Here is a 43,946-nt window from a genome sequence, read left to right as displayed (position 1 = left end):
CGGTGAAACCTCGTTGCGCGTACGCGTCGGTCACGGCGGCGGCTACCGCGTCGGCACGGTCGGCCTCGATCAGCGCGAGCACGCAGCCGCCGAAGCCACCGCCGGTCATACGAGCGCCCAGCGCGCCGGCCGCCAACGCTGCCTCGACCGCGGTGTCGATCTCCGGCACGGTGATCTCGAAGTCGTCGCGCATCGAGACGTGGGAGGCGGTCAGCAGCGGGCCGATGTCGCGGACCCGGGCGGCGCGGAGCAGCGCCACCGTGTCCAGTACGCGCTGGTCCTCGGTCACCACGTGCCGGACCCGTCGCCGGGTCTCCTCGTCGTCGAGCCGCGCCAGTGCGGCGTCGAGTTGGTCGATGCCCACGTCGCGCAGGGCGGTGACACCGAGCGCACTGGCCCCGGCCTCGCAGGAGCGACGGCGGGCCGCGTACTCCCCGTCGGCGTGGCGGTGCGGTGCCCGGCTGTCGATGACCAGCACAGCCAGCCCGTCGGCGTCCAGGTCGAACGGGATGTGCTCGACCGACTCGTCGCGACAGTCCAGGAAGAGTGCGTGCCCGGCGCGGCAACGGATGGCCGCGGACTGGTCCATGATCCCGGTCGGCGCGCCCACGTAGACGTTCTCCGCCCGTTGCGCCAGCCGGGGTTGCAGTTCCGGGGCGAGCTCCAGTTCGCCGAGGTCGAGCAGGGCAGCCAGCACGGCCGACTCCAGCGCGGCCGAGGAGGAGAGCCCGGCGCCCAGCGGCACGTCGGAGGCGATCGCCAGCCGGGCGCCCGGCACCGGGTGACCGGCCTCGCGCAGCGCCCAGACCACACCCGCGACGTACGCGCCCCAGCCGGTGACCCGACCCGGCTCGGCGACGTCGTCCGCGCCGAAGGTGATCGCCTCGCCGGAGAGCTCGGACCAGGCCGTCCAGTGCTCCCCGTCCTGCCGGTCGGCCGCGACGACGGTGCGCATCGGCAGCGCGAACGGCAGCACGAAGCCTTCGTTGTAGTCGGTGTGCTCACCGATCAGGTTGACCCGCCCAGGGGCCGCCCAGCGGCCGGCAGCCTCGGCACCGAACTGCGCGGAGAAGCCGGCCGCAGCCCGCTCGGCGACGGCACCGCTCGGGTGGGTCATGACTGCCCCAGGACGTGCGTGCGGTAGAACGCCCAGGCATCCCCGACCATGTCGTGCAGGGTCGGCTTCTGCGGCACCCAGCCCAACTCGTCGCGGGCCAGTGCGGACGATGCCACCAACTCGGCCGGGTCGCCCTCGCGGCGCGGCGCGACCTCGACGGGCAGTTGGTGCCCGGTGACCTCGCGGACCACGTCGACGACCTGCCGGTTGGTGAAGCCGTTGCCGTTGCCCAGGTTGTAGATCCGGTGCTGACCGCCGGTGGCCGCGTCCAGCGCCAGCAGATGCGCGCGGGCCAGGTCGGCGACATGGATGTAGTCACGGACGCAGGTGCCGTCCACGGTGGGGTAGTCGTCCCCGAAGAGCTGGAGCTTCTCCCGCCGGCCGGCGGCGACGTCCAGCGCGATCGGGATCAGGTGCGTCTCCGGGTCGTGCCGCTCGCCGAGCGTGATGTCGCCGTCGAGGTGGGCGCCGGCCACGTTGAAGTAGCGCAGCGACACGGCGGCCAGCCCGTGCGCGATCGCCTCGGAGGTGAGTGCCATGTCGACGGCGAGTTTGGTGGCGCCGTACGTGTTGGTGGGTGCCTTGACCGCGTTTTCGGTGATGGGCAGCTCGGTGGGGTTGCCGTAGACGGCGGCGGTGGAGGAGAAGACCATCCGCGGCACGCCGGCGGCCCGGACCGCGTCGATCAGGGCGAGCGTGCCGATGGTGTTGTTGTGCCAGTACAGCTCCGGCTTGACCATCGACTCGCCGGCGGCGATCAGGGCGGCGAAGTGCAGCACTCCGTCGAACCCGGCGTCCGGGGTGACGACCTGGGCGGCGTCGTGGATGGACGCCTCCACGTGGGTGGCGTCCGGGGCGAGGGCCTCGCGGTGGCCGGTGCGCAGGTCGTCCAGGATGACCACCTGGTGACCCGCGTCCAGCAGCATCCGGGTCACCACGCTCCCGATGAAGCCGGCGCCCCCGGTGACGAGCAGTTTCACGTCGTTGCCTCCTGCCTGGCCCGCCCGGGACGTGGCCCTTCGGTGATCACACTAGGGCGGTGGCCGGCGCTCTCGCCGTCGCCACCGTCAACCCATTCCATCATAATCTCTCACGATTAAACAGAGCCGAACATCTGTGCGCCGCTCCGCCTGATCCCCGGTGCGGTGGGCCCACGGTGTCTACCATCTCTGTCATGCGGGAAGCGGCCCGTACCGGGCTCCGGCGACACGCGCGGGCACACCCCCGCCGCGACCCTGGCCCGCTCGCCCGGGCCGTCGCCCGGGTGCTGGTTCGCGCCGCGGATGGCGCCACCCGACTCGTCACCGATCTGCTCGGCACCGGTCCGACGGCCGGCCGGGAGCACATCTCCGAGGCCGATCTGCGGGACCTGGTCGCGGCGAACACGGTGCTCGACCCGGACGAGCGGCGGATCATCGACGAGGTCCTGGTGGCCGGTGCCAGTCTGATCCGCGAAGTGATGATGCCGCGCACCGAGGTGGTCTTCCTCCCGGCGCGGCTGAGCATCGTCGAAGCCGCCCGACTGGTCCGCGCCGAAACGCACACCCGTTACCCGGTCACCGACGGCACGCACGACGACGTGGTCGGCTTCGTGCACCTCCGTGACGTACTGCTGCGCCCGGACGCCGACCCGTGCGTCACCGTCGGCGAGTTGGCCCGGGAGGTGAAGCGGCTCCCGGGCAGCAAACGGGTGCTCGCCGCGCTGACCGAGATGCGCCGGGAGGGTCAGCACCTCGCGGTGGTGGTCGACGAGTACGGCGGCACGGCCGGGATCGTCACCCTGGAGGACCTCATCGAGGAGTTGATCGGTGAGATCCACGACGAGTACGACGCCACCCCGGACCCGGTGCACGCCGGCCTGCCCGCCGTGGTGGACGGCCGCCTCAACCTCGCTGACTTCGCCGAGCGGACCGGGGTGGCACTACCCGCCGGACCGTACGAGACGGTGGGCGGGTTCGTCATGGCCGCGCTGGGCCGGCTTCCGGTGACCGGCGACGAGGTGCCGGTGCCGGGTGAGCCCGCCGAGGTCGGCGCGCCCGATCCGGCCGAGCTGCCGGCCGGCTGGCTGCTGCGGGTGCTCACCTTGGACGGCCGCCGGGTGGCCCGACTCGCCGTCTCCGCCGCCCGCACCGAGCAGCACCGCGAGCAGAGCACCGAGCAGCACCGCGAGCAGAGCACCGAGCAGCACCGTGAGCCGAGCACCGGGTCGGGGCGCGAGCAGAGCACCGAGCCGGGCACCGGGCGGCGCCGCCAGTACGACGCCGCGCCGGCCTCGGCTGGCGGCCCCGAGCCGGCCCGGGAGGCGGTGACGGGGCAGCACCGCCGGGTATCGGTCGGTCCGACGCGCCGGGTCGGCGCGGGCGAACCACGCGAGGTCAACACCCCGGCACCGGCGGGCCGGAGCCGACCCGCCGGCCCGTCATGACGGACCGGGTTGCTTGCTGACAGAATTATCGCCATGTCCGACGTTCCCGCCCGGCCCCGCGTCTTCTCCGGCATCCAGCCGACAGCCGACTCGTTCCACCTCGGCAACTATCTCGGCGCGGTGCGGCACTGGGTGGCGCTACAGGACACCCACGACGCGTTCTACTGCGTGGTGGACCTGCACGCCATCACCGCGGGGCATGATCCGGCGCTGCTGCGCCAGCGGACGCGGGTGGCCGCGGCCCAGCTCTTCGCGGTCGGGCTCGACCCGGAACGCAGCACCCTGTTCGTCCAGTCGCAGGTGCCCGAGCACCCGCAGCTGGCCTGGGTGCTCGGCTGCATCACCGGCTTCGGCGAGGCCAGCCGGATGACCCAGTTCAAGGACAAGTCGCAGAAGCAGGGCAACGAGCGGGCCAGCGTCGGGCTGTTCACCTATCCGGTTCTCCAGGCCGCCGACATCCTGCTCTACCAGGCCAACGCGGTCCCGGTCGGCGAGGACCAGCGCCAGCACCTGGAGCTCTCCCGGGATCTGGCCCAGCGCTTCAACTCGCTGTTCGGCGCGACCTTCACAGTGCCCGCGCCGCACATCGTCAAGGACACTGCCAAGATCACCGACCTGCAGGACCCGACCGCGAAGATGTCGAAGTCGTCGTCCTCGCCGGCCGGCATCATCGATCTGCTCGACGATCCGGCCCGGTCCGCGAAGAAGATCCGTTCGGCGGTGACCGACACCGGTCGGGAGATCGTCTTCGACGCCGAGACCAAGCCGGGCGTGTCCAACCTGTTGACCATTTACTCGGCGCTCAGCGGCCGCAGCATCGACGAGCTGGTGGCCGCGTACGCGGGCCGTGGCTACGGCGATCTGAAGAAGGAGCTGGCCGAGGTGGTGACGGACTTCGTCCGGCCGATCCAGGAGCGCACCCGCGGCTACCTCGACGATCCGGCGCAGCTGGACAAGCTGCTCGCAGCCGGCGCGGAGAAGGCCCGTGCGGTGGCCGCGACGACCCTGCGGTCCGCGTACGAGCGGGTCGGGTTCTTCCCGCCCGTACGCGGCGAGTAGCTCCGCGGTACAGGTGGACGGCTCGGTGGTCGGAGGGGCGGCGCGAAGCGTGGATCGCAGTGGCGGGATGCCGCCGACCGGCGACACCATCCAGATCGGCATCGCGGTGGACATCCCCGAGCCGTGGGGTGCCCTGCTCACCCGGCGGCGGGTCGAGGCCGGCGATCCGCTGGCGGTGCCCGCGCACGTGACGTTGCTCGGGCCCACCGAGATCCGGACGGCCAACCTGCCGGCGGTCGAGCGGCACCTGGCCGCCGTCGCCGCCGCGCACCTGCCGTTCACGCTGCACCTGAGGGGCACCGGCACGTTCCGTCCGGTCACCCAGGTGGTGTTCGTCGCGGTGGCCGCCGGGATCAGTGAGTGCGAGCTGCTGGCCGCGGCCATCGCCGCGGCGCCGGGCCTGCACCGCGAGCTCCGGTTCCCGTACCATCCGCACGTCACAGTGGCTCAGGACGTGGCACCGGAGGCCCTGGACAAGGTGTACGAGGATCTGGCCGACTTCTCCGCGATGTTCGAGGTCGACGGGTTCACCCTCTTCTCGCACAGCGGGCAGGCCAGGTGGCAGCCGCGTCGCGACTTCTGCCTCGGCGACTGAAGCGCCGGCGACGCGCCGGCCGGCGAGCATCGGAAGCCGGTTGCCCCTACAGCGGTGGGAGATCGGCGAGGATGATCGCGTGAACGTGATCGGCCGGATCGAGGCGGGCATCGACCGCTGGGTGAGCGCCGCGCGCCACCGGTCGGGGCTCTTTGATCATGTGTGGCGGGCCGGCGTGCTGTACGGCGAGGTGCTGGCCGGCCGGTTGGCCGCCGCCATCGCCTACTACGGCTTCTTCGCCGTGTTCGCCCTCGCCCTGGTGGCGTTCTCCATCTTCGGCGCGATCCTGGAGGACAACGACGAGGTCAGCGCGGCGGCGGCCGACTTCCTCAAGGAGAATCTGCCGTTCCTGGACGCCGAGCAGATCGCCAACTCCAGCGGCACCGTCGGTGTGGTCGGCCTGGTCATCCTGGTCTTCACCGGGATCGGTTGGGTCGAGGCCATCCGCTCCTCGCAGCGGTTGATGTACCAGCTCAACCAGCAGCCGGGCAATCTGGTGGTGCGGCGGCTCGTCGACCTGGGCGTGATGATCGGCGTCTTCGTGCTGCTCGGCGTCTCGGTCGCGGCGGTGGACGCGTTGGAGTCGCTGCTGCGTTTCCTGCTGCGCAGCACCGGGTCGGTGGGTCTGACCACCATCAGCGCGGTGCTCAGCGTGCTGGTCAACACCGTGCTCGCCACCGCGTTGCTGCTGGCCGTGCCCCGGCTGCGGATGAGCCGCTCCCGGCTGCGCCCGGTGGTGTTGCTGGTGGCGGTCGGCATCACGCTGCTGAACACCGTCGGGCGGTACTACGTGGTGCGGACCGAGCGGAACCCGGCGTACACAGTGGTGGCCGGCGCCGTCGGTCTGCTGCTCTACCTCTACCTGCTCAACCAGTTGGTGCTGTTCGGCGCGGCGCTCCTGGCGACCAGCAACAACGGCCGAGTGGTGGACCTGGCGGAGGCCCCCGCCCCGCCGAAGGGCGTCGACGAGGGCATCGACCCCGGTACGCCGGGCGGTGCGGGCTGATGACGGAAGGCGTACAGGTGCTGATCTCGGTCGACCCGGACTCGTCGGTGCCCCCGTACGAGCAGGTGCGCGTGCAGCTCGCCGAGCTGATCGGCGACGGCCGGTTGCCGGTGGGCAGCCGACTGCCCACCGTGCGGCAGCTCGCCGCCGACCTGCGGTTGGCCGCGAACACGGTGGCCCGCGCCTACCGGGAGCTGGAGGCGGCCGGGCTGTTGGAGACCCGGGGGCGCAACGGCACCTTCGTCGCCCCCGGACGGGACGACGCCGTCGACAGGTTGCAACGGGCGGCGGCCGGCTACGCGGCGGAGGCGGCCCGGCTCGGCGTGCCGCCGGCCACCGCGCTCGCCCTGGTCCGCGCCGCCCTGGACGCGGTCCGCCCCGGCTGACCGGCCGCTGATCGACCGTCGGACGGGCGATAACCGAGCAGAACGGCGTCGTGGCTCGCGTTCGCGGACCATGATGAGCCGGTGGGCGCACTCATGACACTGGACCTGCCGGCGGACTCACCCCTCCTCGGCCTGCCATGGATCATCACTTTCGGTCCGCTCGGTGATCTCGACGAGTGGGAGCCGGTGGTCTGTGGGCCGTACGAGCGACCGCACGCGTTGGCCCTGGCCGAGGCGGTGGTGGCCGAGGAGCAGTTGATGGCCGTGGTGGAGCCTTTGCTGCCGGCGCTGTCCGCCGACGAGATCCGCAGCGAGATCGCCGCCGCGCAGGTCGCCGCCGAGGACGAGGCCCGCCAGGTGGAGGGGGCCGACCTGTACGGGGACTTCGAGGACGTGATCGACGAGGAGTTGGACGCGGCAGCCGACGAGGCCGGCCACGGTGAGCCCGCCGAACCGCCGGACGAGGCGGAGGTACGCGCTGGCTTCACCCGGATCGCGGCCTTGCTCACCGCGAAGTGAGACGTCAGCGGGTCGGCGCGCGGTCCAGCACGCGGTGCCCGATCCGGTACCCCCGCCATCTACGGATCTAACCATCGGCGGCACACGGACACCGGCGCCACGCGGAGCGGACTCCGCGCGGCGCCGGTGGCACCTCACCCCCCACCACAAGGGGCCGGTAGCCCAGTCGCCCGTCGGCGCGGGGCACGACGAACGACCAGGTCGAGAACGAGTTACCCGTTCAGCGCCGTTCCAACCAGACTGCCGCGTCAATTGGCAGCAGCTGGCCGGAGCCCTGTTCGGTGAGCTCGTCGCTGGCGACGAGCGGCTGACCGTACCCGTCGATCAGGACCGGCGCGCCGCTGAGGTTGACCACGCAGGTCAGCACGGTCGCGCCGGAGGTGCGGGAGAAGGCCAGCACGCCCGGCTCGCTCTCCCGCCAGGTGACCCCGCCGGCGTCGAGGGCGAGCGCGGGATGAACGTGGCGGATCCGCAGCGCGGTCCGGTACAGCTCCAGGGTCGAGCCGGGCACGTCGGTCTGCGCCGTGACGGACAGCGCCTGCCAGAGCGCCGGGGCGGGGAGCCAGCTCAGTTCGCTGCCGGCCGGCCCGAAGCCGTACGGGGCCAACTCGCCGCTCCACGGGATGGGCACCCGGCAGCCGTCGCGGCTCTCGCCGGTGCGCAGGAACGCCGGATCCTGGCGCAGCTCGTCGGGGAGGTCGAGGACCTCCGGCAGGCCCAACTCCTCGCCCTGGTAGAGGTAGGCGCAGCCGGGTAGGGCGAGCATCAGCAGACTGGCGGCGCGGGCCCGGCGCAGCCCTTCGGCACCGTCGCCGTAGCGGGTAACGTGTCGCTGCTTGTCGTGGTTGGACAGCACCCAGGTGGTCGGCGCTCCGACGACTGTCGCCTCGGCCAACGCGGTGTCGATCACCTTGCGGAACGAGTCGGCCGACCAGGTGGCGTCGAGGAAGTCGAAGCTGAACGCCTGATGCAACTCGTCCGGGCCGATGTAGCGGGCCAGGCGCTGTGGCGTCTCGGCCCACGCCTCGGCGACCGCCATCCGGCCGCCCGGGTAGCTGTCCAGGATGGGTCGCCAGGCGCGGTAGATCTCGTGCACCTCGTCCTGGTCGAAGTACGGCAGGCGACCCTTGCCGAGCAGTTCGACCTGGCGCTGGCCGGTGGTCATCGAGCTGAAGCCGACGTCCGGCAGCCCTTCCGCCTTGATCATGCCGTGCGCCACGTCGATCCGGAATCCGTCGACGCCCCGGTCCAGCCAGAACCGCAGCACGTCCTCGAACTCGGCGCGGACCTCCGGGTGACGCCAGTTCAGGTCCGGCTGCGACGGGTCGAACAGGTGCAGATACCACTGACCGTCAGCGACCCGGGTCCAGGCGGGGCCGCCGAAGATGCTCTCCCAGTCGTTCGGGGGCAACTCGCCGTGCGCGCCCTGACCGTCGGCGAAGAGGTAGCGGGCCCGCTCCGGAGAGCCAGGGCCGGCGGCGAGCGCCGCGGTGAACCAGCGGTGCGCGCTGGAGGTGTGGTTGGGCACCAGGTCGACGATGATCCGCAGGCCAAGGGCGTGCGCGTCGGTGATCATCGCGTCGAAGTCGGCGAGGGTGCCGAACATCGGGTCGACGTCCCGGTAGTCGGCCACGTCGTACCCGCCGTCGATCATCGGCGAGGTGTAGAAGGGGGTCAGCCAGAGCGCGTCCACCCCGAGGTCGCGCAGGTACGGCAGGCGCTGCCGGATGCCCTGGAGGTCGCCGGTGCCGTCGCCGTCGCTGTCGGCGAAGCTGCGGACGTACACCTGATAGACGACCGCGGACCGCCACCAGTCGTCGTCGGTGGCGTGCGGCGGGGTGGTGGGGCTGATCATTCGAGCAATATGCCGGCCCGCTGCTGCAAGAGTCAAGCAGATCTTGCGTAAGAAAGGCGTGCGGCACTCGGCGCGACAGCGGTGGAGCCGCGCACCACCAGCTCCGGGCGGAACAGGTACTCCGAGTGCGGGGCGCCGTGTCCGTTGATCTCGTCCACCAGCGCGCGGACGGCGGCCACCGCCATCGCGGTGACCGGTTGCCGCATGGTGGTCAGCGGCGGGTCGGTGAAGGCCATCAGCGGGGAGTCGTCGTAGCCGACCACGGAGAGGCCCTCGGGGACGTCGAGGCCGCGTTGGCGGGCGGCCCGGATCGCGCCGAGCGCCATCAGGTCGGAGCCGCAGACCACACCGGTGACGCCCCGGTCCAGCAGCCGACCGGCCGCCGCCTCGCCACCCTCCACTCCGAACAGTGACAGCTCGGCGAGTGGGCCCAGGTCGGCCTCGGCGACCCCGGCCAGCCGTGTCATCGCGGAGCGCCAGCCGGCCACCTTGCGCTGCACCGGGACGAACCGGTCCGGGCCGGTGATCAGGCCGATCCGCCGGTGCCCGAGGGCGACCAGGTGCGCGACGGCCAGCTCGGCCGCCTCCCGGTCGTCGCAGGAGACGAAGGGCGCGCCGATGCCGGGCACGTACCCGTTGATCATCACGACCGGCAACGGCCGGGCGAGCAGCGCCCGGTAGCGGTCGTGGTTGGCGGCGGTGTCGGCGTGCAGGCCGGAGACGAAGACGATCCCGGAGACCTGCCGGTCCAGCAGCATCTCCACGTACTCGTCCTCGGTCACGCCTCCGGCGGTCTGGGTGCAGAGCACCGGGGTGAACCCGCTCTGCGCCAGGGTGGACTCGATGACCTGGGCGAAGGCGGGGAAGATCGGGTTGTCCAGCTCCGGCACCACCAGGCCGACCAGCCCGGCGCTGCGCTTACGCAGCCGGGCCGGGCGCTCGTACCCGAGCACGTCGAGGGCGGTGAGGACGGCCTGCCGGGTCTCCGGGGCCACGCCGGGGCGGTCGTTGAGCACCCGCGACACCGTGGCCTCGCTGACTTCGGCCTGCTGGGCGATGTCGGACAGTCGAGCGCGCATGGCGGCACTTTAGCCCACCGGCAAGTTCTTGCGGGGTCCTCTGCAAGCCCTTCCATTACTTGCAACGTCTTGCTAACGTCCCCGCAACATGCGAGAGCAGCGGCGCAGCATCCCTGCGCCGGTTGGCAAGAACTTCCAGAGGTTTCCACTGGCGGGCCGCCCTTCCCCCGGCGGACCCGCCATGACGACAGGAGCACCGATGCGCATCCGTACCGCGGGTGTGGTCGCCCTTTTCGCCCTGGCGCTCGCCGCCTCAGGCTGCGGTGGCGACAGCGACGAGCCGGCCGCGAAGGACACCCCCAAGGCCACCGGCGGCAAACTGGTGATCTGGGCGGACGACAAGCGGACCGCCGCCCTCAAGCCGTTCGTCGAGAAGTTCGGCCAGGAGAACGGCGTCACCGTCGAGGTCCAGGCCGTCCCGAACGAGGACCTTCAGAACAACTTCGTGACCGTGTCGAGCCAGGGCGGCGGCCCGGACGTGGTGATCGGCGCGCACGACTGGATCGGCAACCTGGTCCAGAACGGTGCCATCGACCCGGTGCAGCTGTCCGACCAGCAGAAGGCCGCCTTCAACGAGACCGCCGTCAAGGCCGTCACGTTCAACGGCCAGCTCTACGGCGTGCCCTATGCCCAGGAGAACCTGGCGCTGATCCGCAACACCGAACTGGCCCCCGAGGCACCGAAGACGATCGAGGACCTGGTCGCCACCGGCAAGCAGCTCAAGGCGCAGAAGAAGGTCACCGAGACGCTCTGCCTCCAGGTCGGCCAGAAGGGCGACGCGTACCACATCTACCCGCTGTACACCTCGGCCGGCGGTTACCTCTTCGGCACCACCGCGAACGGCGACTACGACCCGAAGGACCTGGGCGTGGGCAAGCCGGAGTCGATCGCCGCGTTCAAGAAGATCGCCGCGCTCGGCGAGAAGGGCGAGGGCGTGCTGAAGCGCTCGATCGCCGACACCAACTCGACCGCCACCTTCACCGGCAAGAAGTGCGCGTTCCTGGTCTCCGGGCCGTGGGCCACCGCCGACGTGAAGAAGGCCGGCATCAAGTACGACGTCTCCGCCGTTCCCGGCTTCGCCGGCGGCAAGGCGGCCGCGCCGTTCGTGGGCGTCCAGTCCTTCTACGTGGCGGCCAAGGGCAAGAACAAGGCTCTCGCCCAGGAGTTCGTCGCCAACTACGTCACCACGCCGGAGCTGGCCGTGGCGCTCTACCAGGCCGACCCGCGCCCGCCGGCGCTGACCGCCGCGCTTGACCAGGTCAAGAGCAGCGACCCGGACCTGGCCAAGTTCATCGAGGCCGGCAAGAACGGTCAGGTGCTCCCGGCCATCCCGGCCATGGCCGCGATCTGGGACCCGTTCGGCAAGGCCGAGGCCGCCGTCATCGGCGGCGCCGACCCGACCAGCACGGTTACCGCAGCCGGCAAGACGATCGCCGGTTCGATCAAGTAATGAGCACACCGCTGTCCGGCCCGGGGCCTGCCCAGCAGGCCCCGGGCCGGGGGCCCGTCCGCACCGGGTCCCCGCGCACCACCCGTACCGCGCGGAACCACGCGCCGATCACCGCGACCGGCCTCGCCGCGAAGGTGATCCTGCTCGGCCTGGTGGCCGGGATCGCGATCTGGGCGGCCTTCCCGCTGGTGGCGGCCGAGAAGTGGGTCGGGCTGGCGGTGCTGGTGCTGACCACCGCCGCACTGTTCTATCTGTACCTGGGCCGCCGGCACGTCCCGGCGAAGTACCTCATCCCCGGCACGCTCTTCCTGATCGCCTTCCAGGTCGTGCCGGTGCTCTACACCGCGAGCACGGCCTTCACCAACTTCGGCGACGGCCACCGCGGCAGCAAGGACGACGCGATCGTCGCGATCCAGAGCTCCTCGGTGAAGCAGGTCCCGGGGTCCACCCAGTACCCGTTGTCGGTCGCCACCAAGGGCGACCCGGCCACCGGTGCCCTGGTCTTCCTGATCACCAAGCCAGGAACCGACACGGTCTCCGTCGGCGACGCCCGGGGCCTTCGCCCGCTCGATCCCGGCGCGGCCACCGTCGGCCCCGGCGGGAAGGTCACCGCGGCCGACGGCTACACCGTGCTGAACTTCGGCCAGGCCAGCGCCCGCAGCAAGGACATCACGGACCTGGTGGTGCCGACGGCCGGAGGCGCGCTGCGTTCGTCCGGCCTGTCCCGGGCGTACGAGGGCAAGGCCGTCCGGGCCTACGACGCGGGCTGCGACTGCGTCAAGGACAGCGACAGCGGCAAGACCTGGACCGCGGACGGCGAGGTCGGCGCGTTCGTCGCCGCCGACGGCGAACGGCTGGCCCAGGGTTGGAAGGTGAACGTCGGGCTGTCCAACTTCACCCGGGTGCTCACCGACGAGCGGATCTCCGGGCCGTTCCTCGGCACGCTGATCTGGAACTTCGCCTTCGCCATCGGCTCCACCGGCGGCACGTTCATCCTCGGCATGGTGATCGCCCTGGCGCTGCACTCGCCCCGAATGCGGGGCACCAACCTCTACCGGATGTTGCTGATCCTGCCGTACGCCATGCCGTCCTTCGCGATGCTGCTGGTCTGGCGGGACATGTTCAACACCGACTTCGGGCTGATCAACAATCTGTTCGGGTTCAGCGTCGACTGGTTCGGGCAGGACTGGTCGGCCCGCGCCGCGGTGATCCTGGTGCAGCTCTGGCTCGGCTACCCGTACATGTTCCTGGTGGCCACCGGCGCACTACAGGCCATCCCACGGGAGTTGACCGAGGCCACCTCGGTCGACGGGGCGTCGCGCTGGCAGTCGTTCCGGGCCGTCACCCTGCCGCTGCTGCTGGTTGCGCTCTCGCCGCTGCTGATCTCGTCGTTCGCGTTCAACTTCAACAACTTCAACGCGATCTACCTGACCACCGAGGGCGCGCCATTCCCGGCGGACAACCCCAGCAACGGCGCCACCGACCTGCTGATCACCTACACCTACCGGCTGGCGTTCGGTGGGCAGGCGGCACAGTTCGGCTTCGCCGCGGCCATCTCGCTGTTCATCTTCGCCATCGTCGCGGTGGTGTCGGCGGTCAGCTTCCGGCGGACCCGCCAACAGGAGGAGGTGTATTCATGACCATGCTCACCGGCGCCGCCGTCACGGGCGGCGCGAACGGCCCGGCGACGGTCGACCGCAACGCGGGCAGGCGTAAGAAGCGATGGTTCGCCGAGGTCGGCTGGCGGCACCTGGTCGGCCTGCTCGGCGTGCTGTTCAGTCTCTTTCCGCTCGTGTTCGTCGTCTCGGCGGCGCTCAATCCGCTCGGCACCCTGTCGTCCACCGAGTTGGTGCCGACCGGCGGGGTGTCGTTGGAGAACTTCGGGAACCTGTTCGCGCGCACCGAGTTCGCTGACTGGTTCCTGAACTCACTGCTCATCGCCGGTGGGGCCGCGTTCGCCTCGGTCTTTCTCTCCGCGCTCGCGGCGTACGCCTTCTCCCGGATGCGGTTTCAGGGGCGACGGGTGGGGTTGCTGTCACTGCTGTTGATCCAGATGTTCCCGCAGTTCCTGGCGATCGTTGCGATCTTCCTGATCTTCGGCACGATCACCGACCTGTGGCCGGCCATCGGCTTCAACACCCCGTGGGGTCTGTTGCTGCTCTACCTGGGTGGCGCGCTGGGCGTGAACACCTGGCTGATGAAGGGCTTCTTCGACACCCTGCCCCGGGAGCTGGACGAGTCGGCCACCGTGGACGGCGCCTCACACGCCCAGGTCTTCTTCCGGATCATGCTGCCGTTGGTGGCGCCGATCCTCGCGGTGACCGGGCTGCTCGCCTTCATCAACACCATCAACGAGTTCCTGATGGCGAGCGTCTTCCTCACCGACACGGACGCCAAGACCCTCGCGGTCGGCATGCGGGGCATGTTGCAGGGCGGCGAGCGGAACACCAACTTCGGGATCTTCGCGGCCGGCACCCTGCTGACCGCGATCCCGACGGTGCTGGTCTTCCAGTTCCTCCAGCGGTACATCGTCTCCGGCCTCACCTCCGGCGCCGTGAAGGGATAGGTCGTCGACCGTGGCCGGGCGGCCTGGACGCGCCGACCGGCCACCCCACTACTACAAAGTGTCGTTGATAGGGGAGGATGGGCGGCGTGGAAGCACTCCGACTCATCCTTCTCTACGTCCATCTGATCGGGTTCGCCCTGCTGCTCGGTGGCTCGATCGCCCAGTACGTCAGCGGTCGGCTCCGGATCAACCAGGCCATGCTGTGGGGCGCGGTGATCCAGTTGCTGACCGGGCTCGGCCTCTCCGCGCCGCTGCGCGACGGCGACGAGCCGGCACCGGCAAAACTTGTGACGAAGTTGGTGATCGCGCTGCTGATCTTCGTCATGGTCTTCTTCTCCCGGAAGCGGGACGTGGTCAACCGCGGTCATTTCCTCGTGATCGTCGGTCTGACCCTGGTCAACGCGGCGGTCGCCGTCTTTTGGCGGTAACGTCCGAGGAGAAAAACGCCTCCAGAAAAACGGACGTTGCGGACGCCATGGCGCTCGGTTACCAGCACGAAGAGTGACTTGCCCCACGCAAGGGTTACACCCGGGTAACAGGCGCTCAACAGTCGTGCACGATTGTCGGCCGGTGGGTGGACGCGGGCGTACGCTCCCGTCCGTAACGTGGGACAGCCGGCGGCACACCCGCAGGTCGGCTGATGGGCTGCCACCGCACAAGGCGCGGTGTGCAATGGGAAGGAGACGTCTTGCGTTCGGTGCGTGGGATGCGGATCGCCTCGATCTTCGCGGTGGGTGGGCTCGCGCTCACCGCCGCCGCTTGTGGCGAGGCGCCCAAGGATGACAACAACGCCGGCAGTGGCGCCAAGAAGTTCAGCGCCTGCATGGTGACCGACGTCGGCGGCATCGACGACAAGTCGTTCAACGCTTCGGCCTGGAAGGGCCTGCAGGAGGCCAAGGCCGCCAACGACAACATCGACATCAAGTACGTCGCGTCGAAGGCCGAGGCTGACTACGAGCCGAACCTGACGCAGTACGTCAACCAGAAGTGCGACTTCATCCTGGCGGTCGGCGGCCTGATGGGCGACGCCACCTCGAAGATCGCGAAGGCGAACCCGAACCAGCAGTTCGGCATCGTCGACGCGAACCCGGGTGACGCCAACGTCTACCCGATGCAGTTCGACACCGCCCAGGCCGCGTTCCAGGCCGGCTACCTGGCCGCCGGGATGAGCAAGAGCGGCAAGGTCGGCACCTACGGTGCCGTGCCGATCCCGCCGGTGACCATCTTCATGGACGGTTTCGTCGACGGTGTGAAGTACTTCAACACCACGAAGGGCAAGAACGTCCAGGCCCTGGGCTGGAACAAGGAGACCCAGAAGGGCTCCTTCTCCAACGCCTTCGACAAGCAGGACGAGGGCAAGAAGGTCTCCGACGCGCTGGTCGCCCAGGGCGCGGACATCATCATGCCGGTCGCCGGCGGCTCCGGCCTCGGCACCACCGCCGCGGCCAAGGCGTCGGGTGGCAAGTACAGCACCATCTGGGTGGACGTCGACGGCTGCGAGAGCACCCCGGACTGCTCCGCGATCGTGACCACCGTGGTCAAGAACATCCCGGAAGCCGTCAAGGAGGCCGTGGTGAAGGCCGCCGGTGGCGAGAAGCTGGAGCCCAAGCCGGGCTTCGTCGGCACCCTGGCCAACACTGGTGTCTCGATCGCCCCGTACCACGACTTCGACAGCAAGGTTCCGGCCGAGCTGAAGGCCGAGGTCGACAAGATCAAGGCGGACATCGCCGCTGGCACCATCACCGTCACCTCGAAGGCCCAGCCGACCAAGTGACAACCGGCCGGCCGCTCCGGTGAGATCATCGGGAGGCCGGCGGGGACAGGTAGGACCCGATCGGCCGCTCCGGCTCTGCGGATACCCCGCGGGGTCGGAGCGGCCGATCGCGCACCACGGCGGCCGGTCCGGTCCGGCCGGTACGACGGCAGCTAGGCTGCACCATCGCTCGCACTCCAGGAGGTTGCGCTGAGACTCGAACTGCGCGGCATCACCAAGCGGTTCGGTGATCTGGTCGCCAACGATCACATCGACCTGACGGTGGAGCCTGGAGAGATTCACGCCCTCCTCGGCGAGAACGGCGCGGGCAAGTCGACCCTGATGAACGTGCTCTACGGGCTCTACCAGCCCGACGAGGGCGAGATTCTGGTCGACGGCAAGCCGCTGAAGCTGAAGGGCCCGTCCGACGCGATCGGGGCCGGGATCGGCATGGTGCACCAGCACTTCATGCTGGTGCCGGTCTTCACCGTCACCGAAAACATCATGCTCGGCGCCGAGCAGATCAGGGGCGGCATCGCCGGCTTCCTGGACCGGCGGCGGGCCCGGCGCGAGGTCACCGAGGTGTCCGAGCGCTACAACCTGCGGGTCGACCCGGACGCGGTGATCGAGGATTTGCCGGTCGGCATCCAGCAACGCGTCGAGATCGTCAAGGCGCTCACCCGCGACGTCGACCTGCTCATCCTGGACGAGCCGACCGCTGTGCTCACCCCCCAGGAGACCGAGGAGTTGCTGACGGTCATGCGGTCGCTCAAGGCGGCCGGCAAGTCGATCGTCTTCATCACCCACAAGCTCGGCGAGGTCAAGGCCATCGCCGACCGGATCACCGTGATCCGACGCGGAAAGACCGTCGGCACCGCCTCGCCGGAGGCCAGCCGGGACGAGCTGGCCGCGTTGATGGTCGGGCGCAACGTCCGGCTCACCGTGGACAAGACCCCCGCCACTCCGGGCGAGCCGGTGCTGGAGGTGGCCGGGCTCGTCGTCGACGACGACCGGCAGATCCGCGCGGTCGACGGCGTCGACCTGACCGTGCGCGCGGGCGAGGTGCTCGGCGTGGCGGGCGTACAGGGCAACGGTCAGACCGAGCTGATCGAGGCGATCATGGGCCTGCGCCCGGCGCTCGCCGGCACGATCAGCCTGGCCGGCGACCGGATCAACGGCTGGAAGCCCAAGAAGGTGCTCCGGGCGGGCGTCGGTTACGTGCCCGAGGACCGCAGCGTGGACGGCCTGATCAAGGAGTTCACTGTCGCGGAGAACCTGGTGCTGGACATCTACGACCGGCCGCCGTTCGGTGCCGGGCTCGCGCTGAAGCCGGACGCGATCGCCGCCTCCGCGAAGGAGCGGATCGAGCAGTTCGACGTTCGTACCTCATCGGCCGAGGCGGCGGTGGGCACCCTCTCCGGAGGCAATCAGCAGAAGGTGATCGTGGCCCGGGAGCTGTCCCGGCCGCTGAAGCTCTTCATCGCCGCCCAGCCGACCCGCGGTGTCGACGTCGGATCGATCGAGTTCATCCACAGCCAGGTCATCCGCGAACGAGACATCGGCACCGCCGTTCTGGTGGTCTCCAGCGAACTCGACGAGGTGATCGGGTTGGCCGACCGGATCGCGGTGATGTACCGCGGCCGGATCATCGGCATCGTCGGCCCGGACACCCCGCGTGAGGAGATCGGTCTGCTGATGGCCGGCATCAGCCCAGACGCGGCCCACGACGCGATCGCAGCACCCGCCGCCGACAAGCCCGGCGCGACGACCGCCGACAGTCCCGGCGTGGCAGATGGGAGCCCGGCGAGCGACGCAGGCTCCGCGAGCGAGGACGAGGCATGACCAACCCCAACCCGCAGTCGGGCTCCCCGGACAAGGAGCCGGCGAGCGAGGCGCAGGCCGCGCAGAACGCGCTCGGCAACACCGAACGGGCCGAGGTGGCGACCGAGCCGGACCGCTCGGTGGCGAAGCCGGGCCCGGAGCCGGAGCCGAAGCCGAGCCTGGGCCGGTTGTTCCTGGACAACCTCTGGGCGGCCAACACCTTCACGGTGACCCTGCTGTCGTTGGTGCTGGCGATCGTGGTCGGCGCGGTCCTGATGATCATCTCTGATCCCGACGTGCTCTCCACCTACTCGTACATCACCTCCCGCCCGTCCGACGCGATCAACTCCAGTTGGACGCTCGTCAGCGAGGCGTACGCGAACCTGTTCAAGGGTTCGATCTTCGACCCCGAGGCGTTCTCCGGCTGGTTGAACGGCGCCAACGGTTGGCAGGCGGTGCTCGCGCCGATCTCGGAGACGCTGACCTACGCGGCGCCGCTGGTCTTCACCGGTCTGTCGGTGGCGCTGGCCTTCCGGGGCGGCCTGTTCAACATCGGCGCCCAGGGCCAGGCCACCATCGGCGTGATCATGGCGGCGCTGGCCGGCTTCCTGCTGCCGCTGCCGCCCGGCCTGCACCTGCTGGTGGCGGTGCTGGCCGGCGCGCTGGGCGGAGCGATCTGGGGTTTCATCCCCGGCATCCTCAAGGCCCGTGCCGGAGCACACGAGGTGATCAACACGATCATGCTCAACTACGTCGCCACGTACTTCCTCACCTGGTTGATCGTGCAGAACGGCGTGCAGGACCCGAACCGTACCGACGCGATCAGCAAGGCGGTGGACAGCTCCGCCCAGCTGCCCCGACTGCTCGGCGACAACCTGCGGGTGCACGCCGGCATCCTGCTCGCCGTGCTGGCCACCTGGGCGGTCGCCTGGCTGCTCAACCGCTCGACGCTCGGCTTCGAGCTGCGCGCGGTCGGTGCCAACCCGGACGCCGCCCGGACCGCCGGCATCAGCGTCACCCGGACGTACATCCTGATCATGGTCTTCGCCGGAATCCTGGCCGGCCTCGGCGGCTCGAACATGGTGCTCGGCTCCACCGCCAGCGCGTTGACCCCGCTGGTGGTCGCGCAGATCGGCTTCGACGGCATCCTGGTGGCGCTGCTCGGGCGGGTGAAGCCCTGGGGTGTGCTGCTGGCCGCGCTGTTGTTCGGTGCGCTGCAGGCCGGTGGTAACCGGATGCAGTCGTACTCCGGGATCTCGCTGGAGCTGGTGACCGTGCTCCAGGCGCTGATCGTCATCTTCATCGCCGCACCGGCCCTGGTGAAGGCGATCTTCCAGCTCCGGGCCGCGCGCGCCGCCCGGTTGCAGACGAGCCTGGCGAAGGGCTGGTAACTCATGTCCACCATGGCTGTCCCCGACATCGCGGTCGCCCCGGTCGACGAGGGCTTCTGGACCCGCAGCCGGAAGGTCGGTCTCACGCTGCTGGCGCTCGGCCTGCTGTCCGCGGTGCTCTTCGGCGCGCTCGCCACCGACCAGCAGGCCCGGTTCACGCTCAGCGACGACGCGGCCGGCACCGCGTTGGAGATCAACGGCACGATCGGGGCGATCCTGTTCGGGATCATCACGATCGCCGCCGGCGCGGCGCTGCTCGCCGGGGTGCCGAAGCGGTGGTTCCTTCCCGTGCTCGGCGTCGGGCTGGTCGCCTTCGTGCTGTCGTTCCTCTGCTGGCAGGTCTCCGCCGCGCCGACCGGGCAGAACTTCATGCCGCTGGTCAACATCATCCGGGGCACGTTCATCCTGGCCCTGCCGCTGATCTTCGGCGCGCTCGCCGGGGTGCTCTGTGAACGGTCCGGCGTGGTCAACGTGGCCATCGAGGGCCAGCTGCTGATGGGCGCGTTCAGCGGGGCCCTGTTCGGCAGCATCTCCGGCAGCGTGTGGGTGGGCCTGGTCGCCGCCGCCATCGGCGGCGCGTTCATCTCGCTGCTGCTGGCCGTCTTCGCCATCCGCTACCTGGTCGACCAGGTCGTCATGGGCATCGTGCTGAACCTGCTGGCCGTCGGCGTCACCGGCTTCCTCTACGAGCGGCTGATGCAGACCGACGCCGCGAAGTACAACAGCGCGCCCCGCTTCAGCAACTGGGAGATCCCGCTGCTGAAGGACATCCCGGTACTCGGGCCGGCGTTGTTCCGCGGCAACATCTTCCTCTACCTCGGGCTGCTCCTGGTCCTGGTGATCCACATCGGGCTGTTCCGCACCCGGTGGGGGCTGCGGACCCGCTCGGTCGGCGAGCACCCGATCGCCGCAGACACGCTCGGCGTCAAGGTGCTGCGGGTCCGCTACCGCAACGTGCTGCTGGCCGGCGTGGTCGCCGGCATCGGCGGGGCGTCCTACACGCTGGCGCTCTACTCGTTCACCAAGAACATGATCGGCGGTAAGGGCTTCATCGCCCTGGCCGCGCTCATCTTCGGCCGGTGGAACCCGACCGGCGCTCTGCTCGCCGCACTCTTCTTCGGCTTCGCCGACCAGCTCGCCACCTACCTGGGGGCGATCAACAGCGTCATCCCCAGCCAGTTCCTGGCCATGCTGCCGTACCTGGCGACCATCCTGGCGGTCGCCGGGCTGGTCGGGCGGGTCCGGGCACCGGCCGCCGACGGCAAGCCGTACATCAAGGGCTGACACCCGAGCTGTGCCCGGCGGGACTCCCGTCGGGCACAGCGAGGTCCGCGCCAGTCAACTCACGGGTGCCGTCTGGATACGGAACGCGGGGTACCGTGCCGCGATTGCCGCGAACTCGGACAGGGGCGCGTGCCGGTCGACGGGGAGATGCGGCCGGGCTCCGGGGACCGTCGCCAGATACCGCTTGAGAATCGGTGCACGCTCGTCGATCGGCACCTCGCCTCGGGTGCAGGCCGGCGCCGTACACGGCCGCCCACAGCCGGGCGAACCGGCGGGCCGCCGCATTACCGCGGCCCCCCGCGTACATCCGACGAAGAGTGTCCTCGGACAACGGCCAGCTCCCCAACTTCGCCATCACATGTCTCCTCGGTCGCACGTGTCGATCCTCGGCTTCAGGGTTGGCTGACTTGAGCGGAAGATGCAGGGCCGAACGTCCCTTTCACCCCGAGCCGTCATCCTCGGCATTGCCTTCCGCTGTGGTGACGCCTGACCGCTGCTTGCGCTGCGGTGGCGCGGCCGATGAGTCGGGCTCACGCCCGGCGCGGCTGCGTCCGCCCGTGGACCCGGCCCTGCCCGCTTCTGACCTGGGCTGCTTGGGCAGAATGGCGGCATGACCGACATTGACTGGGCACGGTTGCGCGCTGCCGCCATCGAGGCGATGCGGCACGCGTACGCGCCGTACTCGACCTTCCCGGTTGGCGCGGCCGCGCTGGTCGACGACGGCCGTGTGGTGGTCGGCTGCAACGTGGAGAATGCCGCGTACGGGGTGACGCTCTGCGCCGAGTGCGGGGTCGTGTCCAGCCTGCACGCCACCGGTGGCGGCCGGCTCGTCGCGCTCTCCTGCGTCGACGCGACCGGCGAGCCGTTGATGCCGTGTGGTCGCTGCCGGCAGCTGCTCTGGGAGCACGGCGGGCCGGAGTGCCTGATCGAGAGCAAGAGCCGCCCACTGCGGATGGCCGAGCTGCTGCCGCACGCCTTCGGCGTGGAGGACCTGGAAGCCGTCACCGGGGAGACACCGGTGCCGGTGGTCCCGGAGCGGCTCGCCGCCTGGCGCGGGCGCGGCACCGTCTTCGTGCACCCGGACATGTCCGCCGGTCAGCAGGTCTGGACGGCGTACTGGGAGCGGTCGGCAGGCGACGACGCCGGCGCCGAGACCGGGGTGCTGGAGGAGGCGCCGAGCTGGGACGACCCGGCCGAGGCGATCACCTGGGGCCTGGCCCGGACGCCCCGGGTGGTCGTGGTGGACGCCACCGGCACGATCTTCTGGGCCGGTGAGGGTGAGCCGCCGATGGAGATCCCGGTTCGCTGGAGTTGAGCTTTGGGGATTGGGCCGACCGTGCCCGGCTCCGGGCGGTCAGGCTTGATCCCTCCGCCGGGCACGGTCGGCCCAATCCCTCGGTGCGTGCGGTCCTCGGGTCGGTTTCACCATTCGACTAGGAAAGATTTTTCTTGATGAGTGCTTTTGCTGCTGTTGACGTTATTCGGGTCAAGCGGGACGGGGGTGTGCTGTCGGACGCGCAGATCGACTGGGTGGTCGACGCGTACACCCGGGGGGTCGTCGCCGACGAGCAGATGTCAGCGCTGGCCATGGCGATCCTGCTCAACGGCATGACCGGGCCGGAGATCGCCCGGTGGACCGCCGCGATGATCGCCAGCGGTGAGCGGTTGGACCTGTCGGCGGTACGCCGGCCGACGGTCGACAAGCACTCCACCGGTGGCGTCGGCGACAAGATCACTCTGCCGCTCACCCCGCTGGTGGCGGCGTGTGGTGCGGCCGTGCCGCAGCTGAGCGGCCGGGGTCTCGGGCACACCGGCGGCACGCTGGACAAGTTGGAGTCCATCCCGGGCTGGCGGGCCACGGTGAGCAACGACGAGTTCATCGCCCAGCTGGACGAGGTCGGTGCGGTGATCTGCGCGGCCGGTGCCGGGCTCGCCCCCGCCGACCGCAAGCTGTACGCGTTGCGCGACGTGACCGGCACCGTGGAGGCGATCCCGCTGATCGCCAGCTCGATCATGAGCAAGAAGATCGCCGAGGGCACCGGGGCGCTGGTCCTCGACGTCAAGGTCGGCTCGGGCGCCTTCATGAAGTCCGTGGACCAGGCCCGCGAGTTGGCGCGCACCATGGTCGAGCTGGGCGGTGCGCACGGGGTGCGGACGGTCGCCCTGCTCACCGACATGTCCACCCCGCTCGGCCTGGCGATCGGCAACGCGGTCGAGGTGACCGAGTCGGTCGAGGTGCTGGCCGGTGGTGGACCGGCCGACGTGGTGGAGCTGACCCTCGCACTGGCCCGGGAGATGCTCGACGCCGCCGGTCTGCCGGACGCCGATCCGGCTGCGGCGCTGCGCGACGGCCGGGCCATGGACTCCTGGCGGGCGATGATCCGGGCGCAGGGCGGCGACCCGGACGCGCCGATGCCAACGGCTGCCGAGGTGGAGGTGGTCCGCGCCGAGCGGGACGGGTACGTCGCGGCCGTCGACGCGTACGCCATGGGGGTTGCGGCGTGGCGGCTCGGCGCGGGTCGGGCGCGCAAGGAGGACCCGGTCAGCGTGCCGGCCGGTGTGGTGTTGCACAAGCGGCCGGGTGACGAGGTGCGGGCCGGTGACCCGCTCTACGAGCTGCGTGCCGACGACGCGACGCGGATTCCGGCAGCGCTGACCGAGGCCGCCAACGCGATGCGGATCGCGCCGACGGCCCCGGCGGCGACGTCGTTGGTCATCGAACGCATCGGCTGATCGATTCGGCGTCGCCCTGGCGTGGTGCCGGTCACTTGGGAGCGCTATTGTCGCAGGCCAAGGGGGGACAACCGGCCTTGTGCCGGCGCGAGCAGACAGGAAGATCCGCCGTGACCGTTGCTGCCCCCGACCCACGTGAGGTGCGCGAGGCGAGCCTGGACGAGCTGTCCCGGCTCGGCCTGCCGTTGCCGCCGGCCCAGTTTCCCCTCGTGTGGGAGCCGGGTGACCAGATCGACCTGCGCCCGACCGGGGAGATCGAGGCGCGGATCGCGGTGCTGCACCTGATCCTGGCCCGCTGTTTCGGGTTGCCCCCACAGGCGGCGATGAGCTGGCTGCTCGGCTCGCACCTGGTCGACATGGTCACCCCGCCGGAGTGGCAGTTCGTGATGGGCGGCAAGGGTGACCACCGGTCGTTCGTGCTGCACCACGACGCGCTCTTCGCGCTGGCCTGGGTGCTCGGGCTGAGCAAGCAGCTCGACCCGACGCTGGCCGTCGACGAGCGGCTGGTCGAGCGGCTGCCGCATATCGCCCAGGGGGAGACCTTCCCGCACTGGCGCTCCCGGATCCTCACCGCGCCGCAACACCCGGCCGACGCGGCCGCCCTGCTCGACCTGCACTACTGCCTGGACTGGGCGTACCTGGAGACCGAACGCGGCGGCCGGCGGGCACCGGGCCTGGTCGACGCGAACGCGATCGGGCAGCGGCGTTGGGCGCTGGAGTGGGCGGTGATCCTGCGCGGGCCGTACCACGACGAACCGCCCGGCTGGGAAGAGGTCGACCTCTCCACCTGAGGTCAGCGAGGTTGCAGGACGTCGAGCCGGACCGCCACGGTGACCCGGACCGGTTCGGGCAGCGCGGCCAGCCGGGTGGCGAGCGCCGCCGGCTCGGTGTGCCAGGCGCTGGGGCCCATCCCGACCAGGGTGGCGACCTTCGGCCGGGTCAATGCCAACTCGGCCCGGTGCACTGCCGAACTGACCGGCGTGAAGTGCCCGCCCAGGCTGGCGGCCACCCGGTCGGCCTTGTCCGGGTCCACCCGCAGCAGGTTGAGGGCGTCCACCAGTTCGGCGAGGTGGTCGGTGTCGGGCGTGACCACCAGCAACGTGCCGGCCGGGTCGAGCACCCGTTGGAACTCTGGGCCGTTGCGCGGGGCGAAGACGTTCAGCAGCACGGCGGTCGAGGCGTCGGCGAGCGGCAGTCGCTGCCAGGTGTCGGCGAGCGCGGCGGCGGCCCGGGGATGCGCGCGGGCCGCGCGGCGCAGCGCCGGCTTGGACACGTCCAGGGCCAGACCCACGGCGTCCGGCAGCGCCGCCAGCACCGCGCCGAGGTACCGGCCGGTGCCGGCGCCGGCATCCACCACCAGGGGGTACGCCCCGACGTCGGGCCGCGGTGGCTCGACCCGCATCTCTGCTGTTGGGTCCTTTGCTCTGCACCCGTCGAGGCGACGGCCCGGCTGGGAGACTGTCGCCTCGGCGGGTGCAGAGCAAAGGGTGGGTGGAGTAGGTGCCGGTCGCGGGGCGTCCGTCGCGCCGAGACGGCCGACAGCGTCCGTCGCGGCAGCGGCGAGGGCGGCCGAGATGACGTCGTAGTGCCCGGCGGCCTGGAAGTCCGCGCGGGCCGCGACCATGTCGGGGGTATCGCCGACGTGCGGGGCCCGACCGGTCAACAGGTTGACGTAGCCCTGGCGCGCGATGTCGAAGCTGTGCCGGCGTGGGCAGCGCAGCGCCCTCGTGTCGGTGGCCTGCTCCAGCGGCTCGCCGCAGACCGGGCAGCGCAGCCGGTCGAGGATGCGGGGGTCCACGTCAGGCCTCCGGATCGTGTCGTGGGTGGGGCGTCCGCCCGCCGAGGTGGTCGACCACCCGATGGGTGAGCGCGCCGAGCGCGTCGACCTCCGCGGGGGTGAGCAGGTCGATCAGGTGCCGGCGGACGGCGGCCACGTGGCCGGGAGCGGCGGACTGGATGGCCTGCCGCCCGGCGGGGGTGAGGACGACTATCGAGCCCCGGGCGTCGTCGGCGCACTCCTCGCGGGTCACCAGGCCGCGCTGCTGCATCCGGGTCAGGTGGTGCGAGAGCCGACTGCGTGACCAGAGCATGCGGTCTGCCAGCTCCCGCAGGCGCAGCCGTCCCTGTGGTGTCTCGGAGAGGTCGGAGAGCACGTCGTAGTCGGCTTCGGACAGGCCGGCGTCCTGGGTCAGCTCCCGGGCCAGTTCCAGGTCGAGCAGTCGACGCATCCGGCGGTAGCCGCGCCACGCGCGGTCCTCCCGTTCGTCAAGCCACCGCGTTGCGTCCATCCGACAAGTCTAGCGGTTGGTTGACACGTCATCGATTCGCACCGTAAGTTCGATGACATGTCAACGAAATCTTCCCACGGTGACCCCGCACCCCGCCGCCTGTGGGAGCTGTTCGGTCAGCGGGGGCGCGGAGTGCTGGTCACAGTGCGCCGGGACGGGCGGCCCCAGCTGTCCAACCTCGACTACCTGGCCGAGCCGGGGTTGATCCGCTGCTCCACCACCGGTGACCGGGCGAAGGTGCGCAACCTGCGCCGCGATCCCCGGGCCAGCTTCCACGTGACCACGCCGGACGGCGGCGCGTACGCGGTGGCGGAGGGGGTCGTGACGCTCAGCGAGCCGTCCGTGGCCACCACCGACGAGACGGTCGACGAACTGGTCGAGGTCTACCGCCGGATTCGTGGCGACCACCCGGACTGGGCGGACTACCGCGCCGCCATGGTCGCCGACGGACGGCTCGTGATCCGCCTCGACGTGCACCGGGTGTACGGCTGGCGGCCGTGACGCCCGGCCGGTCCCGTACCGGTCCGCCCAGGCCGCTGACTAGGGTCTGAGCATGGTCGCAACTATCCGGTACGAGGACATCGTCAAGGTCCCGAAGGCGCTGCTGCACGACCACCTCGACGGCGGGCTGAGGCCGGCGACGATCGTCGACCTGGCCGCCGAGGTGGGCCACGAACTGCCCACGACCGACCCGGAGGCGCTCGGACGCTGGTTCGCGGACGCGGCGGACTCCGGTTCCCTGGAGCGCTACCTCGAGACGTTCGCGCACACCGTGGCGGTCATGCAGACCGCGCCCGCGCTGCGTCGGGTGGCCCGCGAGTGCGCCCTCGACCTGGCCGCCGACGGCGTGGTCTACGCCGAGGTGCGTTTCGCCCCGGAGCAGCACCTGGAACGGGACCTCAGCCTGGACGAGGTGGTCGAGGCGGTGCTGGCCGGGTTCGCCGAGGGCACCGCCCAGGCGGTCGAGGCCGGCCTGACCATCCGGGTGGGCACCCTGCTCACCGCGATGCGGCACGCCGCCCGTTCCCAGGAGATCGCCGAGCTGGCCGTGCGGCACCGGGATGCCGGGGTGGTCGGCTTCGACATCGCCGGCGCCGAGGCGGGCTTTCCGCCCACCCGGCACCTGGACGCCTTCGAGTACCTCCAGCGGGAGAACTTCCACTTCACCATCCACGCCGGCGAGGCGTTCGGTCTGCCATCGATCTGGCAGGCGATCCAGTGGTGCGGGGCCGACCGGCTCGGCCACGGGGTGCGGATCGTCGACGACATCGCCCCCGACGGCTCGCTCGGCCGGCTGGCCGCGTACGTCCGGGACAAGCGGATCCCCCTGGAGTTGTGCCCCTCGTCGAACGTGCAGACCGGTGCGGTGGGCTCGATCGCGGACCACCCGATCGGCCTGCTGCGGGACCTGCGTTTCCGGGTGACGGTCAACACCGACAACCGGTTGATGAGCGGCACCTCGATGTCGCGGGAGATGTCGCTGCTGGTGGAGACGTTCGGCTATGGCTGGAAAGAGTTGCAGTGGTTCACCATCAATGCGATGAAGAGCGCCTTCATCCCGTTCGACGAGCGGCTGCGGATCATCGATGACGTGATCAAGCCGGCGTACGCGAAGTTGATGGCCTGATCTCAGCCATGTGGGTGGCCGGCGAGCAGCCCGGCCACCCGGCGCAGCACCTCCCGGGCCCGGGCCGCCTCCGCGCCGAGGCCCATCTGCCGGCGCAGCACCGCGGGCTCGGCCCGCAGCAGTGTCACCCCGCGCCGAATCAGCACCCGAGGCGCCTTGCGCTGCTCGGACAGGTCGCGGGCGAGTCGGCGCAGGAAGGTGGCCCCGCGCGGGCGGCGCAGCGCGTACGCCCCGGCGAGCAGCCCGCGGCGACGGCACTCCTCGACGATCTCGGCGGCGAAGATCCCTTCGGCCACGAAAAGTGGCGATCCGGCGACATCAAATGGCCGGGTGGCCACCCGTCGATCGGCACCGATCGCATAAACCGGCACATCGGCTCGGCCTTCGCGGGCAAGTTGGGCAATGATTTCCACCGCACTGGGGGCGTCCCAGGAGTGCGGCGATTCCCAATCCACCTGGCCGTTTCGTCTCGGCAACGTAGGGTCATCGCCGTCTTTGTAGAAGTCGTCCAAGCAAAGCACCGGCAAGCCGGTTTGCTGCGCTATGTACGACTTTCCGGACCCCGATGGGCCGGCCAGTAGGACAACACGGTGCGGATGTTCCATTACCTTCAGTTACTCCGGCCAGACAGACTGCTATCAAATCGCATCAACATCTCATCACACCTTCGGTCTGGGACAACCTGGGCTTTCTTCTTGTCGACCGGCGTGATGGAATCTCGGGGGTCCGACCCGCCGGGTCGGTCGCTGGGCGTTGCCCGGGGCAACGCGTTCAAGCTGTAATCGCGAGGGCGGTGACGTGAGCAAACGGCCAAAGACGGCGGGCTCCTTCCTGTCGCGGCTGCGCCGGCCGGCCAGTCGGCTCCGGGACATGCCGATCTGGTCCAAGCTCGGTCTCATCATGATCGTGCCGACCATCGCCACGGTCGTGGTGGGCACCAGTGGTCTTATCGACCACGTGGAGACGCTCAACAATGCCAACCGAGCTGGCGACCTGGCGAATCTGTCGAGCTATTCAGGTGACCTGGTCGACAGCCTGCAGGACGAGCGGACCGCCGCCGTGCTGCTGCTGGGCGCGGACGGGACGCAGCCGACGGCGCAGTACCAGGAGGCCTACAACCGGGTGAACTCCCGGGTGGATCAGGATGCGATCCCCTACCGGCAGCAACGGACCGAGATCGAGGACCTGCCGGGCAGCCTGGAGAGCCTGCTCAACAGCATCGACCAGAACCTGCAGGACCTGTCGGGCGTTCGCAGCCAGGTGTTCAACGGAAAGCTCGCGCTCACCGAGACCGTGCAGGCGTACGAGGGTCTGATCAGTGACCTGCTCGCCATTCGCGACTCGTCCACGCAGCTCGCCGGTGACAACCAACTCAGCGACCGGATGCGCGCCGCCGCGGCGGTCGCCCGGGAGAAGGAGTTCCTCGCCGTACGCCGGGTCGTGGTGCACCGCGCGCTGGGCGTGAAGGGCGGACAGCGCCTGACCCCGGCACTGCGCAGGGACTACGTCGCCAGTGACACCGGCCAGCAGCAGGCCCTGCAGAGCTTCAAGGCCGTCGCCACCCCGGACGACGCGAAGTTCCACGACCAGACCGTCGCGGGCGGCGACCGCCGGCAGGCACAGAACTACACCGGCTGGATCGACGGCAACACCACCGGCAACATGCGCGGTGCGCCGTTCGGCCCGGACCAGTGGGAAGCCGCCATGACGGCCAACGCCAAGCTGATCCGCACCGTCGAGCGGAAGCTCGACAGTGAAGTGGTCGACCAGGCCGACACCCTCCGCTCGGACGTGCAGCGCCAGGTCTTCCTGGAGACCGGCCTGCTGCTCAGCATGCTGCTGCTGGCGATCCTCTTCGCCTACCTGGTGGCCCGCTCGATGGCCCGCTCACTCCGTGAGCTGCGGCAGGGCGCGCTCTCCGTGGCCCAGTACGGGCTGCCACAGGCCGTGGCCCGTCTGCGCGACCCGCAGGTCGTCGGGCAGCTCTCTCCGGTGCAGCTGGCCAACCAGATCGCCGAACCGCTGCCGGTGCGCAGCAAGGACGAGTTCGGCCAGGTGACCGAGGCGTTCAACGCCGTCCACCTGGAAGCCGTCCGTACGGCCGCCGAGCAGGCGGCACTGCGTGCCTCCGTCGCGACCATGTTCGTCAACCTGGCCCGTCGTTCCCAGATCCTGGTCGACCGCCTCATCGGGCACCTCGACCGGCTGGAGCGCGGCGAAGAGGACCCGGACCGGCTGGCCGAGCTGTTCCAGCTCGACCACCTGGCCACCCGGATGCGCCGTAACGACGAGAACCTGCTGGTGCTCGCCGGTGCCGACTCCACCCGCGTGCAGCGTGAGCCGGCCGCCCTCATCGACGTGCTGCGCGCCGCGCAGTCCGAGGTCGAGCACTACACGCGGATCGAGTTCGGTGTCATCGACCGCGACATCGAGGTCGCCGCGCACGCGGTCAACGACCTGGTGCACCTCGTCGCGGAGCTGTTCGACAACGCCACCGCGTTCTCCCCGCCCGACTCGCAGGTCATGGTGGAGGCCCGGCGTGTCGGCGACCGCTCCTCGCTGTACGTCGAGGACCGCGGTATCGGCATCAGCGCCGAGCAGTTGCACGATCTCAACGAGCGGCTCGCGACGCCGCCGCAGGTCGACGTGGCCGTGTCCCGGATGATGGGCCTCGTCGTGGTCGCCCGGCTGGCGTCCCGGCACGGTGTCCGTGTCGAGCTGCGCCCCGGCAACGACCGCGGCACGGTTGCCGACGTGACCCTGCCCACCTCGGTACTGGTGCCCCGGGCGCTCTCCGGTCGGGTGCAGCAGCCTCCGGCGCTGCCGGCGGCCGGTGCTCCGCAGTTCGGTGGTCCGCAGTCCAATGGGCCCGCGCCGGTCTTCGGCGCGCTGCCCGCGCTGGGCAACGGCCCTCGTCCGAGCGAGTCCGGCAACCAGGTCACCCTGGGCGGTCGCCCGTTCGACCCCGCGACGCGCAACGGTGCCGGCACCCCCGCCAACGGCGGCGCGTACCGGTCGATGCCGGCCTGGTCCGATCTGACCGGCGCGGCCGGGACGAACGGCGCCAACGGCGGCGACGGGTTCACCCCCCGGTCGGCCAACGGCCAGGGCACCGACCCGCTGCCGCAGCGCCGGGCCGGGGACGAGACCCCGACCACCGGCCAGCAGCCGTCCATTCCGCGTCAGCTGCCGAGCAGCCCCGAGGCGCACCCGTACTCGGCGCCGCCGGTCTCCGCGCAGCCCTACTCCGGTGCGCCGGTCTCCGCCTCGCCGGCCTCCGGTCAGCCGTACTCCGGGCAGCCCTACTCGGGTGCTCCGTACGGCGGCGCGCCGGTGTCCGCCGCTCCGGCCTCCGGTCAGCCGTACGCCGGTCCGCCGGTGTCCGCGTCGCCGGTCTCGGCCTCGCCGGCGCCCGGTCAGCCGTACTCGAACCAGCCGTACTCGGCGCCGCCGGCCTCCAGCCAGTCGTTCAGCGGCTTCGCGCCCCGATCCGCCCCGCCCGCGCAGGCATCCAACGCCCCGGCGCCGCCGGCCTGGCCGCCGGTGCCCGGTAGCGACCGCGACACGGCCACCCCGCCGGTGCCCGAGCGGCTCGCCGCCGCGCTGGACATGACGACGGAGCTGCCGCGGGTGCCGCGACCCGGCGAGCAGCCGGCCGCAGCCCAGCCTCCGGCTCCTGCGCCGACCCCGGCAGCAGCGCCGGCTCCGCAGACTCGGCCAGCGCCGCAGACTCGGCCGACGCCGCAGCAACCGCAGGCGCAGAACCGTCAGCGGTACGCGGATGAGACGATGGAGCTGCCGATCTTCCGGGAGCTCGAGTCAGCCTGGTTCCGTACCCGTCGTCCGGGCTCCGAGGAGACCGCGGCCGGCGCACCGCCAGCGACGAACGGCGACTCCGCGACCCAGCAGTTCGCCACGGTCGAGGCCACCGGTCGGGCAGTCCACAAGACACCACCCGGGACGACAGGTAACACACCGATGGCAGACACTCCGACTGTCGGAGGAGCGCCGCGGGACAACGGCTCCACAGCGAACGAGGGCACCCGCCCGAGTCTCGCCGAGAGCCTGCCGAACCGCCGGCCCCAACCGCAGAGCAACGGCTGGCAGACCGCCGCCGACGACGGCTGGCGTGCTGCCTCCGCGGCGGCCGGCGCGGCGCCGGTGAGCGAGACCACCACGACCGGTCTGCCGAAGCGCAAGCCGATGGCGCAGCTGGTGCCCGGTGCGGTAGAGAAGCCCACCACCTCGGTCCAGCGGCGCTCCCCGGAGGCGGTCCGTGGCCTGCTCTCCGCCTACCACCGGGGCGTGCAGCGAGGGCGTAGCACCTCGGACAACCCGACCAGCCCGGAGGCGACTCCGGGAGGGCAATCCTCGCAGTCTGGCTCAGGCCCGGTGGCCGGGAGCGGGCAGAAGGAGCAAGAAGGATGACAACTACGCAGGATCTTGGTTGGCTGCTGGCCAACTTCGCCGACCGGGTACCCGGCGTCGCGCATGCGGTCGCCGTATCGGCGGACGGCCTACTCCTCGCGTCGTCACGGGATCTGCCGCGCGACCGGGCAGACCAGCTCGCCGCGATCTCATCGGGTCTGGTCAGCCTGACCCAGGGGGCAGCGCGCTGCTTCGAGGGAGGCGCGGTGTTGCAGACCGTCGTGGAGATGGACAATGGCTTCCTGTTCCTGATGTCCATCTCGGACGGCTCGTCCTTCGCCGTGCTGGCAGCCCGCAGCTCCGACGTGGGCCAGGTCGGCTACGAGATGGCGCTGCTGGTCGACCGGGTGGGCGACGCACTGACCCCGCAGCCGCGTGCGGCTGCGGGCATGCTGGGCTGACGTCTCGCCGATCGTGAGGTCGGCACGACTGCAACAACGACAACGACGGGTTTCGCCGGTGGGAGCCGGTAACGGGTGCGAAGGAGGTGAGCGGCGAGATGGCCGATCGTGACGAACCAACCGGAGCGTTGGTCCGTCCATACGCCGTGACCCGTGGTCGCACCCGTCCCCGGCTCGACATCGCGCTGGAGGCGCTCGTCGAGACGACGGTGCGCGGCCGGGCCCTTGCCAATGGCAACGGCGGCCAGGGCCGCGAACACCAGTACATCGCCGCGCTGTGTGACGGACGCGTGCAATCGCTCGCGGAGATCGCGGCGCGGATGCAGCTCCCGCTCGGTGTGGCCCGGGTGCTCATCGCCGACATGGCGACGGACGGCCTGGTCGCGGTCCACGAGCCGACCATTTTGGACGACTCCGACGACGCGGTGGGCACTGAACTGCTGGAGAGGGTGCTGAGTGGACTTCGCAGGCTCTGACATGTCGCACCGCCCGCCGAACCCGAGCGGCCGCGTGACGTCGGCGAAGATCGTTATTGCCGGTGGATTCGGCGTCGGTAAGACGACGCTGGTCGGCTCGGTCTCGGAGATCACGCCGCTGACCACCGAGGCCATCATGACCTCCGCTGGCGTGGGCGTCGACGACACCCGGCAGGTGCCGGGCAAGACGACGACCACGGTGGCCATGGACTTCGGCCGGATCTCGATCGACCGTGACCTGATTCTGTACCTGTTCGGTACGCCGGGTCAGACCCGTTTCTGGTTCATGTGGGACGAACTGGTGCGGGGTGCGATCGGTGCGGTCGTGCTGGTGGACACCCGCCGGCTGGCCGACTGCTTCGCGGCGATCGACTTCTTCGAGCACCGACGCCTGCCGTACCTGGTGGCGATCAACTGCTTCGACGGGATGCAGTACCACGACCCGCAGGACGTCCGGGACGCCTTGGCGATCTCGAGCGACGTGCCGGTGGTGGCCTGCGACGCCCGTAACCGGGAGTCGACGAAGCACGTGCTGATCTCGCTGGTCGAGTACGTGCTGACCATGCGCCGTACGCGCGCCGTCGCCCCGGCCTGAACCGGGACGCTGCACGCCCCGGTGGTGGCTTCGGTCGCCACCGGGCGCTGCCAGCCGCCCCGATGAGTGTGTCCGCGCTGGCTGGTCGCTCAGACGAGCCAGCGCGCCGCCAAGCCGCCTCCTGACGACCTGGAAGCTGTCAGCCCTTCCCGGGGCGGGGCACAGGCCACCCACGGTCCTCGCGAGGCGGCTTCTGCGTGCCCGGGGGATCGCCCTGCTGACGCGGAAGCGCCCCCAGGCAGCTGGCTGAGGGCGCTTCCGCGTCTGAGAAGGGGATCAGGACTGGTAGCCCGCCGAGCGGTACTCGTACTCCCGGTCGTCGTCGCGGTCCCCGTGGTCGCGGCTGAAGTCCCAGCCGCCGGCCGCCTCGCGACCGGGCCGGCCACCCACCGCGAAACCGCCGATCTCCTGGCCGCGACGCCAGCCCCGGAAGTAGCCGGTCGTGTTCTCCGCGAGGCTTGCCGCATCACGCACTATCCGCAATGGGCGCTCCTCGCGCAGAGGCGAACCTGGCACCAGGTTGGCCTGCGGCACGCGCTTCGGCAGCCCGGCATTGGTCTCGGCGCCCACCGCCGGGCGGGCGGCCTGCTCCGCGGCCTGCCAGCCGGTGTCGGCGGTGGTCGACCAGTCCAGGTCGGACTCCTCGGCCTGCCCGACGAACCAGGCCGACTTGGCCTGCGCGAAGATCAGCAGATCGCCGTCGCCCTCGTCGGCAACCGGCGGCGGCCGGTGCTCCATCGGTGGTGGCCGGTGCTCGACCGGGGGCGACGGCCGGTGCTCGGCGGCGCGCTCGGTGCGGGCGGCCGCCCGACCGTTGCGAGCGGCCTGCTCGCGGTCGACAAGGCGCAGCGGTGGCGTCTCCAGGTGCTGGTCCGCGGGAGGGCTGAGCCCTTCGCGCAGCGCCCGGTCGGCCAGCGGCGGCGGCTCCACCAGCCGCAGCATCGGCGGCTCTGGTGGCAGGTCGTCCGCCAACCACGGCGGGGTGACCCGACCGTCGGCCCGACCCGGGTCGGTCGGGGCGTCGACACCGCGGCTGCCGCCGTACGAGTAGGCCACCGGGTTGTTCGGTGAGCTGTCGGACGGGTCTTCCGGGTTGTTGACCAGCGGCCAGTTGGCACGGGAGCCGGGCGGTGCGGCTTCCTGACCCGGCCGGGGGATCGGCACCGGAATGCTGAGATCGGTGGCGCTGAACCCGCCGGTGGGTGCCTCGTCGACCGGGCGTTGCAGGTGGCTCGGCCGGGGCTCACCGTTGGTCTTGGGGCGGGGCGGAATGACAGTCCGCTGCCGCTCGGCCCGCGCGTTGTTGATCGCGGCAGTGGTCAGCGTCGGCCGGAACGGCTCACCGGCCTCGGCCGGCGGCACCACGCCGCGCTGCGCCGGCGCGATCGGGGTGATCCCGGGCGGCGGAGGAGGCGGCGAGGAGACGGGCCGGTTGGTCGGGCCGTCGATCCGGCTGGGAAGCGGCTCGCTGCGACTGGGCAGCGTGGACGCTGGCGGACCAGCCATCGCCGCCGGAGTCATCGGCGCGGGTGCGACCGGCGGCGGCGTGACCGGCGCGGGGGCGACCGGCGGTGGCCCGAGCGGGCGGGGCGACGCCAACGGCGCGTTACCGGGGACCGGCTCGGGACGGCTGCGCCGCCCGACAGCGGGTGCCGGGTCGGCAGCTGCCGGGGTGGGTCGGACCGACCGCAACCCGGCGTTGGTGCCGGCGAGGCCGGTCAACCCGGCGTTGGTGCCGGCCAGCCCGGTCAACTCGCCGACGGACTCGCCACGGCGGGCCGCAGCCCGGCGGCCGGGTGCCTGGACAGGCGCGCTGACCCGTGAGCTGAGCGCGCTGACCAGCGCCTCACAGCCGGCGTCGCAGGCCCGTACGGAGGCGACGGCCTGGCGGACCGTCTCGGCCACCGCGGACGTGAGCGCCCGGTTGACCGCGGCACGTCGGGGTGTCTCGGAGATGGCGACCCGCAGGGCGGTGACCGCCTCGTTGATCTCCTCGGCATCGGCGACCCCGTCGGCGGCGAGGTGCGCGGCGATGGCGTCCGCCGCGACCGACACCTCGCGGCCCCGGGCCACGGTGCCGCCGAGCATGCCCGGCTCGGGCAGCGCGTCCAGCACGGCCAGGGAGACCGGTTCGGCCGGGTCCGGGTATGCGCGCAGGGCCGCCGGGTAGAGCTCACGCAGAACCTCGCGCAGCGCCACGGCGGCGGAGTGTCGGCCACTGGCCAGCGCGGCGTGCGCGGAGAGCACCTGCTTGTAACCGGCGAGATCCCGGGGTGCCGGCAGGGTGACGGCGGAGAGCGCCCCCGCCTGCAACGCGCGGGCCAGGCCGACCGCCCGCCGTTCGGCCGGAGGTGACTGCATCTCCTCAAGGGAGTCGTCGTCGGCGAACCGCTCGGCGAAGTCGTCCACCGAGTCGTCGTCGGCGATCGCCAGGGGTCGCCCCGCCGCGCTCAGCAGCGAGGTGACCGTGTGGTCGTCGCTGTCGGCGGCGATGGCCGCACCGCTCGGCCCGCCCGACCGCTCCACGAGCAGCGCGACGAGCTGGGCGTAGCCAGCGGCGTCATCGCTGATCTCGCAGACATGCAGCAGACGGCCTGCGTCGTCGACCACAGCGGACGTCAGCGTCGAACCGGCGGAGGCCGGTCGGTCAGCCGGATCCGCCGAGGCCAGACCGCAGTAAACGCGCACGAGCGCCACGGCGTCGTCCTCCTCCCGGGACAGGTCTTTCCTCTGCCAGCAACTGATGCTCCCCGGTACGGGTCAGTCGCGCCAGTCCACCACCGCAGAGATCTTGCCGACAATGGTGCGCCAACCCAAACTTGCGGTCTGCGCCCCGATCTTCTTCAGCCGTCGCCGGGCCATGAACGCGCCGATCCCACCGTTGGCGGTGCCACGCAGCGCCTCGTCCAGGTCGTCGAGGCTGGAGCCGGCGGAGAGCATGTCGAGTACCGCAGGCAGCCGCAATGCGTACGAGAGGTCACGCGCGGCCTCGCCCGCCTCGATCAGCAGGGTCGAATCCCACGCGTCGTGCCCGCCGCGCAGGTTCTCCACGACCAGGTCGAGCTCGTAGGTGTCCTCGTCGAGCGGAGCGATATCTGCCGGCTCCACCCGTTCGGACAATTCATTCCAGCTGTCCAGTTGGGACAGATCGTTTGGCGCACCGGATCGGATGAAACTGACAAGCGACTCGGGGGTCTTGAACAGCAGCAGCTTGCCTCGGTGGCTGAGGAAGACCGGCACCTCCTCGTCGTCCGCCTCGTCCGTGACGGCCTCGTCCGACTCGTCGTCGGTCTCGGTGTCGGTGGCGGCGCCGTCCCGGCGGCGCGTCGACTCGTCGTCCTCGTCGGCGAACTCCTGGGCCAGCTCCTCGTCGAGGATGACGACGGTCTCGTCGTCGTCCTCCTCCTCCTCGATCGCCTGGCGGCGGGCGAGGAACGGGTCGTCCTGGTCGCGCTCGGTCACGTCGGTCGGAGTCAGCGAGCTGGCCGGTCGGTACGCCCGGAGCGTGAAGCCGGTGCCGGCGGGCAGGGCGATCTCCACTGGGTCGATGCGCAGCTCGTCCCAGAGTGAGCGGTCGGTCGACGCCGACGGACGCTCGGTCTCGTCTGGCTCGGCCGCGCCGGTGGTGTCGTCGAGCTCGGGCTCGTCGGCGTCGGGCCGTTGGGGCGACTGGCGGGCCACGCTGACCTCCGTGTGCTTCGGGTTGCCCACCCACCGGGGTCTCTGACCGGCGAGTGACTCTGGGCACATACCCTAGTCGGCGGCCCTGGGTGACCGATGCCCGCACCCCGGTGGCCGGTTGGCGCACGGGTCCGACCTGCTGGTCGTCACCGCTGGCGAAGCGGCGGTTCGACAAGTAGCGTAGCTACGTATGAAGGCCCAGGCGCTGCACGGCCATCTCGACGCTCTGCTGCTCGCTGTGCTCGAACAGGGCGCGCTGCACGGCTACGCGATCATCGAGGCGCTACGCGCCCGCAGTGACGGCAGTCTGGATCTGCCCACCGGCACCATCTATCCGGCACTCCGTCGCCTGGAACGCGCCGGCCACGTGGCGAGCACCTGGAGCACTGTCAGCGGGCGGGAACGGCGGACGTACCAGCTCACCGACTCCGGTCGGCGGGCGCTGGCGGGGGAGCGGGCCGGTTGGCGCGAGTTCCAACTGACCGTCGGCCGGTTCCTCGATCCCGGCAGCCCGCCCACCCCGGCCTGACCCGCTCGGATCCGACGCCGATCAGCGGGTGGTGGCCAGCAGCCAGCCGCGTGCCGCGCGGGTCAGCGAGAAATATCCGCCACCCACCAACACCGCCCCGATGATCATCGGTGGCCAGTGCGCCGCCGCGTCCCAGAGGTTGAGTGACCAGGTGAAGAGGGCGCCGCCGGCCACTATGCCGAGGACCAGGACGCCGGTCAGGCCGACGCCCACCGCGCGCTGGGCCAGAGCCAGGCCCGGCCGGGGCGCCCGCGCGCTCGCCCAGACCACCAGCAGACCGGCCACCGCGAGCAGCAGCGCGCTCATCCAGATCCAGTCGACCGAGGCGGCGAGCAGCTGGTAGCCGGCCGGAGGGGGCGGCCCGCCACTCCAGCTCGACCCCCGCCAGGTCAGATCACCGGCAACCACCCCCACCCCGGCGATCGCCAGCATCCGCAGGGAGAGCCCACGCAGGGCGCCCACCGCCAGCTCGGCCTGCCAGGACGGGAGCACCTGCGCCGGTGAGCCGAACTCCACCACCGCCCGGCGCTGCGCCTCGGTGGGTGGCACCCCGCTCTCGCGGTACGCCTCGACGGCGTCCAGCAACCCGTGCCGGGCCTCGGTCAGCAGGTCGGACTTGAGTCGCGCCGGCCCCTGCAGTCGAGCGGCCAGCTCCCGCAGGTGCTCGTCGACCATCACGTCCTCACCGCGCCCCATGGCACCACCCTGCCACGGACCCCGGCCGGTCGACGTCCGGGAGAACCCTGGTCCGCCCCCGAGTCGGGTCAGGGGGCGAGCGCCAGGTAACCCCGTTCGGCGGCGGCCTGGAGCAGCCACTGGTCCCGGTACCAGCCCGGGGCCGCGACCAACTCGGCGTGCCGACCGCGCTGGATCACCCGGCCGCCGTCCAGGACCACGATCTCGTCCAGTTCGGCCAGCCCGCTGAGCCGGTGGCTGATCAGCAGCACCGAGTGCCCGGCGGGGGTGGCGGCGAGGGCGGACGCGAGCACCGCGTCCGCGGCGGTCGGGTCCAGGCCTTCGGTGGGCTCGTCGAGCACCAGCACCGGCGGCGCGGCGAGCAGGGCCCGGGCGAGCGCCAGCCGCTGCCGCTGCCCGCCGGAGAGCTGCCCGCCCTCCTCGCCGACCAGCGTGTCCCAGCCCGCCGGCTGAGCGCGGACCCAGTCCAGCAGGCCGGCGGCGGCGGTGGCCGCGGTCAGCTCCTCCTCGCCCGCTCCGGCCTGCCCGAGCAGCAGGTTCTCCCGCACCGTGGCATGGAAGACGTACGCCTCGGCCAGCAGCCCGCCGACCGCGCGTGGCAGCGCCTCCTCGGCGTACGCCGAAAGGTCGTGACCGTCCAGGGTGACCCGGCCGGACGCGGGCCGGACGGTGCCGGTCAGCACGGCCGCCAGGGTGCTCTTGCCGGCGCCGCTCGGGCCGACGACCGCGATACGGCGTCCCGCCGGCAGGTCCAGGCTGACCCCGTCCAGGGCGGGCGCCGCACCGGCCCGGTACCGCACTGTCACGTCGACGAAGCGCAGCTCGTGTGGACCGGTCAGGTCCGTTGGACCGGTCGCCGGCGGCGCGGTCGGCAGGTCGGCGTCGAGCAGGTCGGCGACCCGGGTCAGACCGGGCCGCAGCTGCGTCCACTGCCGGGCCGCCGCGACCAACGCCAGCATCACCTCGACGGCGGCCAGTGTGCCGACGGCCAGGACGCCCACCAGCACCCCCGGCACGTCGGCGGCGAGCGCGACCAGCACCACTGCGGCGGCGGTCACGCCGGCGGCCAGCACGCCGGCCGCGTCCACCGCGAACCCGGTGGCGGCGAGCCGACGTTCCAACCGGGCCAGCCGGTGGGCGCGCTGCTCGGCGGCGCGCAGCGTGACGTCGGTCGCCCCGAACGCGGCCAGGTCGGCCGCGCCGTGGGTGAGGTCGATCGCGTCGGTGGCCAGCGCACCCCGCAGGGGGGCCACCTCGGCCGCGCTGCGGCGGGTGACCGCGGTGGCCAACGCGGGCAGCGCCACCCCGGCGACCAGCAGCCCGACGGCGAGCGCGCCGGCGGCCGGTGGTGAGATCAGCGCCGCCACGGCGACCGCCAGCACACCGACCACTGCCGCCGCCGAGGCGGGCACCAGCACCCGCAGCAACAGGTCCTGGACGGCCTCCACGTCGGAGACCAGTCGGCTCAGCACGTCCCCCGAGCGGTGCGCCGTGCCACGGCGGGCCGCCAGGGTGGCGAAGACCCGGGCCCGGACGTCGGTGATCATGCGGAGCACCGCGTCGTGCCCGGCGAGCCGTTCGGTGTAGCGGAACACGCCCCGGCTGATCGCCAGCGCCCGGACCGCGACGATCGCCACTGTGAGGCGGTCCAGCGGAGGCTGACCGGCGGCGCTCATCAGCAGCCAGGTGGCGGTGGCCATCAGGGCCAGCCCGGCGAACTCGGTGGCGGCGGCCAGCAGCCCGGCTCCGACCAGGCGGCCCAGGTACGGCCGGGCCAGTCGCAGCACGGCCCGCTCGGCGGCGGCCCGCCCGGCCGGTGCCGCGTCGGCCACCACCGCCGGCCCGTGTTCGGCGGTCATCGGGCGGCCTTCCCGGTCGGTTCGGGCGTCAACTCGGTGACCCGACCGTCCTCGATGCGCAGGATCCGGTCGGCGTCGGCCAGCAACGCCGGTCGGTGCGCGACCAGCAGCGCCGTCCGCCCGGCGACCAGGCGACGGGTGGCGTCGAGCACCACCGCCTCGGCCGCCGTGTCGAGTCGGGCGGTGGGTTCGTCGAGCAGCACCACCGGGGCGGCGCGCAGGAACGCCCGGGCCAGTGCCACCCGCTGCCGCTGCCCACTGGACAGCCCGTGCCCGCGCTCACCGAGCAGGGTGTCCAGGCCGTCGGGCAGGCCGGCCACCACGTCGTCCAGGGCGGCGTCGTGCACCGCGGCGGTGAGTACGTCGGCAGGGGTGTCCGGCGCGCCGAGGCGGATGTTGTCGGCCAGCGAGGCGGCGAAGAGGTGCGCCCGCTGCGGCACCCAGGCGAGCTGCCGGCGCCAGGCGTCCGGGTCGGCGGTGGCGAGGTCGACCCCGTCCACCGTGATCCGGCCGCTGGTCGGCACCACGAAGCCCAGCAGCAGGCCGAGCAGCGTGCTCTTGCCGGCGCCACTGGGCCCGATGATGGCGATCCGCTCGCCGGGCCGGATGGTCAGGGTCACGTCGCGCAGGGCGGTGGTCCGCTCGTACGCCACTGTCACCCCCTCGAACCGGATCTCGGCCCGAGCGTCCGGGACGGAGGCGCCCTCGGCGGCCCGCGGCGCGGTGGGTGCGGCGGAGACGCTCAACGCCTCGTCCAGCGCGGCCAGCCCCTCCATGCTGGCGTGGAAGCGGCTACCGGCGGCCCGTAGCGGCAGGTACGCCTCCGGGGTCAGCAGCAGCACCAGGAGCGCGGTCTGCAGGGCCAGCCCGCCGCCGAGCAGGCGGATGCCGACCGGCACCGCGACCAGCGCCACCGAGAGGGTGGCGACCAACTCGAGGACCAGCGCGGAGAGGAACGCGATCCGCAGCGTCTTCATGGTGGCGACGCGGTGACCGTCGGCCATCCGGCGCACCACGTCGGTCTGCGCCCGGGCCCGCCCGAACGCGCGCAGCGTGGGCAGCCCGGCGACCATGTCGAGGAAGTGCCCGCCGAGCAGCGCGAGCCGCCGCCACTGCCGTTCGGTGGCGGCCTGCGCCTGCCAGCCGAGGAGCGCGCCGAAGACCGGGATCAGCGGCAGGGTCACCGCGATGATCACCGCAGAACTCCAGTCGGCGAAGACGACCCGGGCCAGCACCGCGAGGGGCACCGTCACGCTGAGCACCAGTTGCGGCAGGTACCCGGTGAAGTACGCGTCCAGCGCGTCCAGCCCACGCCCGGCCAGGGTGGCGATCTCACCGGCCCGCTGCCCGGCCACCCAGCCTGGCCCGTGCCGGCCCACAGCGCCGAGCAGGTCGGCCCGCAGCGTGGCCTTGACCGTGGCGGCGACCCGCGCCGAGACCGTGCCCTGCGCCCAGACCAGGGCCGAGCGGGCGGCGACCGTGACCACGAAGCCGGCCAGCGCCGGTCGATCCAGCCGACCGTCGATCGCGGTGGCCAGCAGCGACGCGAGCGCGGTGGCCTGCGCCACGATCAACCCGGCGGCCAGCACCCCCAGGAGTGCGAGCACGGCAAGGTCGCCCCGGGCCGCAGGGACCCGGCGCAGCAGACGCGGGTCGAACGGACGGCGGCTCACCAGTACACCGGTGCCCTACCGTCGGTCCGTCCTCGGAAAACCCACCAGCACATCGCCTGGAAGCCTAGTAGGGCCGGAAGTAGCGGCAGCGCCACCCAGCCCAGCAGCCGCAGTGTCGGCCCGCTGGCGGCCGCGTCGGCCACCCGCAGCGAGGCGTCCGGGTCGGTCGTGGACACCAGCACGTAGGGCCAGAGAGCGGCTCCGACCAGCACCACCGGCAGCGCCAGGGCCGCGCCGGTGGCGACCAGAGCCCACCCCGGGCGCCGCCGGGTCAGCGCCGCGCGGGCCGCCAGCAGCGCCGCCACGAGCAGCACCGGCAGGAGTACGGCCACCGCCGGCCGCTGCACGGCGTCGCGTACCCGGGCGGAGAGCAGGCCCACGACGGTGGCCAGGGCGACCGCGGTGAGCGCCACCGGCACCAGCCGGCGGGCCGTACGACCGACCACGGCGGCGGCCTCGGCCGACAGTCGCAGGGTGAGGAAGGTCGCACCGTGCACAGCGACCAGGGCGACCATGGCCAGCCCGGCGGCGGCCGCGAACGGGGTGGCCAGGTGTGTCACCCCGGCGACGTGCCCGTCGGCCTGAAGGGGTACGCCCTGCAACAGCGCGGCGAGCAGCGCACCCCAGCCCAGCGCGGCGAGGGCGCTGCCGATCATCACGACGCGGTCCCAGCGGGCCCGGATCCGCTCGTCGTCGGGTCGGCTGCGCAGCTGTACGCCGACGGTGACCAGAATGACGCCGACCAGGGCACCGGCGACGGCCGGATAGCAGCCGGCGAGCAACTCGCCCTCCAGCAGGGGGAACGCGCCGAAGAGGATGCCCACGGCGGCCACCAGCCAGACCTCGTTGCCGAGGAAGAAGGGGCCGAGCGCGGTGAGCGCCTCCCGCCGCCCGGCCGGACCGACGCCGCGGGCGAGCAGCAGCCCGACGCCGTAGTCGTAGCCGGCGAGCACCAGGTAGCTGGCGAAGAAGAGGCCGAGCAGGGCGTACCAGGCGAGGTCCACGGTCTACTCCTCAGAGGAGGGCGGGTTCGGGGTGGGCCGGCTCGCTGGGCGGGGCCGGCGGGCGGCCGAGCGCCGGGTCGGCCGCGCCGCGCCTGGCGTGCCGGGCGAGCAGCACCCAGTTGGTGACGGCGAGGGTGCCCAGCAGCAGGCTGAACCCGATCAGCGAGGCGAGCATCAGCGGTGCGCTGACCGGGGAGACGGCCTGCTCGGTGGGGAGCAGCCCGTACGCCACCCAGGGTTGACGGCCGACCTCCCGGGAGATCCAGCCGAGGATCACCGCGATGAACGGCAGCGGCAGGGCGAGCAGGATCAGCCAGAGCGGGAAGCGCAGTCGGATGACCCAGTCCCGGAAGAGCAGGGGCAGCAGGAGCCATATGCAGCCGAGGGTGAAACCGATCAGGATCATGAAGCCCAACCCGACGCTGGCCAGCACCGGCGGGGTGTAGTCGCCGGGGCCGAACCGCGTGGTCCACTCGGCGATCAGTGCCTGGCTTTCCGGGCCGTCGCCGCCGAACTTGGTCGGCTGCACCGCGCTTACCGGGCCGAACTGGGCGAAACCGAAGCCCTGCACCATCGTGATGGCCAGTGCCGCGGTGACCAGACCGATCCGCAGCGAGGTGCGGAAGAGCGCGAAGTCCGGGGTACGCCGGATCAGGTGCCCGGCGCTGACCGCCGCCATCAGCATCCCGCCGACCAGCAGCGCCGCCGAGACCACGTGCCCGAAGGCCATGCCGAGGCTGGGGTTGGTGAGCAGCGCGCCGAAGTCGGTGAGGTGGGCGATCCCGTCGCGGACCTCGTAGCCGACCGGGTTCTGGAGCCAGGAGTTGGCCACCATGATCCAGAACGCCGAGGCGTACGCGGTGATCGCCACGCCCCAGAGCAACGCGAGGTGGACGCCCTTGCCGAGTCGGTGCCAGCCGAAGATCCACATCCCGAGGAACGTGGACTCCAGGAAGAACGCGACAAGCGTCTCGATGGCCAGCGGTGCGCCGAAGACATTGCCGACGTAGCGCGAGAGGCCGCTCCAGTTCAGCCCGAACTGGAACTCCATCACGAGCCCGGTGGCGATGCCGAGCACGTAGTTGATCACGTAGAGCTGGCCCCAGTAGCGGGTCAGCCGCTCCCACTTCGGGTTGCCGGTGAGTACCCAGGCGGTCTGCATGCCGACCAGCAGGGTGACCAGCCCGAGCGTGACGACCACGAACAGGAAGTGGATCGACGTGGTGGTGGCGAACTGCAGGCGGGCGAGGAGCAGGGTGTCCATGACCAGCCCTCCATAGAGTTGGCTCCCTTGTCGTAGCCACCCTACACGTAGCTTGTCTACTGATAGGAACTACTACGCCCTGTCGTAAGTCATGCTACTACGCAACGTAGTAACAGGGCGCACCGCGCCCGACCCGACCTCAGCGCCCTCACGTCATTGAGTCGCTGTTCGCGAACCCGCCCCGCCCCCGCCCCGCCCCGCCGATCAAGGAGTTGTGGTGGGTGACAAGTCCCCAGTCATGGACCAAACGGGCACCACAACTCCATGATCGACGTGACCGGGCCGCGATCTTGCACTTGCTGTCCCGACATAGGGCGCAGTCAACGCTTTCCGGCAACCGAAACTGCAAGATCGGCGCGGGCGCGGGCGCGGGTGCGGGCGCGGGG

37 protein-coding genes and 1 pseudogene are annotated in these 43,946 nt (G+C 71.4%); 24 read left to right on the top strand and 14 right to left on the bottom strand.

Annotation, left to right across the window (positions count from 1 at the left end):
* A partial coding sequence (gene galK, locus DLJ58_RS13660; RefSeq protein WP_124856410.1) for a galactokinase occupies window positions 1–1,117 on the bottom strand: 1,117 nt, incomplete at its 3' end.
* Entirely contained in the window at window positions 1,114–2,097 is a 984-nt protein-coding gene (galE, locus tag DLJ58_RS13655; RefSeq protein ID WP_124856408.1) for a UDP-glucose 4-epimerase GalE, read from the bottom strand. The genes galE and galK, both read right to left, overlap by 4 nt.
* 194 nt (window positions 2,098–2,291) lie before the next feature.
* Between galE and DLJ58_RS13650 the strand changes: the two are divergent.
* The 6 genes and pseudogenes from DLJ58_RS13650 to DLJ58_RS13625 form a co-directional block, all read left to right on the top strand.
* Window positions 2,292–3,266, top strand: a pseudogene (locus tag DLJ58_RS13650) (hemolysin family protein); the annotation flags it as partial.
* A gap of 309 nt (window positions 3,267–3,575) precedes the next feature.
* Window positions 3,576–4,601, top strand: coding sequence for a tryptophan--tRNA ligase (trpS, locus tag DLJ58_RS13645; protein ID WP_112581632.1), 1,026 nt, complete (start codon window positions 3,576–3,578; stop codon window positions 4,599–4,601).
* Window positions 4,602–4,668: 67 nt separating this feature from the next.
* Window positions 4,669–5,196 (top strand): 2'-5' RNA ligase family protein, encoded by a 528-nt coding sequence (locus DLJ58_RS13640; RefSeq protein ID WP_124856414.1) that lies wholly within the window; start codon window positions 4,669–4,671, stop codon window positions 5,194–5,196.
* A gap of 79 nt (window positions 5,197–5,275) precedes the next feature.
* Window positions 5,276–6,202, top strand: a complete 927-nt coding sequence (locus tag DLJ58_RS13635) for a YihY/virulence factor BrkB family protein (protein WP_124856406.1) — start codon at window positions 5,276–5,278, stop codon at window positions 6,200–6,202.
* The gene (locus DLJ58_RS13630; RefSeq protein ID WP_124856404.1) at window positions 6,202–6,588 is read left to right on the top strand and encodes a GntR family transcriptional regulator; all 387 of its coding nucleotides are present in this window, start codon (window positions 6,202–6,204) and stop codon (window positions 6,586–6,588) included. The genes DLJ58_RS13635 and DLJ58_RS13630 overlap by 1 nt, the downstream gene beginning before the upstream one ends.
* A gap of 81 nt (window positions 6,589–6,669) precedes the next feature.
* Complete coding sequence (locus tag DLJ58_RS13625; protein ID WP_091394593.1) at window positions 6,670–7,107, top strand: hypothetical protein; 438 nt, start codon at window positions 6,670–6,672, stop codon at window positions 7,105–7,107.
* Between the two features lie 220 nt (window positions 7,108–7,327).
* On the opposite strand, the gene DLJ58_RS13620 is transcribed toward DLJ58_RS13625, so the two are convergent.
* Complete coding sequence (locus DLJ58_RS13620) at window positions 7,328–8,962, bottom strand: glycoside hydrolase family 13 protein (RefSeq protein ID WP_124856402.1); 1,635 nt, start codon at window positions 8,960–8,962, stop codon at window positions 7,328–7,330.
* A gap of 32 nt (window positions 8,963–8,994) precedes the next feature.
* Window positions 8,995–10,041: a LacI family DNA-binding transcriptional regulator gene (locus DLJ58_RS13615; protein ID WP_124856400.1), complete on the bottom strand. Its 1,047-nt coding sequence runs from the start codon at window positions 10,039–10,041 to the stop codon at window positions 8,995–8,997.
* Between the two features lie 199 nt (window positions 10,042–10,240).
* On the opposite strand from DLJ58_RS13615, the gene DLJ58_RS13610 reads away from it, so the two are divergent.
* The 11 genes from DLJ58_RS13610 (at window position 10,241) to DLJ58_RS13555 (ending at window position 23,830) form a co-directional block, all read left to right on the top strand.
* On the top strand, window positions 10,241–11,491 hold the full coding sequence (locus DLJ58_RS13610) for a sugar ABC transporter substrate-binding protein (RefSeq protein WP_124856398.1): 1,251 nt from the start codon (window positions 10,241–10,243) through the stop codon (window positions 11,489–11,491).
* Window positions 11,491–13,131: an ABC transporter permease subunit gene (locus tag DLJ58_RS13605; protein WP_124856396.1), complete on the top strand. Its 1,641-nt coding sequence runs from the start codon at window positions 11,491–11,493 to the stop codon at window positions 13,129–13,131. Before DLJ58_RS13610 ends, DLJ58_RS13605 begins: the two co-directional genes overlap by 1 nt.
* Window positions 13,128–14,057 carry a sugar ABC transporter permease gene (locus tag DLJ58_RS13600; RefSeq protein WP_124856394.1) on the top strand — a complete coding sequence of 310 codons (930 nt, stop codon included), beginning with the start codon at window positions 13,128–13,130 and terminating at the stop codon, window positions 14,055–14,057. Before DLJ58_RS13605 ends, DLJ58_RS13600 begins: the two co-directional genes overlap by 4 nt.
* Before the next feature lie 86 nt (window positions 14,058–14,143).
* Entirely contained in the window at window positions 14,144–14,485 is a 342-nt protein-coding gene (locus tag DLJ58_RS13595; protein ID WP_124856392.1) for a hypothetical protein, read from the top strand.
* A gap of 278 nt (window positions 14,486–14,763) precedes the next feature.
* Window positions 14,764–15,831 carry a BMP family lipoprotein gene (locus DLJ58_RS13590; RefSeq protein ID WP_124856412.1) on the top strand — a complete coding sequence of 356 codons (1,068 nt, stop codon included), beginning with the start codon at window positions 14,764–14,766 and terminating at the stop codon, window positions 15,829–15,831.
* 189 nt (window positions 15,832–16,020) lie between these two features.
* The gene (locus DLJ58_RS13585; protein WP_124856390.1) at window positions 16,021–17,652 is read left to right on the top strand and encodes an ABC transporter ATP-binding protein; all 1,632 of its coding nucleotides are present in this window, start codon (window positions 16,021–16,023) and stop codon (window positions 17,650–17,652) included.
* Window positions 17,649–19,022 carry an ABC transporter permease gene (locus DLJ58_RS13580; protein WP_124856388.1) on the top strand — a complete coding sequence of 458 codons (1,374 nt, stop codon included), beginning with the start codon at window positions 17,649–17,651 and terminating at the stop codon, window positions 19,020–19,022. Before DLJ58_RS13585 ends, DLJ58_RS13580 begins: the two co-directional genes overlap by 4 nt.
* Before the next feature lie 3 nt (window positions 19,023–19,025).
* Window positions 19,026–20,306, top strand: a complete 1,281-nt coding sequence (locus tag DLJ58_RS13575) for an ABC transporter permease (protein WP_124856386.1) — start codon at window positions 19,026–19,028, stop codon at window positions 20,304–20,306.
* Between the two features lie 610 nt (window positions 20,307–20,916).
* The gene (locus tag DLJ58_RS13565; RefSeq protein WP_124856384.1) at window positions 20,917–21,621 is read left to right on the top strand and encodes a cytidine deaminase; all 705 of its coding nucleotides are present in this window, start codon (window positions 20,917–20,919) and stop codon (window positions 21,619–21,621) included.
* Window positions 21,622–21,758: 137 nt separating this feature from the next.
* Window positions 21,759–23,039, top strand: a complete 1,281-nt coding sequence (locus tag DLJ58_RS13560; protein WP_124856382.1) for a thymidine phosphorylase — start codon at window positions 21,759–21,761, stop codon at window positions 23,037–23,039.
* A 110-nt stretch (window positions 23,040–23,149) separates the two neighbouring features.
* A complete protein-coding gene (locus DLJ58_RS13555) occupies window positions 23,150–23,830 on the top strand; it encodes a DUF4272 domain-containing protein (RefSeq protein ID WP_124856380.1) in 681 nt (226 codons plus the stop codon).
* 2 nt (window positions 23,831–23,832) lie between these two features.
* On the opposite strand, the gene DLJ58_RS13550 is transcribed toward DLJ58_RS13555, so the two are convergent.
* Both DLJ58_RS13550 and DLJ58_RS13545 read right to left on the bottom strand, forming a co-directional pair.
* Complete coding sequence (locus DLJ58_RS13550; protein WP_124856378.1) at window positions 23,833–24,837, bottom strand: putative RNA methyltransferase; 1,005 nt, start codon at window positions 24,835–24,837, stop codon at window positions 23,833–23,835.
* A gap of 1 nt (window position 24,838) precedes the next feature.
* Window positions 24,839–25,327: a MarR family winged helix-turn-helix transcriptional regulator gene (locus tag DLJ58_RS13545; protein ID WP_124856376.1), complete on the bottom strand. Its 489-nt coding sequence runs from the start codon at window positions 25,325–25,327 to the stop codon at window positions 24,839–24,841.
* Window positions 25,328–25,384: 57 nt separating this feature from the next.
* Here DLJ58_RS13545 and DLJ58_RS13540 point away from each other — a divergent pair, with 57 nt between their 5' ends.
* On the top strand, window positions 25,385–25,828 hold the full coding sequence (locus tag DLJ58_RS13540; protein WP_124856374.1) for a PPOX class F420-dependent oxidoreductase: 444 nt from the start codon (window positions 25,385–25,387) through the stop codon (window positions 25,826–25,828).
* A gap of 52 nt (window positions 25,829–25,880) precedes the next feature.
* On the top strand, window positions 25,881–26,954 hold the full coding sequence (locus tag DLJ58_RS13535) for an adenosine deaminase (protein WP_124856372.1): 1,074 nt from the start codon (window positions 25,881–25,883) through the stop codon (window positions 26,952–26,954).
* 2 nt (window positions 26,955–26,956) lie between these two features.
* On the opposite strand, the gene DLJ58_RS34560 is transcribed toward DLJ58_RS13535, so the two are convergent.
* A complete protein-coding gene (locus DLJ58_RS34560; RefSeq protein ID WP_238690831.1) occupies window positions 26,957–27,250 on the bottom strand; it encodes a hypothetical protein in 294 nt (97 codons plus the stop codon).
* A 502-nt stretch (window positions 27,251–27,752) separates the two neighbouring features.
* On the opposite strand from DLJ58_RS34560, the gene DLJ58_RS13525 reads away from it, so the two are divergent.
* From DLJ58_RS13525 to DLJ58_RS13510, 4 genes are all read left to right on the top strand, one after another.
* A complete protein-coding gene (locus DLJ58_RS13525) occupies window positions 27,753–31,382 on the top strand; it encodes a sensor histidine kinase (RefSeq protein WP_124856368.1) in 3,630 nt (1,209 codons plus the stop codon).
* A complete protein-coding gene (locus tag DLJ58_RS13520; protein WP_030329023.1) occupies window positions 31,379–31,783 on the top strand; it encodes a roadblock/LC7 domain-containing protein in 405 nt (134 codons plus the stop codon). Before DLJ58_RS13525 ends, DLJ58_RS13520 begins: the two co-directional genes overlap by 4 nt.
* Window positions 31,784–31,881: 98 nt before the next feature.
* The gene (locus DLJ58_RS13515; RefSeq protein ID WP_091397239.1) at window positions 31,882–32,259 is read left to right on the top strand and encodes a DUF742 domain-containing protein; all 378 of its coding nucleotides are present in this window, start codon (window positions 31,882–31,884) and stop codon (window positions 32,257–32,259) included.
* A gap of 1 nt (window position 32,260) precedes the next feature.
* Entirely contained in the window at window positions 32,261–32,854 is a 594-nt protein-coding gene (locus DLJ58_RS13510; RefSeq protein ID WP_007455465.1) for a GTP-binding protein, read from the top strand.
* 276 nt (window positions 32,855–33,130) lie between these two features.
* Here DLJ58_RS13510 and DLJ58_RS13505 read toward each other — a convergent pair whose 3' ends face one another.
* Complete coding sequence (locus DLJ58_RS13505) at window positions 33,131–35,575, bottom strand: transposase (protein ID WP_124856366.1); 2,445 nt, start codon at window positions 35,573–35,575, stop codon at window positions 33,131–33,133.
* A gap of 39 nt (window positions 35,576–35,614) precedes the next feature.
* Window positions 35,615–36,565, bottom strand: a complete 951-nt coding sequence (locus DLJ58_RS13500) for a DNA primase (RefSeq protein WP_124856364.1) — start codon at window positions 36,563–36,565, stop codon at window positions 35,615–35,617.
* Window positions 36,566–36,725: 160 nt separating this feature from the next.
* On the opposite strand from DLJ58_RS13500, the gene DLJ58_RS13495 reads away from it, so the two are divergent.
* Window positions 36,726–37,064, top strand: coding sequence for a PadR family transcriptional regulator (locus tag DLJ58_RS13495; RefSeq protein ID WP_091394524.1), 339 nt, complete (start codon window positions 36,726–36,728; stop codon window positions 37,062–37,064).
* Window positions 37,065–37,085: 21 nt separating this feature from the next.
* Here DLJ58_RS13495 and DLJ58_RS13490 read toward each other — a convergent pair whose 3' ends face one another.
* The 5 genes from DLJ58_RS13490 to DLJ58_RS13470 all read right to left on the bottom strand — a co-directional run bounded on the left by DLJ58_RS13490 (window position 37,086) and on the right by DLJ58_RS13470 (window position 43,560).
* Window positions 37,086–37,760, bottom strand: coding sequence for a permease prefix domain 1-containing protein (locus DLJ58_RS13490; protein ID WP_124856362.1), 675 nt, complete (start codon window positions 37,758–37,760; stop codon window positions 37,086–37,088).
* 68 nt (window positions 37,761–37,828) lie between these two features.
* The gene (gene cydC, locus DLJ58_RS13485) at window positions 37,829–39,619 is read right to left on the bottom strand and encodes a thiol reductant ABC exporter subunit CydC (protein ID WP_124856360.1); all 1,791 of its coding nucleotides are present in this window, start codon (window positions 39,617–39,619) and stop codon (window positions 37,829–37,831) included.
* Entirely contained in the window at window positions 39,616–41,292 is a 1,677-nt protein-coding gene (gene cydD, locus DLJ58_RS13480; protein WP_124856358.1) for a thiol reductant ABC exporter subunit CydD, read from the bottom strand. The genes cydC and cydD overlap by 4 nt, the downstream gene beginning before the upstream one ends.
* Complete coding sequence (locus DLJ58_RS13475; RefSeq protein ID WP_124856356.1) at window positions 41,289–42,296, bottom strand: cytochrome d ubiquinol oxidase subunit II; 1,008 nt, start codon at window positions 42,294–42,296, stop codon at window positions 41,289–41,291. Before DLJ58_RS13475 ends, cydD begins: the two co-directional genes overlap by 4 nt.
* A gap of 10 nt (window positions 42,297–42,306) precedes the next feature.
* Window positions 42,307–43,560 carry a cytochrome ubiquinol oxidase subunit I gene (locus tag DLJ58_RS13470; protein ID WP_124856354.1) on the bottom strand — a complete coding sequence of 418 codons (1,254 nt, stop codon included), beginning with the start codon at window positions 43,558–43,560 and terminating at the stop codon, window positions 42,307–42,309.
* Window positions 43,561–43,946 lie beyond the last annotated feature (386 nt).

It is taken from the genome of Micromonospora arida (assembly GCF_003857035.1).
Classification (GTDB): Bacteria; Actinomycetota; Actinomycetes; order Mycobacteriales; family Micromonosporaceae; genus Micromonospora; species Micromonospora arida.
This window is presented reverse-complemented; position numbering and strand designations above follow the sequence as displayed.

Excerpts from the sequence above, each read along its gene's own strand:
- DLJ58_RS13495 (WP_091394524.1), top strand. The coding sequence starts at position 36,726 with ATGAAGGCCCAGGCGCTGCACGGCCATCTCGACGCTCTGCTGCTCGCT.
- DLJ58_RS13580 (WP_124856388.1), top strand. The coding sequence starts at position 17,649 with ATGACCAACCCCAACCCGCAGTCGGGCTCCCCGGACAAGGAGCCGGCG.
- DLJ58_RS13490 (WP_124856362.1), bottom strand. The coding sequence starts at position 37,760 with ATGGGGCGCGGTGAGGACGTGATGGTCGACGAGCACCTGCGGGAGCTG.
- DLJ58_RS13590 (WP_124856412.1), top strand. The coding sequence starts at position 14,764 with ATGCGGATCGCCTCGATCTTCGCGGTGGGTGGGCTCGCGCTCACCGCC.
- DLJ58_RS13630 (WP_124856404.1), top strand. The coding sequence starts at position 6,202 with ATGACGGAAGGCGTACAGGTGCTGATCTCGGTCGACCCGGACTCGTCG.
- DLJ58_RS13515 (WP_091397239.1), top strand. The coding sequence starts at position 31,882 with ATGGCCGATCGTGACGAACCAACCGGAGCGTTGGTCCGTCCATACGCC.
- trpS (WP_112581632.1), top strand. The coding sequence starts at position 3,576 with ATGTCCGACGTTCCCGCCCGGCCCCGCGTCTTCTCCGGCATCCAGCCG.
- DLJ58_RS13600 (WP_124856394.1), top strand. The coding sequence starts at position 13,128 with ATGACCATGCTCACCGGCGCCGCCGTCACGGGCGGCGCGAACGGCCCG.
- DLJ58_RS13560 (WP_124856382.1), top strand. The coding sequence starts at position 21,759 with ATGAGTGCTTTTGCTGCTGTTGACGTTATTCGGGTCAAGCGGGACGGG.
- DLJ58_RS13575 (WP_124856386.1), top strand. The coding sequence starts at position 19,026 with ATGTCCACCATGGCTGTCCCCGACATCGCGGTCGCCCCGGTCGACGAG.
- cydC (WP_124856360.1), bottom strand. The coding sequence starts at position 39,619 with ATGACCGCCGAACACGGGCCGGCGGTGGTGGCCGACGCGGCACCGGCC.
- DLJ58_RS13520 (WP_030329023.1), top strand. The coding sequence starts at position 31,379 with ATGACAACTACGCAGGATCTTGGTTGGCTGCTGGCCAACTTCGCCGAC.
- DLJ58_RS13615 (WP_124856400.1), bottom strand. The coding sequence starts at position 10,041 with ATGCGCGCTCGACTGTCCGACATCGCCCAGCAGGCCGAAGTCAGCGAG.
- DLJ58_RS13540 (WP_124856374.1), top strand. The coding sequence starts at position 25,385 with ATGTCAACGAAATCTTCCCACGGTGACCCCGCACCCCGCCGCCTGTGG.
- DLJ58_RS13605 (WP_124856396.1), top strand. The coding sequence starts at position 11,491 with ATGAGCACACCGCTGTCCGGCCCGGGGCCTGCCCAGCAGGCCCCGGGC.
- DLJ58_RS13545 (WP_124856376.1), bottom strand. The coding sequence starts at position 25,327 with ATGGACGCAACGCGGTGGCTTGACGAACGGGAGGACCGCGCGTGGCGC.
- DLJ58_RS13535 (WP_124856372.1), top strand. The coding sequence starts at position 25,881 with ATGGTCGCAACTATCCGGTACGAGGACATCGTCAAGGTCCCGAAGGCG.
- DLJ58_RS13470 (WP_124856354.1), bottom strand. The coding sequence starts at position 43,560 with ATGGACACCCTGCTCCTCGCCCGCCTGCAGTTCGCCACCACCACGTCG.
- DLJ58_RS13565 (WP_124856384.1), top strand. The coding sequence starts at position 20,917 with ATGACCGACATTGACTGGGCACGGTTGCGCGCTGCCGCCATCGAGGCG.
- DLJ58_RS13640 (WP_124856414.1), top strand. The coding sequence starts at position 4,669 with ATGCCGCCGACCGGCGACACCATCCAGATCGGCATCGCGGTGGACATC.
- DLJ58_RS13610 (WP_124856398.1), top strand. The coding sequence starts at position 10,241 with ATGCGCATCCGTACCGCGGGTGTGGTCGCCCTTTTCGCCCTGGCGCTC.
- DLJ58_RS13510 (WP_007455465.1), top strand. The coding sequence starts at position 32,261 with ATGTCGCACCGCCCGCCGAACCCGAGCGGCCGCGTGACGTCGGCGAAG.
- DLJ58_RS13620 (WP_124856402.1), bottom strand. The coding sequence starts at position 8,962 with ATGATCAGCCCCACCACCCCGCCGCACGCCACCGACGACGACTGGTGG.